The 57,671-nt window shown below is 40.4% G+C and carries 53 protein-coding genes, 1 other RNA gene and 1 pseudogene (1 of these 55 running past the window's edge); 47 read left to right on the top strand and 8 right to left on the bottom strand.

The genetic code is table 11. The annotated features are described in order from the left end of the window. The 9 genes and pseudogenes from PCY06_RS00275 to PCY06_RS00235 form a co-directional block, all read left to right on the top strand. A protein-coding gene (locus PCY06_RS00275) for a Na/Pi cotransporter family protein (RefSeq protein ID WP_301385140.1) crosses the window boundary here: on the top strand, window positions 1-582 show its end. 1,050 nt of this gene lie to the left of the window's left edge; the window shows 582 of its 1,632 coding nt (coding positions 1,051-1,632); its start codon lies beyond the left edge, outside the window; its stop codon occupies window positions 580-582. 160 nt (window positions 583-742) lie between these two features. Further along, window positions 743-1,894, top strand: a complete 1,152-nt coding sequence (gene nagA, locus PCY06_RS00270) for an N-acetylglucosamine-6-phosphate deacetylase (protein WP_061594838.1) — start codon at window positions 743-745, stop codon at window positions 1,892-1,894. Between the two features lie 146 nt (window positions 1,895-2,040). Further along, window positions 2,041-2,238 carry a hypothetical protein gene (locus tag PCY06_RS00265; protein WP_008808554.1) on the top strand — a complete coding sequence of 66 codons (198 nt, stop codon included), beginning with the start codon at window positions 2,041-2,043 and terminating at the stop codon, window positions 2,236-2,238. A 79-nt stretch (window positions 2,239-2,317) separates the two neighbouring features. After that, entirely contained in the window at window positions 2,318-3,163 is an 846-nt protein-coding gene (locus PCY06_RS00260; RefSeq protein WP_125369389.1) for an aldo/keto reductase, read from the top strand. After that, a complete protein-coding gene (locus tag PCY06_RS00255) occupies window positions 3,164-3,616 on the top strand; it encodes a GNAT family N-acetyltransferase (RefSeq protein WP_008808556.1) in 453 nt (150 codons plus the stop codon). A gap of 288 nt (window positions 3,617-3,904) precedes the next feature. Next, window positions 3,905-4,240 (top strand): nucleotide pyrophosphohydrolase, encoded by a 336-nt coding sequence (locus PCY06_RS00250; protein ID WP_008808557.1) that lies wholly within the window; start codon window positions 3,905-3,907, stop codon window positions 4,238-4,240. Continuing rightward, window positions 4,240-5,985 (top strand): DUF2075 domain-containing protein, encoded by a 1,746-nt coding sequence (locus PCY06_RS00245; RefSeq protein WP_096754712.1) that lies wholly within the window; start codon window positions 4,240-4,242, stop codon window positions 5,983-5,985. Before PCY06_RS00250 ends, PCY06_RS00245 begins: the two co-directional genes overlap by 1 nt. A gap of 34 nt (window positions 5,986-6,019) precedes the next feature. Beyond that, window positions 6,020-6,100: pseudogene (locus PCY06_RS00240) on the top strand (DUF1722 domain-containing protein); the annotation flags it as partial. Further along, a complete protein-coding gene (locus PCY06_RS00235; RefSeq protein WP_125369391.1) occupies window positions 6,084-6,449 on the top strand; it encodes a TIGR02328 family protein in 366 nt (121 codons plus the stop codon). The pseudogene PCY06_RS00240 and the gene PCY06_RS00235, both read left to right, overlap by 17 nt. Window positions 6,450-6,741: 292 nt before the next feature. Here PCY06_RS00235 and adhP read toward each other — a convergent pair whose 3' ends face one another. Continuing rightward, complete coding sequence (gene adhP, locus PCY06_RS00230) at window positions 6,742-7,764, bottom strand: alcohol dehydrogenase AdhP (RefSeq protein WP_048778796.1); 1,023 nt, start codon at window positions 7,762-7,764, stop codon at window positions 6,742-6,744. Between the two features lie 322 nt (window positions 7,765-8,086). Between adhP and PCY06_RS00225 the strand changes: the two genes are divergently transcribed. From PCY06_RS00225 to PCY06_RS00210, 4 genes are all read left to right on the top strand, one after another. Continuing rightward, window positions 8,087-12,628: a S8 family serine peptidase gene (locus PCY06_RS00225; protein WP_082307145.1), complete on the top strand. Its 4,542-nt coding sequence runs from the start codon at window positions 8,087-8,089 to the stop codon at window positions 12,626-12,628. Window positions 12,629-12,988: 360 nt separating this feature from the next. Next, a complete protein-coding gene (gene glyQ, locus PCY06_RS00220; protein ID WP_008808562.1) occupies window positions 12,989-13,906 on the top strand; it encodes a glycine--tRNA ligase subunit alpha in 918 nt (305 codons plus the stop codon). 2 nt (window positions 13,907-13,908) lie between these two features. Next, on the top strand, window positions 13,909-15,948 hold the full coding sequence (gene glyS / locus PCY06_RS00215; RefSeq protein WP_082307144.1) for a glycine--tRNA ligase subunit beta: 2,040 nt from the start codon (window positions 13,909-13,911) through the stop codon (window positions 15,946-15,948). Window positions 15,949-15,970: 22 nt separating this feature from the next. Beyond that, window positions 15,971-16,228, top strand: a complete 258-nt coding sequence (locus PCY06_RS00210; RefSeq protein ID WP_008808564.1) for a DUF896 family protein — start codon at window positions 15,971-15,973, stop codon at window positions 16,226-16,228. A 215-nt stretch (window positions 16,229-16,443) separates the two neighbouring features. Here the strand turns inward: PCY06_RS00210 and PCY06_RS00205 are convergent, their stop codons facing one another. Next, entirely contained in the window at window positions 16,444-16,983 is a 540-nt protein-coding gene (locus PCY06_RS00205) for a DUF3278 domain-containing protein (RefSeq protein ID WP_082307143.1), read from the bottom strand. Between the two features lie 46 nt (window positions 16,984-17,029). Next, a complete protein-coding gene (locus tag PCY06_RS00200; RefSeq protein ID WP_012000068.1) occupies window positions 17,030-17,245 on the bottom strand; it encodes a helix-turn-helix transcriptional regulator in 216 nt (71 codons plus the stop codon). 184 nt (window positions 17,246-17,429) lie between these two features. On the opposite strand from PCY06_RS00200, the gene rsmH reads away from it, so the two are divergent. The 13 genes from rsmH (at window position 17,430) to pepC (ending at window position 30,950) form a co-directional block, all read left to right on the top strand. Then, window positions 17,430-18,380: a 16S rRNA (cytosine(1402)-N(4))-methyltransferase RsmH gene (gene rsmH / locus PCY06_RS00195; protein ID WP_012000069.1), complete on the top strand. Its 951-nt coding sequence runs from the start codon at window positions 17,430-17,432 to the stop codon at window positions 18,378-18,380. 8 nt (window positions 18,381-18,388) lie between these two features. Then, on the top strand, window positions 18,389-18,709 hold the full coding sequence (ftsL, locus tag PCY06_RS00190) for a cell division protein FtsL (RefSeq protein ID WP_012000070.1): 321 nt from the start codon (window positions 18,389-18,391) through the stop codon (window positions 18,707-18,709). A gap of 3 nt (window positions 18,710-18,712) precedes the next feature. Then, complete coding sequence (gene pbp2X / locus PCY06_RS00185; protein ID WP_082307142.1) at window positions 18,713-20,968, top strand: penicillin-binding protein PBP2X; 2,256 nt, start codon at window positions 18,713-18,715, stop codon at window positions 20,966-20,968. 1 nt (window position 20,969) lies between these two features. After that, complete coding sequence (gene mraY, locus PCY06_RS00180) at window positions 20,970-21,953, top strand: phospho-N-acetylmuramoyl-pentapeptide-transferase (protein WP_045634202.1); 984 nt, start codon at window positions 20,970-20,972, stop codon at window positions 21,951-21,953. A gap of 99 nt (window positions 21,954-22,052) precedes the next feature. Continuing rightward, complete coding sequence (locus PCY06_RS00175; protein ID WP_105165073.1) at window positions 22,053-23,396, top strand: DEAD/DEAH box helicase; 1,344 nt, start codon at window positions 22,053-22,055, stop codon at window positions 23,394-23,396. Between the two features lie 169 nt (window positions 23,397-23,565). Further along, the gene (locus PCY06_RS00170) at window positions 23,566-24,375 is read left to right on the top strand and encodes an amino acid ABC transporter permease (RefSeq protein WP_008808572.1); all 810 of its coding nucleotides are present in this window, start codon (window positions 23,566-23,568) and stop codon (window positions 24,373-24,375) included. After that, entirely contained in the window at window positions 24,375-25,118 is a 744-nt protein-coding gene (locus PCY06_RS00165) for an amino acid ABC transporter ATP-binding protein (protein ID WP_061596066.1), read from the top strand. Before PCY06_RS00170 ends, PCY06_RS00165 begins: the two co-directional genes overlap by 1 nt. 105 nt (window positions 25,119-25,223) lie before the next feature. Beyond that, the gene (locus tag PCY06_RS00160; protein ID WP_045772959.1) at window positions 25,224-25,448 is read left to right on the top strand and encodes a DUF4059 family protein; all 225 of its coding nucleotides are present in this window, start codon (window positions 25,224-25,226) and stop codon (window positions 25,446-25,448) included. A 63-nt stretch (window positions 25,449-25,511) separates the two neighbouring features. After that, window positions 25,512-26,426 carry a thioredoxin-disulfide reductase gene (gene trxB / locus PCY06_RS00155; RefSeq protein ID WP_082307141.1) on the top strand — a complete coding sequence of 305 codons (915 nt, stop codon included), beginning with the start codon at window positions 25,512-25,514 and terminating at the stop codon, window positions 26,424-26,426. 221 nt (window positions 26,427-26,647) lie between these two features. Beyond that, window positions 26,648-28,108 (top strand): nicotinate phosphoribosyltransferase, encoded by a 1,461-nt coding sequence (locus tag PCY06_RS00150; protein WP_082307140.1) that lies wholly within the window; start codon window positions 26,648-26,650, stop codon window positions 28,106-28,108. Continuing rightward, window positions 28,105-28,929 (top strand): ammonia-dependent NAD(+) synthetase, encoded by an 825-nt coding sequence (nadE, locus tag PCY06_RS00145; protein WP_082307139.1) that lies wholly within the window; start codon window positions 28,105-28,107, stop codon window positions 28,927-28,929. The genes PCY06_RS00150 and nadE overlap by 4 nt, the downstream gene beginning before the upstream one ends. A gap of 47 nt (window positions 28,930-28,976) precedes the next feature. Beyond that, window positions 28,977-29,537 (top strand): GNAT family N-acetyltransferase, encoded by a 561-nt coding sequence (locus PCY06_RS00140; RefSeq protein WP_049553156.1) that lies wholly within the window; start codon window positions 28,977-28,979, stop codon window positions 29,535-29,537. A gap of 78 nt (window positions 29,538-29,615) precedes the next feature. Continuing rightward, window positions 29,616-30,950 (top strand): aminopeptidase C, encoded by a 1,335-nt coding sequence (gene pepC, locus PCY06_RS00135; protein ID WP_082307138.1) that lies wholly within the window; start codon window positions 29,616-29,618, stop codon window positions 30,948-30,950. 111 nt (window positions 30,951-31,061) lie between these two features. Here the strand turns inward: pepC and pbp1a are convergent, their stop codons facing one another. Together pbp1a and recU are read right to left on the bottom strand one after the other, a co-directional pair. Continuing rightward, a complete protein-coding gene (gene pbp1a / locus PCY06_RS00130) occupies window positions 31,062-33,200 on the bottom strand; it encodes a penicillin-binding protein PBP1A (protein WP_082307137.1) in 2,139 nt (712 codons plus the stop codon). After that, entirely contained in the window at window positions 33,193-33,795 is a 603-nt protein-coding gene (recU, locus tag PCY06_RS00125; protein WP_045505953.1) for a Holliday junction resolvase RecU, read from the bottom strand. Before recU ends, pbp1a begins: the two co-directional genes overlap by 8 nt. A gap of 65 nt (window positions 33,796-33,860) precedes the next feature. On the opposite strand from recU, the gene PCY06_RS00120 reads away from it, so the two are divergent. From PCY06_RS00120 to PCY06_RS00100, 5 genes are all read left to right on the top strand, one after another. Beyond that, on the top strand, window positions 33,861-34,388 hold the full coding sequence (locus PCY06_RS00120; protein ID WP_060970916.1) for a DUF1273 domain-containing protein: 528 nt from the start codon (window positions 33,861-33,863) through the stop codon (window positions 34,386-34,388). A gap of 69 nt (window positions 34,389-34,457) precedes the next feature. Then, window positions 34,458-34,808: a cell division regulator GpsB gene (gene gpsB, locus PCY06_RS00115; RefSeq protein ID WP_012000085.1), complete on the top strand. Its 351-nt coding sequence runs from the start codon at window positions 34,458-34,460 to the stop codon at window positions 34,806-34,808. Between the two features lie 14 nt (window positions 34,809-34,822). After that, an RNA gene (rnpB, locus tag PCY06_RS00110) (RNase P RNA component class B) lies at window positions 34,823-35,188 on the top strand. A 160-nt stretch (window positions 35,189-35,348) separates the two neighbouring features. Then, on the top strand, window positions 35,349-36,506 hold the full coding sequence (locus PCY06_RS00105) for a class I SAM-dependent RNA methyltransferase (protein WP_060970917.1): 1,158 nt from the start codon (window positions 35,349-35,351) through the stop codon (window positions 36,504-36,506). 5 nt (window positions 36,507-36,511) lie between these two features. Then, on the top strand, window positions 36,512-37,924 hold the full coding sequence (locus tag PCY06_RS00100) for a cell division site-positioning protein MapZ family protein (protein ID WP_048778745.1): 1,413 nt from the start codon (window positions 36,512-36,514) through the stop codon (window positions 37,922-37,924). 56 nt (window positions 37,925-37,980) lie between these two features. Here PCY06_RS00100 and PCY06_RS00095 read toward each other — a convergent pair whose 3' ends face one another. Beyond that, complete coding sequence (locus PCY06_RS00095) at window positions 37,981-38,463, bottom strand: S-ribosylhomocysteine lyase (protein ID WP_008808586.1); 483 nt, start codon at window positions 38,461-38,463, stop codon at window positions 37,981-37,983. 230 nt (window positions 38,464-38,693) lie between these two features. Here PCY06_RS00095 and PCY06_RS00090 point away from each other — a divergent pair, with 230 nt between their 5' ends. From PCY06_RS00090 to PCY06_RS00030, 13 genes are all read left to right on the top strand, one after another. Further along, a complete protein-coding gene (locus tag PCY06_RS00090) occupies window positions 38,694-40,301 on the top strand; it encodes a ribonuclease Y (RefSeq protein ID WP_082307136.1) in 1,608 nt (535 codons plus the stop codon). 114 nt (window positions 40,302-40,415) lie between these two features. Continuing rightward, entirely contained in the window at window positions 40,416-41,042 is a 627-nt protein-coding gene (gene gmk / locus PCY06_RS00085; protein ID WP_045505966.1) for a guanylate kinase, read from the top strand. A 24-nt stretch (window positions 41,043-41,066) separates the two neighbouring features. Continuing rightward, window positions 41,067-41,381: a DNA-directed RNA polymerase subunit omega gene (gene rpoZ, locus PCY06_RS00080; protein ID WP_008808589.1), complete on the top strand. Its 315-nt coding sequence runs from the start codon at window positions 41,067-41,069 to the stop codon at window positions 41,379-41,381. 120 nt (window positions 41,382-41,501) lie between these two features. Beyond that, window positions 41,502-43,883 (top strand): primosomal protein N', encoded by a 2,382-nt coding sequence (locus PCY06_RS00075; protein ID WP_082307135.1) that lies wholly within the window; start codon window positions 41,502-41,504, stop codon window positions 43,881-43,883. A gap of 12 nt (window positions 43,884-43,895) precedes the next feature. Next, window positions 43,896-44,831 (top strand): methionyl-tRNA formyltransferase, encoded by a 936-nt coding sequence (gene fmt, locus PCY06_RS00070; RefSeq protein ID WP_061596060.1) that lies wholly within the window; start codon window positions 43,896-43,898, stop codon window positions 44,829-44,831. Then, complete coding sequence (gene rsmB, locus PCY06_RS00065; RefSeq protein ID WP_082307134.1) at window positions 44,821-46,134, top strand: 16S rRNA (cytosine(967)-C(5))-methyltransferase RsmB; 1,314 nt, start codon at window positions 44,821-44,823, stop codon at window positions 46,132-46,134. Before fmt ends, rsmB begins: the two co-directional genes overlap by 11 nt. A gap of 20 nt (window positions 46,135-46,154) precedes the next feature. Next, window positions 46,155-46,895: a Stp1/IreP family PP2C-type Ser/Thr phosphatase gene (locus tag PCY06_RS00060; RefSeq protein WP_082307774.1), complete on the top strand. Its 741-nt coding sequence runs from the start codon at window positions 46,155-46,157 to the stop codon at window positions 46,893-46,895. Beyond that, on the top strand, window positions 46,892-48,745 hold the full coding sequence (pknB, locus tag PCY06_RS00055) for a Stk1 family PASTA domain-containing Ser/Thr kinase (RefSeq protein ID WP_045772973.1): 1,854 nt from the start codon (window positions 46,892-46,894) through the stop codon (window positions 48,743-48,745). Before PCY06_RS00060 ends, pknB begins: the two co-directional genes overlap by 4 nt. Window positions 48,746-48,917: 172 nt before the next feature. Continuing rightward, entirely contained in the window at window positions 48,918-49,616 is a 699-nt protein-coding gene (gene liaF / locus PCY06_RS00050; protein WP_045506061.1) for a cell wall-active antibiotics response protein LiaF, read from the top strand. Then, window positions 49,613-50,614: a sensor histidine kinase gene (locus tag PCY06_RS00045; RefSeq protein WP_082307133.1), complete on the top strand. Its 1,002-nt coding sequence runs from the start codon at window positions 49,613-49,615 to the stop codon at window positions 50,612-50,614. Before liaF ends, PCY06_RS00045 begins: the two co-directional genes overlap by 4 nt. Window position 50,615: 1 nt before the next feature. Continuing rightward, window positions 50,616-51,248: a response regulator transcription factor gene (locus PCY06_RS00040; RefSeq protein ID WP_082307132.1), complete on the top strand. Its 633-nt coding sequence runs from the start codon at window positions 50,616-50,618 to the stop codon at window positions 51,246-51,248. An 87-nt stretch (window positions 51,249-51,335) separates the two neighbouring features. After that, a complete protein-coding gene (locus tag PCY06_RS00035; protein ID WP_082307131.1) occupies window positions 51,336-52,739 on the top strand; it encodes a bifunctional Cof-type HAD-IIB family hydrolase/peptidylprolyl isomerase in 1,404 nt (467 codons plus the stop codon). Then, complete coding sequence (locus PCY06_RS00030; RefSeq protein WP_012000099.1) at window positions 52,736-53,122, top strand: S1 RNA-binding domain-containing protein; 387 nt, start codon at window positions 52,736-52,738, stop codon at window positions 53,120-53,122. Before PCY06_RS00035 ends, PCY06_RS00030 begins: the two co-directional genes overlap by 4 nt. Window positions 53,123-53,155: 33 nt before the next feature. Here the strand turns inward: PCY06_RS00030 and cysK are convergent, their stop codons facing one another. Both cysK and PCY06_RS00020 read right to left on the bottom strand, forming a co-directional pair. Beyond that, window positions 53,156-54,085 (bottom strand): cysteine synthase A, encoded by a 930-nt coding sequence (cysK, locus tag PCY06_RS00025; protein WP_061599612.1) that lies wholly within the window; start codon window positions 54,083-54,085, stop codon window positions 53,156-53,158. A gap of 97 nt (window positions 54,086-54,182) precedes the next feature. Continuing rightward, window positions 54,183-54,815: a YigZ family protein gene (locus PCY06_RS00020; RefSeq protein ID WP_045772978.1), complete on the bottom strand. Its 633-nt coding sequence runs from the start codon at window positions 54,813-54,815 to the stop codon at window positions 54,183-54,185. Between the two features lie 55 nt (window positions 54,816-54,870). Here PCY06_RS00020 and PCY06_RS00015 point away from each other — a divergent pair, with 55 nt between their 5' ends. The 3 genes from PCY06_RS00015 to raiA all read left to right on the top strand — a co-directional run bounded on the left by PCY06_RS00015 (window position 54,871) and on the right by raiA (window position 57,461). Further along, a complete protein-coding gene (locus PCY06_RS00015) occupies window positions 54,871-56,172 on the top strand; it encodes a DEAD/DEAH box helicase (RefSeq protein WP_082307130.1) in 1,302 nt (433 codons plus the stop codon). After that, window positions 56,169-56,834, top strand: a complete 666-nt coding sequence (locus PCY06_RS00010; protein WP_061596056.1) for a ComF family protein — start codon at window positions 56,169-56,171, stop codon at window positions 56,832-56,834. Before PCY06_RS00015 ends, PCY06_RS00010 begins: the two co-directional genes overlap by 4 nt. An 84-nt stretch (window positions 56,835-56,918) precedes the next feature. Continuing rightward, on the top strand, window positions 56,919-57,461 hold the full coding sequence (gene raiA / locus PCY06_RS00005; RefSeq protein WP_012000104.1) for a ribosome-associated translation inhibitor RaiA: 543 nt from the start codon (window positions 56,919-56,921) through the stop codon (window positions 57,459-57,461). Window positions 57,462-57,671 lie beyond the last annotated feature (210 nt).

Raw genomic sequence — 57,671 nt, 5'->3', positions numbered from 1 at the left:
TTGGGAAGCTACGCTGTTAAATCTTTTGAACTGTCCTATGATTATTTGATCAACCATACTGAAAAATCTGCAGACAAGGGTCATAAGACGGAAGGAGCCATCAATGCTATTGACGAAGAACTGACACGTTATCTCATTGATCTTTCTGGAGAACAGCTGAATCAAAAAGAAAGTGAAGTCTTAACCAATATCCTAGACTCTTCTCGAGATTTGGAGAGAATTGGGGACCACGGTGAAGCCCTGCTTCAACTGACAGACTACCTGATTAAGAAAAAAGTTATCTTTTCAGAAGCTGCCTTGGAAGAATTAGAAACGATTTACCAAATGACCTTGGATTTTATCAAGGATGCCTTGCAATCGGTCGAAGATAATAATATTGAACTGGCTGACAGTCTAGAAGAAAAGCATACGAAAATTGATCAGCTAGAGCGTAAGCTTAGGAAGACCCACATTTCGCGCCTCAACCGCGGAGAATGTACACCACAAGCTGGGGTCAATTTTATCGATATCATTTCTCACTATACAAGGGTTGCGGACCACGCTATGAATCTGGCTGAAAAGGTCCAAGCAGAACAAATTTAGACAGGAAAAGCTTCCTGTCTTTTTAATATAATAATTTTTATAAAATAGGTCTATACCATTTACAAATAAATGGGAAAGGTTTATAATATAGATGACATAATCAATGAGTACCAAATAGGGAGAAAGTTAGTCTATTTGGACAAAATCTGGAGGTTATATTATGCCTAAATATATTAAAGCTGATCAGTTTTTCTATCCTCAAGGGATCCGTCAAGGTGGTTATTTAGAAATCAAAGACAGCAAATTTGGAAAGCTGGTCAAAGAAGTTCCTGCTGATGCTGAAGTGATTGATTACACTGGTTATTCTATAGCACCTGGTCTAGTAGATACCCACATTCATGGCTTTGGCGGAGTGGACGTCATGGACAATAACATCGAAGGCACCCTTCATACCATGAGTGATGGTCTTTTGACAACAGGGGTTACGAGCTTTTTACCAACTACTTTGACTTCGTCTTATGAGCTTTTGCTGGCTGTAACAGAAAATATCGGTGCCCGCTACAAAGAAGCTACTGGTGCCAAGATTCGTGGTCTATATTTTGAAGGACCTTATTTCACCGAGAAATACAAGGGAGCGCAAAATCCTTCCTACATGAAAGATCCTCGTATGGATGAATTTCGTGCTTGGCAAAAGGCCTCAAATGGCTTGCTAAATAAGATTGCCCTTGCGCCTGAACGCAATGGTGTCGAAGAATTTGTTCGCACGATTACTGACGAAGGTGTGACAGTAGCACTCGGCCACTCAGATGCAACCTTTGACCAAGCCAAGGCAGCAGTGGAAGCTGGTGCTAGCGTATGGGTACATGCCTATAATGGTATGCGTGGCTTGACTCACCGGGAGCTAGGTATGGTTGGTGCCATGTATGAGCTTCCTCATACCTACGCAGAATTAATCTGTGATGGCCACCATGTGGATCCTAAGGCTTGCGATATTCTGATCAAGCAAAAGGGCCATGAAAACATCGCTCTCATTACGGACTGTATGACAGCTGGCGGTCTGGAAGACGGTGATTATATGCTGGGTGAATTTCCAGTGGTTGTGGCAGATGGGACTGCCCGCCTCAAATCAACAGGCAACCTAGCGGGTTCAATCTTGAAATTAAAAGATGGATTGAAGAATGTTGTTAAATGGGGCATTGCCAATCCTCACCAAGCCGTCATGATGGCTAGCCTGATTCCAGCTAAATCTGTTCATATTGATGATGTTTGCGGTCAGATCAAAGAGGGTTATGATGCGGACTTTATCGTTTTAAATGATGACTTGGACTTGATTGCCACATACTTGGATGGTGAGAAAAGATTTGAAGCCTAATCATACAAAAGTCTCCTAACTATTTAAAGAAAGAGCAGGTGAGCCTGTTCTTTCTATTTTTTTTAAGCTGAGAAAATAAATTTGAATCAATATGAAATGATGTATTCATGATATAATGATATCAACGAAATAAACAGGAGTGAAACATGAAAAAGATTGATTATAAATTTACCCTTATGGGTGTGGTCTTTCTTCTTTTTGGCTTAGCGATGAGTCGTATTCTGATGATTGTCGCTGGAGCCGCCTTTATCATTTATAGTTTTATCAGTAAGGGAATGGCTCCGACCAAGAAAAATATCTTCAAACCAGGGCCTATAGTCCCTAAGAAGAAAAAGAAGGACTAGGTCGGATAATAGACAACTATTTCTCAACAGAGCAATTTAGCTCTTTGAGGATCTCATAAATAATAGACGGAGGATACCTATGGAAACGTACCTTTTAAACAATGGCGTGAAAATCCCAGTGCTTGGCTTTGGGACATGGAAGGCTAAGGATGGTGAGGAAGCCTATCAGGCAACATTAGCCGCTCTCAAAGCAGGCTATCGACACATCGATACGGCCGCTATCTATAAGAATGAAGAGAGTGTCGGACGGGCAATCAAGGACAGCGGCATTCCGCGCGAGGAGCTCTTCATCACGACCAAGCTTTGGAATGACAACCATACTTATGAGGAGGCTCTGGAGGCTTTTGCCCAATCAATGGAGCGGCTGGGACTGGACTATCTGGACCTCTACCTCATCCACTGGCCTAATCCCAAACCCCTGAGGGAAAATGATGCTTGGAAAAAGCGCAATGATGAAGTCTGGCGTGCCATGGAAGATCTCTATGAGGCTGGGAAGATTCGTGCAATCGGCGTCAGCAATTTCTTGCCTCATCACTTAGAAGCCCTGCTTGAGACAGCGCGCATAAGGCCGGCAGTCAATCAAATCCGCCTGGCGCCAGGTGTCTATCAGACAGAAGCAGTGAACTTCTGCCGTGATCATGAGATTTTACTGGAAGCTTGGGGGCCATTTGGCCAAGGTGAGCTTTTTCAAAATCCTGACGTACAAGCTGTGGCGGACAAGTATGGCAAGACCATTGCTCAAATCGTCCTAGCGTGGAGCTTGCAGGAAGGCTTCCTGCCCCTGCCTAAGTCGGTCACTCCGAGCCGGATTGCTAGCAATCTGGACTGCTTTGACATTGAGCTAGATGCTGCAGACTTAGAAGTCCTCAAAAATATCAGTGGCCTGGCAGGTGGCGCACCAAATCCTGATGAAATGGATTTTTAGATGAAAATCCGATTCTATCGCAGTTCAGATAGAGAAGCCTTGCAGTCTTACCATTTAACCGACTTGAGATTTACCAATCATCCTAAGGAGGCTGTAGCTGACTTAGAAAATCGCTATGCTATCTTGGGTCTTGAAGAACATCAAATCGTAACCTTTCTAATCTTGGATTCTGGAGAAAAGAAGTTTACTTATGGCGGTCAGCCAGATAGTCTGCTCCTTCGTAGCTTTTCGACAGATGAAGACTTTCAGATGCGAGGATACGGTAGTCAGACGCTGAAGCTCTTGCCTGACTTCATAAGAGAGCATCTGCCCATGTATAAAAGCATCATCTTAGGCGTCAATGAGAGAAATCAAGTCGCTTCCTATCTCTACCGAGAGACCGGTTTTAGCAAACAGCCCCAGCGCATATTAGGACCAGCCGGCTGGCAGGAAGTCTATGAATTAAAAATATAAAGTCATCCCCAGTTTGAAATGAGCTGGGGATTTAATTGAATTGATTTTAAAAATAGTTTTAATCAATAATTTATGATAAAAAGCAAACCTATTATTCTCTAAAAACGACTGTCAGTAATGCGGCAAGTAAACTAATAGAGTTTAAGATATTATTACTATTTTAAGCTACCATACAGAATGTATTAGAGTGAATTACTTAAAAATTTAAAAGGAAAGTTAAAAAATGCTATAATGTTACTTAAATTATAATTGTTTAAATTTATCGAAATTAATAGAGGTTGAAAACAAATGGATGACTTAATAAAAAAAATAAATAAATTTAGAGATGATCGTGATTGGCGAAAGTTTCACAATGAAAAGGATTTAGCTATATCTATTTCACTGGAAGCTAGTGAACTTTTGGAGTTGTTCCAATGGAAACAGTCAGAAGAGGTTGTCGGTCATTCATTAGATCAAATTGCTGAAGAGTTAGCAGATGTTTTAATTTATAGTTTTATGTTAGCTGATAATTTACAACTTGATGTAAATAAGATTATTGAGGATAAACTTATCTCTAATAATATGAAGTATCCAGTTAACTTGAGCAAAGGGAATAACAAAAAATACACTGAGTTGGAGAAATAATGGTAAAAATACAAAGCCCAATTGTAAGAGAAATAGATTATACAAGCAACTCACTGGTGAAACTTAAAAACAAACTTAGTCTTAATGAAAATAAAAATGATTTAAAATTTTTATTCGATTATCCAGTAGTTTATATTGTTAACGATGAGAAGAAAAATCAATTTAGTGTATACATAGGAGAAACAACGGATATAATTCGACGAACTAGTCAACACTTAATTGACGATATAAAAAAAGAGAATAGAGATGATTGGAGAGATTTTGCAACATCTTCGACAACGAAGATGTTTGTAATTGGTCACAATCATTTTAATAAGTCGTTAACTCTAGATATAGAAAATCGTTTAATGCTTTATTTATCAAGTGTCGACAATGTTACTAGGGTACAAAATAGAAGAGGAAATCCTCAAAATGAATATTATACATCTAATGAGTTAGATTCAATTTTTTCAAAAATTTGGCGTTTGCTAAGAAAGAGCAACAAACATTTATTCCCTGTTGAGAGTATTGTTCGAAATTCAGCAATTTTCAAAGCGTCTCCGTTTCATAAATTGACCGAAGAACAAATCGAAGCTAAAAACACTATTATTAATAAAATAAGTGCCTCGATTAGTAAAAATCAAGATGGAACACTCATTCTAGTTAAAGGAGAAGCTGGAGCGGGGAAAACAGTTCTAATGAGTTCGCTTGTGGATGATTTATTAAACTCTGATGATATTTCATTTATCAAAGATAATAATTTCATTAATATCGTTGTAAACAATGATCATCAATTAAAAGTGTACAAAGAAATTGAAAGAAAATTAGATTGGAATAGTGGCTCTAGTCTAGAAGTGGCGAACAAGCCTACTCAATTTTTAAATGCACTGAAGAAAAATGATATTAAGGCAGGAGTGGTTATAGTTGACGAAGGCCATCTACTGCTTACTGCGAAGAATCAATCATATCTTGGTGGAAATCATTTAAAAGATCTACTAGCACAATCAAAAGTAGTTGTTCTGGTTTATGATGATAAACAGATTATGAATAAATCTCAAATATGGACTGATAATTCATTTTTAGAATTAGAACATGAAGCTAATCTGGAAGGAAATTTAATTGAACTACGCAATCAAATGAGAATTAGCGCAAATTCTGAAACTATTGATTGGATTCGTTGTATTGTTGATGAAGGTGAAATTAAGAAATTTAAAAAAGATGCTCGATATGATATTAAATCTTTTGATTCTCCTTTGGAACTACAAAATGCTATCAAATCTAAGAATGCTAATCAAAAATTAGGTATTTCTAGATTGGTAGCAACATATGATTGGCCATATGTCAGAGAAAATAAGAAACAACCAACTCCGAAATGGTTTGTTGAAATAGGTGATTGGAAGGCTCCTTGGAATCTACAATTAGAGTCAGAGAAGGAATTTGACAAATTATCTTGGATAGAGCAGCCTCAAACAATTGATGAAATAGGCTCTACGTTCACAGTTCAGGGATTTGACTTGAATTATGTAGGTGTTATTATCGGACCATCTGTGAAGTATCGAAACGGCAAAATTATTTATGATATTTCTGAAAGTAAAAATAAGGGTGCTGTTCAAAACCGTAAACTTGCGAATGGTGAAAAAGTCAACTATGGTGAAAGACTGTTGCGAAATGAATTAAATGTGCTGTTAACACGAGGAGTAAATGGTTTATATATTTATGCTGTTGATGAAGAATTAAGGGAAGCTTTGAAGAAAGCAATTAAATAAAATTATAGTCAGTTATCATTAGTCTTCCAAGGGAGATTTACTTGTTCTTTATCTAAATACCTACTTACAACATTTTACCTTACTGAAAGGAGACTTCTATGAGACTTTGGCATGAGGCATTGATTCCTCAACTTCCCCGACCTCAACTTTTGGGGCAACATCGTGAGTGCTGCGCCCTACGTGGCAATGGCTGGGGGAGGAGGCATGCGACGGTGGACTATGTCTTTACCCACTCGCCCTATCGTCTCTATGCCTATCATCGTTTGATCATGGAGGAGATGGCTAGTCGTGGCTATCGGGTCAGCCCAGAGTGGCTGGACAAGAACTACCGTGGTAAGACCTGCCCTTCTTATGAAGACTTGCCTGAGGAGAAGCTAGGCAATCCTATCTATAGTGAGCATAATGACGCCTACTATGAGGAGTGCTTAGATAATCTCCGTGAGAAGGGGATAGAGCTGGAGTAACGGCGTGAAAGGCTTGCGATGCAAAATTCTTCTTTGTATTTTTGAGTCATAAAGATGAGACCTAAGGATTATTCCCTAGGTTTTATGTTTTAGTATTATGATGTATTTTCAGTTATAAAGTGATGAAAAAGAGCTTGTTGCACACTATTTTATAAACAGGGTGATAGATCTTTCTTCTTAAATGGTGAGATCTTTTTTGCAACAAGCCTTAAGAACCCTATACCGTAAAAGCATCAATAAAAAAACGAACTATTCTAGGGATAGTTCGTTTTTTGTTTAATAGAAAGAGGCATTAGTGAGTGAAGTCAAGTACCATACGTCCTTGGATAGTACCAGCTTCCATTTCATCAAAGACATCTACGGCATCTTCAACAGGGCGTTTTTCAACGACTGGAACAACTAAGCCTTCAGCACCAAATTGGAAGGCTTCTTCCAAGTCTTTACGAGTACCTACAAGAGAACCTATGACTTGGATACCGTCTAGAACAGTCTTGACAATGCTGAGGTCCATCATTTCAGATGGCAAACCAACAGCTACTACACGACCACCTGCACGTACAGAATCAACAGCTTGGTTGAAGGCCACTTTAGAAACGGCTGTTACGACTGCAGAATGAGCACCGCCGTTTGTCTTTTCTTTGATGAGGCCAGGAACATCATCAACTTCACGTCCATTGATGACAATATCAGCACCAACTTCTTTGGCTAATGCAAGTTTGTCATTGTTGATGTCGACTGCGATAACATGGGCATTGAAAACTTTCTTAGCATATTGAACAGCTAGGTTACCCAAACCACCTGCACCATAAAGGACGATCCATTGGCCTGGTTGGAGTTGAGCTTCTTTGATGGCTTTGTAAGTAGTTACACCGGCACAAGTGATAGAAGAAGCTTGTGCAGGATCAAGACCTTCAGGAACTTTGACAGCATAGTCAGCTGTTACGATACATTGTTCAGCCATACCACCGTCAACAGAATAACCAGCATTTTTTACTGTACGGCAAAGAGTTTCACGTCCTGTAGTACAGTATTCACATGTGCCACAACCTTCAAAGAACCAAGCGACACTGACACGGTCACCGACTTTCAAGTTCTTCACATCAGGAGCCAATTCTTTGACGATACCGATCCCTTCGTGACCAAGGATACGGCCTGGGACCTTGCCGAAGTCACCATGTGCAACGTGCAAGTCAGTGTGGCAGACACCACAGTATTCAATTTCTACAAGAGCTTCACCTGTTTCAAGCGGACGGAGTTCTTTGTTTTGGATAATTTCCACACCAGTGCTTTCTGGATTAACAACAACTGCTTTCATAAGTAGTTCCTCCTGTTTAGTTATTATTATTAATATGTTAATTATATCACAAAGTTTTTAGGTAGGCAAGCGTTTTCAGCAAAGAGTAATTCCCTGCTAGATTGCTAGGAGGACTATTTTTCACGACAAAGGTGGTAAAAACCGTATATTATTCTAATTTTGTTCTATATTTCAAACAAATTGACTCATCAAACTTTATAAAATAGGTATTAAGTAGAAAAACATTCGGGAATATTACATTTTCGTTACATTTTATAACAAAGTATGAATTTTCAGACAATTTTTATTATAATATGATTTAAAAAATATTGAGGAGTTTTGTATGAAAAGACAACAACGTTTTTCACTTCGGAAGTTCAAATTTGGTTTGGCTTCGGCTTTGTTGGGAACTGTTTTGATTTTTGGTTCAGGCCAAGTCAATGCGGACGAACAGACAGCCGTTAGCACAGCAGAAGCGAGTCAGCAGTCAAGCCTAGTTACGACAGCTGATCCGTCAGAGCAGGAGTCTCTTTCTGCGGATAAGGCGACAGTAAAAGAGGACAAGTCGCAAACTTCTGAAGAAGTAGACAAATCCTCAAGTTCAGAGCCAGCAAATGCTCAAGCTCCATCAGCAGGAGAAACTAAGGAAGAAAAGCAAGTAGCTAGCGAAACAACTGTAGCTATAGAGCCAAAACAGACTGTTTCGACAGCAGAGGGAACAAGCCCTTCATCTGAGAAGAAAGATGATAAGCAGGAGGTTAGGACTGAAAATCCTGAAAGAAAGCCAGCGACTACAGAAGCTGTAGCGTCAGAAAATACAGGTCAGCCAGTTGCTACTGCGACTTCTGCAGAAGAAGATAAAGTCAGCAAGGACGAGCAACCAACTAGCATCAGTAGTAATGAAATCATCAAGGTTCCTCAAACTTGGTCTCAAGGTTATAAAGGGGAAGGTCGCTTGGTTGCTGTTATCGACTCTGGTTTAGACGTCCACCATGAAGTCTTGCGTATTTCAGATCCTTCAAAGGCCAAATACCAAACGGAAGCTGCTCTTGAAGAGGCAAAGAAGAAGGCCGGAATTGATTATGGTAAATGGTATAACAGCAAGGTTGTTTATGCCTATAACTATATTGATGGCGATGATAGCATCAAGGAAAAAGATAGCTATTCTCACGGGATGCACGTTACTGGTATCACGGCTGGAAATCCAGACAAGAAGGATAGCAATGGAGAATACATCTATGGGGTTGCTCCTGAAGCTCAAGTGATGTTCATGCGGGTCTTCTCAGACCGTCAAAAAACTACGAGTGACGCCATTTATATCAAGGCCATTGAAGATGCAGTAGCCTTGGGGGCAGATTCCATCAATATGAGTTTGGGTTCAGCAACAGGATCAGTCGTAAACATGAGTCCTAGTCTCTCTGCGGCGATTGAACGAGCTCGAGCTAAAGGAGTCAGTGTCGTGATTGCGGCTGGTAACGAAAATACTTTCGGAAGTGGCCATTCCAAACCTCTAGCTGAAAATCCAGACTATGGTTTAGTCGGAAATCCTTCAACTGCAGAAGGAGCTATTTCTGTTGCCTCTGTTGATAATACAGTAGTGACTGAAGAAGTCATGGAAGTTCGTGGTCTAGAAAACAATGCTGAATTAAGCAATGGGAAATTTACATTTGCCAAAGCAGATAGCAAGGCTGACTTTGAAAAGGGCAAGGAATACGAGTATGTCAATGCTGGTCAAGGACGTGAGGAAGATTTTAATGGCCTAGACTTGACAGGGAAGTTGGCCCTTATTCAGCGTGGTTCGATTACATTCTCTGAGAAGATTAAAAATGCGATCCAACATGGTGCAGCTGGGGCCCTCATCTACAACAATGTTGAAGGTGCTAATATCCAAATGGCCTTGGATGAGGATTCAGAATCAGCTCCATCAGCCTTTATCAGCAAACAGTATGGTGAAGCCTTAGCAGCTGGTAATTATAAGATCGCCTTCAACGGATTGAAAGATAATCGCCCAAATCCAACAGCTAAAGAACTATCTGACTTCTCTAGCTGGGGTGTTACAACCGATGGTCAGCTGAAGCCAGATGTGTCAGCTCCTGGTGGATCTATTTATTCTTCACTCAATGACAATACCTATGGTAGCATGAACGGAACCAGTATGGCCTCTCCACATGTGGCTGGTGTTGCTGCCTTGGTGAAAGAATACCTGCTCAAGCATTATCCAAACCTAACTCCAGCCCAGAATTCTGAATTGGTCAAGGCTTTGATCATGTCTACTGCGAAGCTGCATATTGATAAAGAAACAGGCGCTTATACCTCTCCGCGTCAGCAAGGTGCAGGAATCGTTGATACAGCTGCTGCGGTGTCTACTGGACTTTATGTTACTGGGGAAAACCAATACCCAAGTGTATCTTTAGGCAATGTCGAAGATAGCTTTACGTTTGACGTGACGGTTCATAATATTACTGACACTGACCGAACCCTAAAAATGATTGTCAATACCAATACAGATACGGTTAAGGATGGTCAATTTGATCTGACACCTCGTAAATTGACTGAGACAGTCTGGCCAGAAGTTACGGTCAAGGCTCATAGTAGTCAGACTGTAACTGTGAAGGTTAATGTGGCTAAATTTGCAGAAGAGCTGACCAAGTTAATGCCAAACGGCTACTTCTTGGAAGGTTTTGTTCGCTTTGTTGATCCAGCAGATGATGGTGATGTAGTGAGCCTTCCATTTATGGGCTTCCGTGGTCAATTCCAAAATCTGCCAGCTGCTGAAAAACCAATTTATAAATTAGTTCGCGATGGCAAATCAGGCTTCTATTATCAGGTACCAGAGGATAAAAGTATTGATTCTAAAAGCAATGTGACGAGCCTCGTAACAACGTCTAAAGATACCCTTTATTCAACTGGCAAAACTGTAGACCGCAGTTCAGTTGTCTTAGGAACAGCAGAAAATGCTGATGGGAAACATATCTTGCAGCTGGATGCTGATGGCAACATTCGCTTAGCCTTCTCACCAAATGGCGATGGCAATAAAGATGTGATTCAGTACCGTTCTGTCTTCTACCGGAATGTGAACAATCTAACAGCTAGTGTGTATACAACAGATGATACTGACTACCGCTTCCCAATCTGGCAAAGTAGCAAGGCTTGGGATGGCCGCAAGAATTTCTATAGTGGTGATGCGAGAAAACCGAAGTCTTATCTTTTGACAAATACTGTTTGGGATGGTCGCGATAGCAAGGGTAACCCGTTAGAAGATGGTCACTATACCTATGTCGTACGCTACACACCTGACGTGCCTGGTGCAGAAGAGCAAACCGTAAGCTTCGATCTTCAAATTGATACCCAAAAACCTCAGATTACTTCAGGTTATATCACGAATAAAGATGGTGTTGAGACTTTAACAGTCCGTAAGCCAAAGGATGTAGGAAACGGTGGTATCCTGCGCGAACAAGTCTTCTACTTGAAGGCAGACGAAGAAGGTTCAATCACTTATAAGGACGTGGATTCCCATGGAAAAGAACGGGAATACGAGCATAGAGTTTATCTTTCAGCCAATGAAGATGGTACTTACACCTTGCCAGAAGGAGTGGACAAGTCCCAGATTTTCTATGCGGTAGAAGATTATGCAGGCAACAAAGATGTTCTTGCCTTGTCTGAATTTGTCAGCTCTGAAAATTCAGGCCGGATCCGAGTTTCCATGGTGGATGCAACCACACATAAAGATGTCGACACGACCTTTGTCTATCGAATCAAGGATGACAAAGGAAAATATGTTGATTTGGACAAAGGAAAAGATATCAACTTCTTGCCGTTCGGTCGTTATACAGTAGAAGTCTTCACCTATGATAGGGATGAAATTAAGTTCTACGGCTCCAAGACGCAGGAATTTGAATTAACAGCACAAGATAGCTTCAAGACAATCGAGTTCCTTGTTAAGGAAGTTGTCTTTGCGCCAGTCAGTGTTAGTTTTGATCAGGCTGTACCAAAGAATACTCAAGTACTTCTCAAGAACAACAATGGCGATGTATATACCTTGCCTGCTGCTAAATTTGGTAAGAATTCCTTTGGACGATCAGTAGGGGCAGGATTCTACTCTGTCTTTGTCAATCTCCCAACTGGTTATGAGCTTGTGGAAACAGATCCAACTGTTGAGGTTCTTGAAGGTAAGAACAATCTTCTTAAACTAGGAGTTGTTGTTAAAACCCTTCTTATGGCTGCGGTTAATCAGCAATCAAATCTAGTAACGACAGTTCAATATTACAATGCTTCTAGCGCAAAACGTCTGGCTTATGATCAAGCTTATCAATCTGCCAAAGATGCTTTAGCTGGTAAATTGACTCAGGCAGAAGTGGATGCTGTTGTTGCCAAGTTGCAAGCTGCAACAACTGATCTTGACGGTAAAGAATCCGATGTAGCAGCTGTTAAAGCAGCAGTAGAGGCTTATGCTGCAACAACGAAAACAGGTGCTTATGCCAATGCTAAGGACAGAAACCGCCGTGCCTATGACCAAGCCTTCCAAGAAGTTACTCTTCTTTTACTCCAAGAGAAGGTGACCCAGGAGCAAATCGATACGGCACTGGCTAAACTGGCAGCTGCTGAGAAAAAATTAGATGGTAAGCCAACGAACTTTACTGATTTACAAAAATTAGTAGAATACGACATGCACTATCAAGCAATCAGCAATAAGTTTATCTATGCTAGCGAGAATGTTAAAGCAGCGTACTTAGAGGCCTATGCACAAGCTAAGGCAGTTCTGGAAGATCCAAGCGCTAGCCAAGCAGAGGTTAAGGAAGCTATTGCGAATTTGAAGGTGGCTAGGAGAAAACTTGATGGCAGAAAACCAAGAGTTGTGAAACCTAGAAAACCAAGACAAGCTTAAAACTTTCAAGCTTACTTTAGAATTAGAATCCCTTAGGTTTATACTTGAGGGATTTCTTTTATTAAGGGTGTATAAGTGTTTTACAATAGTTAGGATTTCTGCTATAATCTTTTTTAGAAAGAAATCTCTTTGTCTACTTTTTAGCGAGTCTGGGATAGTGTGAGCCAGATAGGGAAGCGGAGCAGATGGCGCTTTTGGTTATATTTTGTAAACAGAATGAAGTAATAAATTAGGGTGGAACCGCGTTTTTGACGCCCCTAGGTCGCAATAGCCTAGGACTGTCGGATGAGGTTCTTTTGTTTGTTCAAACGGAGCGAAAGATAGTCCCTGAGCTAAAATGAAAAAATAAAGGAGTAACTAATGTCTAAAAAATTGACTTTTCAAGAAATTATCTTGACTTTACAGCAGTTCTGGAATGATCAGGGTTGTATGCTTATGCAGGCTTATGATAATGAGAAGGGGGCGGGAACGATGAGTCCCTATACCTTCCTGCGAGCTATTGGGCCAGAGCCGTGGAATGCGGCCTATGTAGAGCCGTCTCGCCGGCCAGCAGATGGGCGCTATGGGGAAAATCCTAACCGTCTTTACCAGCACCATCAATTTCAAGTGGTTATGAAGCCTTCCCCAAGCAATATCCAAGAACTTTATTTGCAGTCTTTGGAGCTCTTGGGCATCAATCCGCTGGAGCACGACATTCGCTTTGTTGAGGATAACTGGGAAAATCCATCAACTGGATCAGCCGGTCTGGGCTGGGAAGTTTGGCTGGATGGTATGGAAATCACTCAGTTCACTTACTTCCAGCAGGTTGGAGGGCTACCAACTCACCCGGTGACCGCTGAGGTGACTTATGGTCTGGAGCGTCTGGCTTCTTATATCCAAGAAGTGGACTCAGTCTACGACATTGAGTGGGCTGATGGCGTTAAGTATGGTGAAATTTTCACTCATCCTGAGTACGAGCATTCCAAGTACAGCTTTGAGGTCAGTGACCAAGACTTGCTCTTGGGGAATTTTGAGAGGTTTGAAGCGGAAGCTAAGCGCTGTCTGGACGAACATCTGGTGCACCCAGCCTATGACTATGTTCTCAAATGCTCGCATACTTTTAACCTCTTGGATGCGCGTGGAGCTGTATCCGTGACAGAGCGGGCTGGCTATATCGCCCGTATTCGTAATCTGGCGCGTGTTGTGGCTAAGACCTTTGTGGCTGAGCGCAAGCGTCTGGGTTATCCGCTTTTGGATGCAGAGACTCGCGAGAAACTCTTGGCAGAGGAGGGAGAATAATCATGGTAAAAAATTTATTAGTTGAATTAGGCTTGGAGGAAATGCCAGCCTATGTCGTGACACCGAGCATGAAGCAGTTGCGCGACAAGATGGGAGCCTTCCTGACAGACCATCGTCTGACCTTTGAGAAAATTGAAATGTTCTCTACGCCTCGTCGTCTGGCAGTGCGCGTGGTTGGCTTGGCGAACAAGCAGTCTGATTTGACCGAAGATTTCAAAGGCCCTTCTAAGAAAATTGCACTGGATGCTGATGGGAACTTTACCAAGGCTGCCGAAGGCTTTGTCCGTGGCAAGGGCTTGACGGTTGAGGACATTACTTTCCGTGAAATCAAGGGGGAGGAATACGTCTATGTGACCAAGGAAGAGATCGGTCGCCCGGTAGAGGAGATCATTCCAGCAGTGACGGAAGTTCTGCAAGCTTTGACCTTCCCTGTCAGCATGCACTGGGCCAACAACACCTTTGAATACATCCGTCCGGTCCACACCTTAACTGTACTCTTAGATGAGCAGGCCTTTGACTTGGATTTCTTGGACATCAAGAGCGGTCGTACTAGCCGAGGACACCGTTTCTTAGGTCAAGAAATGGAGATTGCTTCAGCAGATTCCTATGAAGATGACCTACGGGCTCAGTTTGTCATTGCTAGTCCTCTTGAACGGGGAGATATGATTGTCGAGCAGATTCGAGCACTGGAAGAGGAGCACGGGGTTTTTATCGAAATTGACGAAGACCTGCTCAATGAAGTGTTGAATCTGGTAGAATATCCAACTGCTTTCTTGGGTAATTTTGATGCCAAATACTTAGAGGTGCCAGAGGAAGTCTTGGTCACTTCTATGAAAGAGCACCAGCGTTACTTTGTTGTGCGCGATGCTGAAGGCAAACTTTTGCCGCACTTCATTTCTGTCCGTAACGGAAATGCAGAGCATTTGGAAAATGTCATCAAGGGAAATGAAAAAGTCTTGGTGGCTCGTCTGGAAGATGGGGAATTCTTCTGGCGGGAAGACCAAAAGTTGGCTATTGCCGACTTGGTTGAAAAGCTGAGCAATGTGACCTTCCACGAAAAGATTGGCTCTCTGGCAGAGCACATGGAGCGGACTGGCAAGATTGCTGCTCTCTTGGCGCAAGAAGCAGGATTGGATGCGGATGAAACAGCCGACTTGGCTCGTGCAGCGGCTATTTATAAGTTTGACCTGCTGACTGGCATGGTTGGTGAGTTTGATGAGCTGCAAGGTATCATGGGTGAAAAGTATGCTCTTCTGGCTGGTGAGAATGCTGCAGTGGCAGCTGCTATTCGGGAGCACTATATGCCGACATCAGCTGATGGTGAATTGCCTGACACCAAGGTCGGAGCGGTATTGGCTCTGGCTGATAAGCTGGATACCATTCTGTCCTTCTTCTCAGTTGGCTTGATTCCAAGCGGATCTAATGATCCTTATGCGCTGCGCCGTGCGACTCAGGGTGTTGTGCGTATCTTGGACAAGTTTGGCTGGAACATTGACTTGGCTCAGCTGGTTAGCCGACTTTACGAACTCAAGTTTGATAGTCTAAGTTATGACAATCAAGAGGCGGTGCTGGACTTCTTCCGTGCCCGAGTTGAGAAAATGATGGATCGCGGCATTCCAAAAGACATCGTGACAGCTGTTCTTCAAAGCACTCACTTCGTCGTACGCGATTTAGTAGAAACTGCTGCGCTTTTAGCAGAAAAAGCTCAGGAAGACAACTTTAAGTCAGCAGTCGAAAGCCTATCTCGGGTCTTCAATCTAGCTGAGAAATCCCAAGGGCAGACCGCTGTCAATCCAGCACTTTTTGAAAATCAAGAGGAAAAAGACTTGGCAGCGGCCATTGAAAAAGTCGAGCTGACATCTGACTTAGCTGCCAATTTGGACCAACTCTTTGCCCTCAGTCCAGTTATCGACGCTTTCTTTGACCATACCATGGTCATGGCAGAAGATGAGACTGTGCGTAACAATCGCTTAGCTCTCCTAGCGTCTTTGACAGCCAAGGCAGGACAAATGGCGCAGTTTAATCAGATTAATACCAAATAAAAGGTAAGAGAGAGGTAGAATCATGGATCCTAAAAAAATTGCCCGTATTAATGAACTGGCTAAAAAGAAAAAAACGGAAGGCTTAACTGCTGAGGAAAAAGTGGAACAAGCCAAGCTTCGTGAAGAGTATATCGAGGGCTACCGTCGCTCTGTTCGCCATCACATCGAAGGTATCAAGATTGTCGATGAAGATGGCAATGATGTGACGCCTGAGAAGTTGCGTCAAGTTCAGCGCGAGAAAGGTCTTCATGGCCGCAGTCTAGATGATCCAAATTCATAAAAAAATAGTTGACATTTCAGTGCATAAGCTGAAATGCCAACTATTTTATTTTTTCTTCCTTTTTAAGAGTTTATAGCTGATGTAGAGAATGGCGACGCAAGTGAAGGTTAGAATCCAAAAAAGAACTGGATCTGTTGTGGTCCTCAGAAAGAAGAGGCAGACTAGAAAAACAGCAAATAGTAGAATTAAGATAGTATTTCTATAAGATTGAAGGTTCATTCTTCTTCCTCCCTTTTTTGTGCTTGACGAATCTTTCCTTTGGAAATAAAATGCATAATCAGTCCAAATCCAAGACCAGCAGCTAATCCGGCTATAATAAGTTTAGGCTGAAGCAAAACTTGTAGGATATCTTTCTTTTCCATGACAGCTATCATGATGCTAAAGAGAGGATAGAAGAGCAGCCAATAAGAGAAGCCTGCTTTGAGACCAGCATGTTTCATAGCTTTTTCTTCTTTTTCATCCTGAAGTCCTAGCTCTAGATTATCAATTCCTTTGCGCCGTGCTTGAATGACTATATAGACACAGAAGCCGAGGATAAGGATTTCCAGCAGGATAGGATAGGTAACAGCAATAATTATAGGCCATCGAAAAGCCAGTGGAAAGACGATGGCATTGCCAAAAATCAGAATAAAGAAAAGCCAAATAAATCCTATATTTCCTAGATGCTCAGCCTGTTGGCGTTTTTGCTCGTCCAAAGGTCCAGTAATGCCATAAAATCGTTTGATCATCTTGTCTGAGAATGTTTCTTTTTTCATGTTTGCTTCCTTTCTTTAGGTATGAAATTGCTGCAAGGAAAAATTCTTAGTCGTCAGAATCTTCATCTGTCAGCTGGGGATCCCAAAAGAGGGCGTTGAGGTCAGTATCTAGCGTTTTTGCTAGATTGATGCAGAGCTCCAAGGTTGGATTGTATTTGTTGTTTTCAATCATATTGATAGTTTGCCGTGATACCCCGATGGACTTGGCCAACTCTAGCTGAGACATCTTTTTTTCTTTTCGAAATTCTTTGACACGATTCATTACACCCTTCCTTTCTATTTTTTATCACCAGTCAAATGTCGTGTATATTTGACTTTTAAAATAGTATAATCCTTTTTGGAGATTATGTCAAGTATATGCGACAAAAGCTTAGGATTATTTTTCCTGGTCCTACTTTTTCTTTAAAATTTTTTTTTGCTTTTGATTATGGTATAATAGATAAGATATGACAAATGAATTTCATCATGTAACCGTTCTTCTTCATGAAACTATTGATTATTTAGATGTTAAACCTGATGGGGTGTATGTTGATGCGACCTTAGGTGGGGCAGGCCATAGTGAATATTTACTAAGTAAGTTAAGTCCCAAGGGGCATCTCTATGCTTTTGATCAAGATGCGACAGCTATTGAACATGCCAAAAAACGTTTAGCACCATACATCGAAAAAGGCATGGTTACTTTTGTGCAGGATAATTTCCGCCATCTCAAACTACAGTTAGAAAAACTTGGTGTAGATGAGATTGATGGCATTTGTTATGATTTAGGGGTTTCAAGTCCCCAATTAGATGAGCGAGAACGTGGTTTTTCTTATAAACAAGATGCACCATTGGATATGCGTATGAATCGTCATGCGGATTTTAGCGCTTATCAAGTAGTTAATGACTATGATTATCATGATTTAGTGCGTATTTTCTTTAAATACGGTGAAGATAAATTTTCAAAGCAAATTGCTCGTAAAATTGAGCAAGCTAGGCAGATCAAGCCGATTGAAACGACGACAGAGCTTGCAGAGATTATCAAATCTGCCAAGCCAGCCAAGGAATTAAAGAAAAAAGGGCATCCAGCCAAGCAGATTTTTCAAGCCATTCGGATTGAGGTCAATGATGAGCTAGGAGCAGCTGATGAGTCTATTCAGCAAGCAATTGATTTATTGGCGGTAGATGGTCGGATTTCAGTCATCACCTTTCATTCTTTGGAAGATCGCTTGACCAAGCAACTTTTTAAAGAGGCTTCGACAGTAGACGTGCCAAAGGGCTTGCCTTTTATTCCAGATGACTTGAAACCTAAACTGGAATTAATCAGTCGCAAGCCAATTTTGCCGAGTGCAGAAGAGCTTGAGCTGAATAATCGAGCACATTCAGCCAAATTGCGCGTGGCGAAAAAAGTACACAAGTGAGGGAATAAATGCCAAATAACAGCCAAGAAACGAGAGGACAGCAGCTCCAATCACGGATTAAAAAGTTCACTCGTATCGAGAAAGCATTTTATGCTTCGATTATCTTGACAGCGATTATTATTGCCGTTAGTGTTGTCTTTATGCAAACAAAACTCTTGCAAGTTCAGCATGATTTGACGGACTTAAATGTCCAAGTCAGCACTAAGCAGGTTGAAATTAATAACGCCAAGCAAGAGATTAATGATTTAACTCGTAAGGAAAGACTGTCTGGCCTGGCCAGCTCTCAGGAAATGACCTTGCAAAATGCAATCGTAAAAACGGCGGAATAAAGCATGAAGAATAAGATTTTAAGGTATGCTTTAAAAAATCGAAAAACAGCTAATATGAATCGAAAACAAGTGGGGAAAAATCTGAGTATCCTGACTGTTTTTCTTTTCTTTGTTTTTTTGATTAACTTTGCTATCTTGATTGGGTCTGGTCGAAAATTTGGAGTAGACCTGGTGGCGGAGGCTAAAAAAGTTTACCAGATTAAAAAAACAGTACAGGCCAAGCGGGGAACGATTTATGATCGTAACGGCAATGCCATTGCAGAAGATTCAACGACTTATAATCTCTATGCCATTATTGATAAAAAGTATAAATCAGCTACAGGTGAGATTCTCTATGTAGAGCCTTCTCAGTATGAGACAGTGGCTCAAATTCTACACGATAAGTTAGACATTGAGACCGATTATGCCAAGAGCCAACTATCACAGAAAAAATTGACTCAGGTCTATTTTGGTGCCAAAGGAAATAATATTCCTTATGCAACGATGACAGATATTAAGAAGTCTATGGAAGATGCTGGCGTTAAAGGAATCAGTTTTGATACCAGCCCTAGCCGAAGCTATCCAAATGAAACCTTTGCTTCTCAGTTTGTCGGTATTGCCCAATTGGAAGAAAATGAAGATGGATCTAAGAGTCTGCGTGGTTCAACAGGTTTGGAATATTCCTTGGATAAAATCTTGGCTGGACGGGATGGCCTAGTGACCTATGAGCGCGATAAAAATGGAAATATTGTGCCTGGTTCGGACCAAGTCTCTGTGGCCACAGAAAATGGTAAAGATGTTTATACGACTATTTCTAGCCATCTACAAAGCTATCTAGAGACAAGAATGGATATCTTCCAGGAAAAGGTCAAAGGGAAATTTGTGTCTGCAACACTGGTTAGTGCCAAGACAGGTGAAGTTTTGGCAACAACTCAGCGCCCAAGTTTTAATGCAGATACCAAGGAAGGTCTGTCTAAAGACTTCAATTGGTCAACCTTGCTTTATCAAAGCCCTTATGAGCCTGGATCAACTATGAAAGTATTTACCTTGGCTAGTGCTATCGATAATCATACTTTCCCTGCCAATGAAACCTACTTTAATGACGAGTTTCAAATCGAGGATACAACCATCAAAGACTGGGGAGTCAATATGGGGCTCTCAACTGGTCAGACCTTGACTTATGCTCAAGGATTTGCCTATTCAAGTAATATCGGTATGGCCCGTCTGGAGAAAAAGATGGGAGATGATAAGTGGCGTGATTATTTAGATAAATTCAAGTTTGGTGTTCGTACGCGGTTTGGTATGATGGGTGAAGACGTCGGCAATCTTCCGGATAAAAACGTCGTTACAACTGCAATGAGTTCCTTTGGTCAAGGGATTAACGTAACGCAAGTTCAAATGCTACGTGGTTTTACTGCAATTGCTAACGACGGTGTCATGTTGGAACCTAAATTTATCAGTGCAATTTATGATTCAGCGACTAATAGTGCTAGAAAAAGCTCGAGAGAAATTGTTGGAAACCCCGTTTCGAAGACAGCAGCTCAAGAGACTCGTAAGTATATGATCACTGTTGGGACAGATCCAAATTTTGGTACCTTACAGACAAATGGAGTGCCGGTCATTCAGGTTCCAGGTCAAGATGTAGCGGTCAAGTCTGGTACGGCCCAGATTGCGGCAGAAGCTAAGGATGGGGGCGGATACTTAGAAGGCGAATACATCTATTCGGTAGTTGCTATGACGCCGGCTGAAGATCCTGATTTCATCATGTATGTGACAGTGAAGCAGCCTGAGGAGAAGTTCTATCCAGATTTATGGAAGGAAGTAGTTAATCCTCTTTTGGAAGAAGCGGTTGCCATGAAGGATACGCTAAGCCTAACTACTCCGACTCCTGTTTTGGATAATATCATTACCGAAACCAAGTACACCATGCCTAAAACAAAAGAAAAGGGCAAAGATAAATCACCAGGTTCTTATGCTGAAGAGCTACGTCGTAATTTGGTTCAGCCGATTATCCTTGGTACAGGAAGTAGTATCACTAAATTATCTGTTGAAGCAGGTAAGAATGTTGCTTCTAACCAGCAAGTCCTTCTTCTAACAGATGAGCTGGATGACATGCCAGACATGTACGGTTGGACCAAAGAGAACGCATCAACCTTTGCCAAATGGTTAGATATAAAGGTTACCTACAAAGGTGAAGGTTCGAAGGTTGTTGGACAGAGCGTAAAAGCCAATACCTCAATCAAGAACCTCAAAGAAATAACAATAACACTAGGAGAGTAAGATGCTTACAGCTATAATTGCAGGAATTACTACTTTGATTTTAACAATTATTGGGATACCTGCCTTTATTCGTTTTTATCAAAAAGCCCGCATTTCCGGGCAACAAATGCACGAAGATGTCAAACAGCACCAGGCCAAAGCTGGAACACCCACTATGGGAGGGACTGTTTTCCTCTTGGCTTCGATTGTGGCGAGTTTTGTCATTGCATTATTTTCAGGAAATCTTTCTAGCAGCGTTACAACGATTTTGTTTATTCTGTTCTTGTACGGTTTAGTTGGCTTTTTAGATGATTTCTTAAAAGTTTTCCGCCGAATCAACGAGGGACTGAATCCTAAACAAAAACTATTCTTGCAGCTGGTGGGCGGCGTGGTTTTCTATCTCTTTTTTGAACGCCATGGCGGCGGGGACATGCTGAACGTTTTCGGTTTTCCACTGGAATTAGGTTTTCTTTATATTTTCTTTGTTCTCTTTTGGTTGGTTGGCTTTTCAAATGCAGTCAACCTAACTGATGGAATTGATGGTCTTGCAAGCATTTCCGTCGTGATCAGCTTGGGAGCTTATGCAGTTATTGCTTTAGAACAAAAACGTTTTGACCTTCTGATTGTGATCTTTAGTATGATTGGTGGCCTGCTTGGCTTCTTCGGATTTAACCATAAACCTGCTAAGATCTTTATGGGAGACGTAGGTAGTCTGGCTCTAGGAGGTATGCTGGCGGCTCTCTCTATTGCCCTCCATCAAGAATGGACCCTGCTTTTGATTGGGATTGTCTATGTATTTGAAACAGCTTCAGTCATGCTACAAGTTACTTACTTTAAGATGACAGGAGGCAAACGAATCTTCCGTATGACTCCAGTTCACCATCATTTTGAACTTGGTGGTTTTTCTGGCCGTGGTAAAGCTTGGAGTGAATGGAAGGTGGATTTTCTCTTCTGGGGAATAGGCCTTGTTGCAAGTTTGATTACTCTAGCGATTTTGTATTTGTAAGAAAAAGGAGAACGATTGTTCTCCTTCTTTTTATATAAATGGCTAAAAATCCATAATTTCTGTTATAATAGATAGGACGAATAAGTATAAGAGGAAAAAATGAAATTTACAGAATTTACTTTTAAAAATTATATTCAGGAGGCTTTAGAGGATCTGAAGTTTGTTGAAGCAACAGAGGTACAGGAGAAGTTGATTCCAGTTGTTTTGTCTGGGCGCGACCTTGTCGGTGAATCAAAGACAGGTTCTGGGAAGACCCATACTTTTCTGCTACCGATTTTTCAAAAGCTGAATGAAGATGAGGAACACGTACAAGTTGTGATTACGGCACCAAGCCGCGAGTTAGCCACCCAGATCTATCAAGCAACTCGACAGATTGCTTCTTTTTCTGATAAAGAAATTCGTGTTGCTAACTATGTAGGAGGGACTGACAAGACCCGCCAAATTGATAAACTTGAATTTAGCCAACCTCATATTGTTATCGGGACACCAGGCCGAATCTATGATTTGGTCAAGTCAGGAGATTTAGGCATTCATAAGGCCAAGACCTTTGTTGTGGATGAGGCGGATATGACACTAGATATGGGTTTCTTGGAAACAGTGGATAAAATCGCCTCAAGCTTGCCAAAAGATTTGCAATTTTTGGTATTCTCAGCGACTATTCCGCAGAAGCTACAGCCTTTCTTGAAGAAATATCTGTCCAATCCGGTCATGGAGCAAATCAGGACTAAAACGGTTATTTCTGATACAATCGAAAATTGGCTGGTCTCAACAAAGGGGCGTGATAAAAATGCTCAGATTTATGAAATCAGCAGAATTTTACAGCCTTATTTGGCTATGATTTTTGTCAATACTAAGACACGAGCAGATGAGCTACATAGTTACTTACTTGCTCAAGGCTTGAAAGTGGCTAAGATTCACGGTGATATTGCACCACGTGAGCGCAAGCGGATTATGAATCAAGTAAAAAATCTTGATTTTGAATATATTGTTGCGACTGACCTAGCAGCAAGGGGAATTGATATTGAGGGGGTCAGTCATGTCATCAATGATGCTATTCCGCAGGACCTGTCTTTCTTTGTCCATCGAGTGGGAAGAACAGGACGCAATGGACTTCCTGGTACGGCCATTACGCTTTATCAGCCAAGTGATGACTCTGATATTCGTGAATTAGAGAAACTGGGCATCAAGTTCATTCCTAAGATGATAAAGAACGGTGAATTCCAGGATACATATGACCGAGATCGTCGGGCCAACCGTGAAAAGTCTTATGAGAAGCTTGATACAGAAATGATTGGTTTGGTTAAAAAGAAAAAGAAGAAAATCAAACCTGGCTATAAGAAAAAAATTCAGTGGGCTGTCAATGAAAAACGTCGTAAGACCAAGAGGGCTGAAAATCGTGCTCGAGGTCGTGCAGAACGCAAGGCCAAGCGCCAAAGCTTCTAGTCATAAAATTTTCTTATACCCTTGATAAATAATTTATACTGTTCGATATAAAAATGGTGTGATAGACTAGAGTATACTGGTCTATCTTTTTTCTTGTGTTATTCAGATACAGTAAACCGAGTAAAAGAGCATAGACCTTCTTAAATGAGAATGATGAAAGGATTGAATGATGAACGCAAGTTTAGTTATATTAGCTTCTAACTGGTATCAGGAATTAATGAAGTCCATTCCAGATGGCCAAAATTTTAGTTTAAGATCTGTTTTTGATGCCCTGCCAAGAATTATTGAAAAATTACCAACAACTTTATTTTTAACCCTGGGCGGCGCCCTATTTGGTTTGGTTTTGGCTCTGATATTTGCTATTGTCAAAATCAACCGTGTCAAAGTTCTGTACCCTATTCAGGCTTTGTTTGTCAGTTTTTTAAGGGGGACACCTATCTTAGTCCAATTGATGCTTACATACTATGGGATTCCTATAGCTCTAAAGGTTATTAATCAACGTTTTGGAACGGCCTTTAATATCAATGCAATCCCAGCCTCAATCTTTGCTGTTGTTGCTTTTGCTTTTAATGAGGCAGCTTATGCTAGTGAAACTATCCGGGCAGCAATCCTTTCTGTTAGTGAAGGAGAAATTGAAGCTGCTAGAAGTCTGGGAATGACCAATGCCCAAGTATACCGTCGTGTGATTATTCCTAATGCAGCAGTGGTAGCTACACCAACCCTGATCAACTCCTTAATTGGTTTGACCAAAGGAACTTCACTGGCCTTTAGTGCTGGAGTGGTAGAAGTATTTGCCCAAGCCCAGATTTTAGGTGGTTCGGATTACCGTTATTTTGAGCGCTTCATCTCTGTCGCTCTAGTCTATTGGGTTGTCAATATTATGATTGAGCAATTTGGTCGCTTTATCGAAAGAAAAATGGCCATTCAAACGCCGGCTGCAATTGATTCAGCAATTCAAGCGAAAGGAGATATCCTTTAATGATTCACATTTTTAACCTCAGTAAATCTTTCTCTGGTCAGGCAGTATTGGATAATCTTAGTTTGGATATCCAAAAAGGAGAGGTTATTGCCTTGATTGGTTCCTCCGGAGCTGGTAAATCAACCTTTCTTCGTAGTCTGAATTACTTGGAAACTCCAGACAGCGGTATCATTGAGATTGATGACTTTAGGGTTGATTTTTCCCAAATTACTCAGGAGGAAGTCTTAACACTTCGTCGAAAATTAGCCATGGTTTTCCAGCAGTTTAATCTATTTGAAAGACGGACTGCTCTGGAAAACGTAAAAGAAGGCCTGCTCGTTGTCAAGAAACTATCGGATGAAGAAGCTACTAAAATAGCTAAAGAAGAATTGGCCAAGGTAGGTTTATCAGATCGAGAAAATCATTATCCCCGTCATTTATCAGGTGGTCAAAAACAACGGGTAGCTTTGGCAAGGGCTCTGGCCATGAAGCCTGATGTTCTCCTGCTAGATGAGCCTACATCTGCTCTGGATCCTGAACTTGTTGGTGAAGTAGAAAAATCCATTGCTGATGCTGCAAGATCTGGTCAAACAATGATTTTGGTTAGTCATGATATGTCCTTTGTTTCACAGGTTGCTGACAAGGTTCTCTTTTTAGATAAGGGGCATATTATTGAAGGTGGTAAGCCTGATGAGATTATGAATAATCCGAAAGAAGAACGGACGAAAGAGTTTTTTGCTAGTTACAAACGAACCTATATTTGATATAATGGAGAAAAGATAACTCGGTTGGTTTTACCAGCTGAGTTTGTTTTGAGCAAAATAAGCATGACTTATTGGACATAAATAGACCAAAACATAGGAGATTAAATGTTAAAGCAAATTTTTTCTCTCTATATAGAGAGTCTTCTTTTGACAACAGCCCTAATCGGCGGTTTGTCAGGGATTTTAATTTTAGCTAGAATGGCTAGTCGCAAGGATAAGACAGCAAAGGCACGACAGGCGCATTTGTTTGATGTACTTTTGATTGATATTATGACTATCCCTATTTTATCTTTTGCGGTTATGGGCATTCTCTTAGTGCTGAAAGCATAATGCTTGCAAAAGTTTTTTATTGGCGTTAGAATAATTATTATTACAACAAAAGAAGGTGGAGTCATGTACGATACAATTATTATTGGAGCAGGTCCTGCAGGAATGACAGCGGCACTTTATGCTGCAAGAAGTAACCTCAAAGTTGCCTTGTTGGAAGCTGGTATTCCAGGCGGGCAAATGAATAATACAGCAGATGTTGAAAATTATCCTGGCTATGCCCTAATTAGCGGTCCAGAATTGGCTGAAAAGATGTTTGAGCCATTGGAAAATCTCGGAGTAGAGCATATCTTTGGTCATGTTCAAAGAATTGAAGATCAGGGTGATTTTAAAAAAGTTATCACAGAAGACGAAGTTTATGAAAGTAAGACTGTTATTATTGCAACAGGAGCCTTTCACCGTCAGCTCAATGTGCCAGGTGAGGCTGAATTTAATAGCCGGGGTGTTTCATACTGTGCAGTTTGTGATGGAGCTTTTTTCCGTGATGAAGACTTACTAGTTGTCGGTGGAGGTGACTCAGCAGTTGAGGAAGCCATTTTCTTGACCCAGTTTGCTAAAAGTGTGACCATTGTTCACCGTCGTGATCAATTACGCGCACAAAAGGTTTTGCAAGATCGTGCCTTTGCTAATGAAAAAATTAGTTTTGTCTGGGATTCAGTCGTTGAAGCTATTCATGGTAACGAGCGTAAGGTGACTGGAGTAACCTTTAAAAATATTAAGACAGGTGAAACTAGCCAAGCAGATTTTGGTGGTATCTTCATTTATGTTGGTTTGGATCCAGTTAGTGAGTTTGTAGCTGATTTGGGTATAAGAGATGAATCAGGTTGGATTGTGACAGATGACCATATGAAGACCTCAGTAGCTGGTATCTACGCAATCGGAGATGTCCGTCAAAAAGACTTACGCCAGATTACGACAGCAGTAGGTGATGGAGCGATTGCGGGTCAAGAAGCTTATAAATATATCTCTGAAAATGAATAAAACCGAAAACCTTGTTAGTCATAAACTAACAAGGTTTTTTGATTTGTTGAAGCTTTTGAGGCATAATTGTGGAGTGGTTTATTAGAAATTAAATAGCTATTAGCTAAATTGGAGAAAGAATGATTTTAATTTTCTAATTGCCGGACTATTTCCCTATAACCTCTTAATTGTAAATTTATGATATAATAAGTAAAATCCATGCAGTTTATAAAGGAGAAAATATGTTTCCAGATGATAGTTTAACCTTACATACAGACTTGTATCAAATCAATATGATGCAGGTTTATTTCAATCAGAATATCCATAACAAACGTGCAGTCTTTGAAGTTTTTTTCCGTAAGAATCCTTTTAATAACGGCTACGCTGTCTTTGCGGGCTTAGAAAGAATTATTTCCTATCTCAATAATCTGACGTTCAGCCAGAGTGATTTAGACTATCTTGAGTCCTTGGGTTATCATGGAGACTTCTTAGATTACTTGCGGAATTTAAAGATGAGCCTTAGTGTACGGTCGGCTCAGGAAGGGGACTTAGTTTTTGCCAATGAGCCAATTGTGCAAGTGGAAGGTCCTCTGGCTCAGTGTCAGCTTGTGGAGACCGCTCTGCTCAATATCGTTAATTTTCAGACCCTGATTGCCACTAAGGCAGCCCGTATCCGTTCTGTTATCGAAGATGAGCCCCTGATGGAGTTTGGAACTCGCCGTGCTCAAGAAATGGATGCAGCTATCTGGGGAACTCGGGCTGCGGTGATTGGCGGAGCTAACGGTACCAGCAATGTCCGGGCTGGCAAGCTCTTTGATATCCCTGTCTTAGGAACGCATGCTCATGCCCTCGTTCAAGTTTACGGCAATGATTACGATGCCTTTAAAGCTTACGCTGAGACTCATCATAACTGTGTTTTCCTAGTAGATACCTACGATACATTGCGTTTGGGTGTTCCGGCAGCTATTCGGGTGGCGCGTGAGCTAGGAGACAAGATTAAGTTTCTGGGCGTCCGCATTGATTCGGGAGACCTTGCTTATATTTCTAAGAAAGTTCGGCAGCAATTAGATGAAGCTGGCTTCCCTGATGCTAAGATTTATGCGTCCAATGATCTGGATGAAAATACCATTCTCAACTTGAAAATGCAAAAGGCTAAGATAGATGTCTGGGGCGTGGGAACCAAGCTTATTACAGCCTACGACCAGCCGGCTTTAGGGGCGGTTTATAAGATTGTTGCTATTGAAGATGAGACTGGAGAATTGCGCAATACTATCAAGCTGTCCAATAATGCCGAAAAAGTTTCTACCCCAGGTAAGAAGCAAGTTTGGCGCATTACCAGTCGGGAAAAAGGGAAGTCTGAGGGAGATTACATTACCTATGACGGCATTGATGTCAATGGCTTGGAAGAGTTAGAAATGTTCCATCCTACCTACACATACATTAATAAGACGGTTAAGGATTTTGATGCAGTACCGCTTTTGGTGGATATTTTCCAAGAGGGAAATCTTGTTTATGAAAAGCGGAGCCTGACTGAAATTCAAGCCTATGCCCGTAAGGAATTTGATAAACTTTGGGACGAGTACAAGCGGGTTCTTAATCCACAGGATTATCCAGTTGACCTGGCTCGAGATATTTGGCAAGATAAGATGGTTTTGATTGACCAGATGCGCAAGAAAGCCTACCAGACAGGAGCAGAAAAATGAGTCTACAAGAAGAAATCATCGCTCAACTGGGTGTCAAACCAATCATTGACCCGGAGGAAGAAATCCGCAAGTCGGTGGACTTTCTCAAGGCCTATCTGAGAAAGCACCCTTTTTTGAAAAGTTATGTTTTGGGAATTTCTGGTGGTCAGGATTCAACCTTGGCTGGTCGCTTGGCTCAGCTGGCTGTAGAGGAAATGCGGGCTGAAACTAGAGATGATAGCTATCGCTTTATCGCAGTTCGTTTGCCTTACGGTGTTCAGGCAGATGAAGATGATGCGCAAAAGGCTCTGGCTTTTATCCAGCCTGATGTCAGTCTGACAGTCAATATCAAGGAATCTGCTGATGCCATGACAAAGGCTGTGGAGGCAACGGGGGCCAAAGTCTCTGATTTTAACAAGGGTAATATCAAGGCTCGCAGCCGTATGATTGCCCAGTATGCTTTGGCTGGTTCATACAGTGGGGCTGTTATTGGGACCGATCACGCAGCAGAAAATGTCACCGCCTTTTTCACCAAGTTTGGGGATGGCGGAGCAGATATCTTACCACTTTACCGCCTCAATAAACGTCAAGGCAAGCAGCTTTTGGCCACTTTAGGAGCTGATCCGGCTCTCTATGAAAAGGTGCCGACGGCTGATTTGGAAGAGGAAAAACCTGGGATTGCAGATGAAGTCGCTCTAGGCGTGACTTATAATGAAATTGACGATTATCTCGAAGGCAAGTCCGTTTCAGCCCACGCCCAAGAAACTATCGAGTCTTGGTGGCATAAAGGTCAGCATAAACGCCATTTGCCAATTACGATTTTTGACGAATTTTGGAAGTGAAAATCTCTATCGTAACTTTTTAGTCCGAGCCAAGAAACGAGAAAACGATGAAAAAGATAGGTACACAGTCTATTGAAACCAAACGTCTTTTGCTAAGACCTTTTCTGGAATCAGATGCTCAAGCTATGTATGACAACTGGGCTTCTCGTCCAGATAATTTACTGCATGTGACCTGGGATGCTCACGAGAGTCCTGAAGTCACCCAACAGTCTATTGCTCGCTGGGTTGAGAATTATCAAAACATGGATTTTTACAAGTGGGCCATCTGCCTGAAGGAAAATCCTGAACAAGTGCTTGGTGATATCAGTGTGGTTGATAGAGATGATACGGTCAATGATTGCGAGGTCGGTTACATTTTAAGTAAAGACTATTGGGGGCAGGGGCTGATGACAGAAGCTTTGAAAGCTGTTTTGAACTATCTCTTGCAAGACGCAGACTTCAATCGTGTCACAGCAAGATTTGTAACAGCCAATCCAGCTTCGGGGCGTGTTATGGCTAAGGCTGGCATGAGCTACGAAGGTACTTTCCGTCAGGCTGTATTGCATAAAGGACAAGTCAAAGATTTTTCCGTCTATGGCATCCTAAAATCTGATTTAGAAAAAGGCTAGGACTCTTTTGTCTAGCCTTTTTACTTGCACTCCTTTTTTAAAGTTCTATAATAGATGTATAATGACAAGGAGGATTCTATGCATTCGTTAGAACAAAATTTTACAGATAAGCTGTATGCTGCTTATGAGGCCAATCCCAAGTTTGCAGCGATGGAAAATGCAATCAGTCACAATGGCCTTTTGGCTTCCTTAGAGAAGCGAAGCGCCGCTGTGGAAAATACACCTATCTTTTCACTGGATCTTACTAAGGACAAGGTCAGTGACCAGAAAGCTTCAGGACGCTGTTGGATGTTTGCAGCTCTTAATACCTTCCGCCACAAGATGATTGCTGGTTTCCAACTGGAAGATTTTGAGCTATCTCAGGCTCACACTTTCTTTTGGGATAAATATGAGAAATCCAACTGGTTCTTAGAGCAGGTGCTGGCGACAGCTGACCAAGAATTGACCAGCCTCAAGGTTAAGTTTCTCTTAGATACTCCCCAGCAGGATGGCGGTCAATGGGATATGGTCGTGGCGCTTTTTGAGAAATACGGCGTCGTGCCTAAGTCGGTCTATCCAGAGTCTATCTCATCCAGCAATAGCCGTGAGCTCAATCAGATTCTTAATAAACTCCTGCGACAAGATGCACAGATTTTGCGAGAATTAGCAGCGAAAGGGGCAGAATCAGCCGAACTTCAGGCTAAGAAAGAAGAACTTCTCCAGGAAGTCTTTAACTTCCTAGCTATGAATTTAGGTTTACCGCCTCGCCAATTCGACTTCTCTTATCGCGATAAAGATAACAATTTTCATAGTGAGAGCGGATTGACACCACAAGTTTTCTTCAAAAAATATGTTGATCTCAAATTAGACGATTATGTCTCTATCATCAATGCGCCAACTGCAGACAAGCCTTATGGTAAGTCCTATACAGTTGAGATGCTGGGTAATGTCGTTGGTAGCAAGCCAGTTCGTTATTTGAATGTTGAAATGGACAGGCTAAAAGAGCTGGCTATCGCCCAAATGCAAGCTGGCGAGACCGTGTGGTTTGGTTCTGATGTTGGACAGTCTAGCAATCGTAAAGCGGGTATTATGGCTGACGGCATGTATGACTTCACTTCTAGTATGGATATCCAGTTGACTCAAGACAAGGCAGGACGTTTGGACTATAGCGAAAGTCTGATGACCCATGCAATGGTTTTGACAGGGGTGGACTTGGATGAAAATGGAAAAGCCAAGAAATGGAAGGTCGAAAACTCTTGGGGCGAAAAGGTTGGTAACAAGGGTTACTTTGTAGCCTCTGACTCTTGGATGGATGAATATACCTACCAGATCGTAGTGCGCAAAGAATTTTTGACTGAAGCGGAATTAGCTGCTTATGAAGCAGAGCCTATTGTCTTGGCTCCGTGGGATCCAATGGGAGCCTTAGCCCTATAAAAGAATATTTATGAAGAAGGTCCTTATAGCTATATAAGGCCTTTTCTAAATAAAAAAACTCTATCTTCTCATATGAGAGAAGATAGAGTTTTTATGTTGATCTTCCAAACATTAGCGCTGACCGTTATTAGTTTGCGGTTTGCTTTCTTGAGGATTAGAAGTAGAGGATGAACTTGATTCGGAAGTAGTAGAAGATTCCGAACTACTTGAAGAAGACTCTTCCTCAGAAGAAGATGATTCTTCTGAAGTTGAGGAAGGTTGGATATAGTATCGATATGGATTAGATCCGTTTAGGTATAGATAGTAACCAACTCGATAAACCCCATTTGGTTGCTCCCAGTCTTCGTTTCCATTGGTATTCAAGAAAGTCATCATAGACCGATAGACATCAGTTGCAACCTTGACCCCATCATCAAGAACTGGTGTAAAGCGGTTTGAATAACCAGTCCATACAGCCATTGAATACTGAGGGGTGTAACCGACGAAGAGCTCATCTGGAGTTACAATACTAGAGCCGTAATAAGGTTTTGTAAGTTTGGTTAATTCATCGTCTGCATAGTTAGAAGTACCAGTTTTCCCAGCCTGATAGACACCAGAAATTGCTGCATTTGTACCTGTTCCGGATGTCAAAACAGTCTTCATCATATCTGTCATCATGTAGGCGGTTGTTTCTTTCATGGCTCTTGAACCTTCATTAGAGAAGACTTTTTCAGTACCATCGCTAAAGACAATTCTATTGACATATTGAGGTTTGTAGTAGGTTCCTCCATTAGCAAAAGCTGCATAGGCCGCAGCCATCTTCTCACTGCTTGCGCCATATTCGTTTCCAGATTTGTTGGTATTACTTGAAATGGCATTTGAATAGTGCATTTCTGGATAGTTGATACCAATCTTATTCAAGAACTTAAGGGATTGTTTGAGGCCAACAGCTTCCAAAGTTTTAACTGCTGGGACGTTCCGTGATTCTTGGATGGCATATTGCATGGTTATATTACCATAGTAGCGCATATCCCAGTTGTAGACAGGAGTGCTAGAGCCAGGGAAATTATAAGGAGCATCTGCAATAGTTGCAGATGTTGCACTATAGACCCCATCTTCGATAGCTGGTGCATAATCTGTGATAGGTTTCATAGTTGAACCCCAGTCCCGATTGGTTTCAACGGCTTGGTTCGTACCAAATGAAACATTAGTGGACTGTTTACGAGCTCCAAGTTGGGCAATGACTTTACCGTTTGTTACATCCATAACTGTGGAAGCGACTTGAAGTTCATCGTCTGGGTAGTTAACATAGGTATCGGAGTTATAGATCTCCCACAGTTGCTTTTGAGCGTCAGTATTGACATTGGTGTAGACTTCCATACCAGTAGTCAGCAAGTTATAGCCTGTTTCTTTTTCGACCTGCTCGATAACTTGTTTTAAATAGTTATCCATATAAGCTGGATAAGACGCAGAGTTCTTCAAGCTTTGCAAACCGTCAGTAACAGGAGTATTGATAGCTTGTTCATACTGTTCAGCAGTGATGTATTTCAGTTGGTACATCTCAGATAAAACCAAGTTACGACGTTGAAGTGCTGCTTCTGGTTGAGAGTATGGATCATATTGGTTTGGAGCTTGGGGCATTCCGGCAAGCAAGGCTAATTGAGGCAAGCTTAGGTCTTTTAAGTCCTTACCATAAAAACTTTGTGCTGCGGTCTGCATCCCATAGTTCCCATTAGACATGTAAACCTTATTGACATAATAGGTCAGAATTTGTTGCTTTGTAGCTGTTCTTTCTAGTTGGAAAGCCAACCAAGCTTCCTGAGCTTTACGTGAGACTGTCTGGTCTGCTTTAGAGGTAGAGAAATATGTTAGTTTAATCAACTGTTGGGTCAAGGTAGAACCACCCTGAAGCCCATTCGACCTCCTAAGAATATTATTAAAGATAGAGCCGATGATCCGAATGGAGTCAACTCCACGGTGATTGAAGAAACGATGGTCTTCAATAGCAACAATAGCATTGACCAAATCAGTTGGAATTTGATCAGTGGTAACATTTACGCGCTTTTCAGATCCCAAATCTGCGATAAGGTTATTTTGGCTATCATAAATTTTGCTGGAAGTAGTAGCAACGAGCTTGCTTTCTGATAATTCAGGGGCCTTGCTCACATAGTAGAAGAAGAGACAACTTCCTAGCAGAAGTCCCAAAAGAAAGAGTGAGATAAGGCCGCTTGCAACCCATTTTAGGGCTGTCATTAAGGTTTGTTTATTCATTAGAGTGACCACCTAGTAAATTTTTTGAGATAATATCAAGATAAGGTATGCTGGGAAGGATGTTTTGTTCAATGAGATAACCATGTTTCTGAATATAATCCAGGGGCATGGATTTCCCACCCTTATCAATCTTATAAAACTCAATTAAGTAGGGAGCAGGAAGGAGGTAGGTTTCCTTCAGACTAGAAAAGTGAAGTAAGACAAAGCAAATCCCGCCTTGATTGAGCACTTGATCCATATGTTCAATCTGGTGTGCATGAAAATTTTTCATAGGCATAGATTGCTTTTGCCGCGTTTCCTTGGCTTCAAAATCAATGTAATGCCCACGGTAAACTCCCGAGTAGTCCGTAGTAGATGCTTGGCGAAAGTAGGCCTCGACAATCTTGGCACGGCTTCGCTTAGGATAATCAACTTTGACAATTTGCACGGGTGTAGGCTTTTTATGAATAACAGCTAATCCACGACTAAGGTAATAATCATTGGTGTCGTTAATCATTTTTTCAAAAGTCATTCCCCGATTAGCGAAATCGACAGTCTCTTTTTTCACTTTTTTTATGTTATTTTTAGATGTAAGCTTATGCGGATAGTTGACCATAAAACTCCTTATTGGTACAATAACATCACTCTATTATACCATAAATCATTGTAAAAGGATAAAAAATGGTCAGTGTACTTGTTGTAGGCTATAAAGCCTTTGATTTAGGAATCTTTGGAGACAAGGATCAACGCTTGAAAATTATCAAAGCAGCTATTCGTAGGGATTTAATTTATCTCTTAGAAAATGGCATGAAATGGCTGGTTTTCACAGGAAATTTGGGCTTTGAGGTCTGGGTTCTGGAAGTTGCTAAGGAATTACAGGAAGAATATAATTTCCAATTGGCGACGATTTTTATTTTTGAAAACCAAGGTGAAAATTGGAATGAGGTTAACCAAGAAAAATTGGCTAACTTTAAAAATGTTGATTTTATCAAATATGCTTATCCAAGCTATGAAAATCCAAGTCAGTTTCGGACTTATAATCAATTTTTGTTAGAGAGCACAGACGGAGCTTATCTATTTTACGATGAAGAAAATGAGACAAAGCTCAAGTATCTTTACCGAATGATGAAGGAAAATGAACAATATCATATCAAAAAATTAACATTTGATGACTTAAATGAGCTGGCGGAAAATTTTTCTGAAATTTAAAGTTTATACCTTGATTTTTCTCTTCCTTTTCGTATATAATGATAATAATAAACCAGATTGGAGAGAGAAATGGCTAGTATTATTTTTACACCTAAAGATATTTTTGATCAAGATTTTAAAACAGCAGTACGTGGATATAGTAAGCAAGAAGTGGATGAGTTTTTAGATGATGTGATCAAAGACTACGAAACTTACTCAGCTTTAGTGAAAGAATTGCGTGAAGAAAATAGCCGTTTAAAACAAGAACTTTCTAAGCGTATGCAGGAAGCTCCAAATTCAACTGCTTCTCAGGTTCATCAGTCATTTGGAGACACAACTCAAACGACAATTACCAATTTTGATATCTTGAAACGACTAAGCCGTTTGGAAAAAGAAGTGTTCGGTAAACAAATCCAAGCGAGCGAATTAAATCAATTATAATTATAAGACGTGCAATTTTTGGATAATCGCATGAGAAGTTATTTTTCATGAGGAAAGTCCATGCTAGCACTGGCTGTGATGCCGGTAGTGTTTGTGCTAGGCGAAACAATAAGCCTAGGGACGGATTTTTCCGTTACGGCGGGTGAAACAGCTAAGTCTCTTGATATGCTGGAGTAGGCCTGAAAGTGCCACAGTGACGTAGTTTTTGTGGAAACACAAGAAGTGGAACGCGGTAAACCCCTCAAGCTAGCAACCCAAACTTTGGTCGGGGCATGGAATGCGTGGAAACGAACATTGCATTCTGACTGGAAACAGTAGACAGATGATTATCGAAGGAAATGGTGCCTAGTCATTTCTGGAACAAAACATGGCTTATAGAAAATTGCATATAGGTGGAGGCTAGGGCTTGGTTCTTAGCCTCTAATTATAGTGAAATTTACTTTAAAAAGTTAGGGATAGTAACTTTTCCTGATCTAAGTAAATCTCAAGTCGGCTATCTCAGTATATGGATAGACGCTTCCCCTTTGTTTTGAGGAAATAATGAAAAAAACATTTGACTTAATAGCGACAGCTGCAGCAGGTCTAGAAGCAGTAGTTGGTCGTGAAATTAGAAATCTTGGAATCGATTGTCAGGTTGAAAATGGTCGAGTTCGTTTCGAAGGAGATGTCCAAACTATTATTCAAACCAATCTTTGGTTACGGTCGGCAGATCGGATCAAAATCATTGTTGGGACTTTTCCTGCCAAGACTTTTGAAGAGCTTTTTCAAGGTGTCTTTGCACTTGATTGGGAAAACTACCTACCTTTAGGCGCAAAATTTCCTATTTCGAAAGCGAAATGTGTCAAGTCCAAACTTCACAATGAACCCAGCGTTCAGGCAATTTCTAAGAAAGCCGTTGTGAAGAAGTTGCAGAAACACTATGCGCGTCCTGAAGGGGTTCCCCTTATGGAAAATGGACCTGAATTTAAGATTGAAGTTTCTATCTTAAAAGATTTGGCGACAGTTATGATTGATACGACGGGGACCAGCTTGTTTAAGCGTGGTTATAGGACCGATAAGGGTGGAGCACCAATTAAGGAAAATATGGCAGCTGCCATTCTTCTCTTATCCAATTGGTATCCTGATAAACCTTTAGTTGATCCGACATGTGGCTCTGGAACTTTTTGTATAGAAGCTGCTTTGATTGGTAAAAATATTGCTCCTGGTCTTTATCGTTCTTTTGCTTTTGAAGAATGGAATTGGATAGATCAAGCACAAATTCAGAAAGCAAAAGCTGATGCTCGTATGCAAATTAAGCAGGATATTCAATTGGATATTGCTGGATCAGATTTGGATGCACGTATGATTGACATTGCTAAGAAGAATGCTGAGGAAGCTGGGGTGGCAGACTGTATTTGCTTTAAGCAAATGAGGTTGCAAGACTTGCACACTAATAAAATCAATGGTGTGATTATCTCAAATCCTCCCTATGGAGAACGGCTTTTGGATGATACGGCTGTTACAAAGCTCTACCAGGAAATGGGGCAAACTTTTGCACCATTGGAAACATGGAGTAAATTTATTCTGACCAGTGATGAGGCTTTTGAAAGTAAATATGGAAGTCCGGCAGATAAAAAGAGAAAACTCTATAATGGAACCTTGAAGGTTGATTTATATCAATATTTTGGACAAAGAGTCAAACGAAAACTTGAAGAGTAGAAAGGATGACTATGAGTAAGGAAAATAAAAAGCCTGAAAGCCAAGAGCAAGAATCTATTTTAGATTTTGAAGAAGCTAAGGAAATGACTATTGGTCAGGCTGCCAGAAAAAGTGAAGAATTAGAAGCTGGCGTCAAAGAAGATGATAGTGTTTTAGACAAATATATCAAGCAGCATCGTCAAGAAATTGAAGCTGGAAAGTATACAGCGACCGTCCAAGCTCAAAAGAAACAAGACGAACAGGCTGAAGAAGCGAAAAAAGAAACAGTTTCAACCGATGAGATGAAAGAAGAAGTTATAGCTTCTCCTAAGAGTCCTGGGTTAGAAGCTGAGGTCAGCCAGGCCTTTTCTGACGAGCCCGAAGATAAGACTCAGGTGGACTTAGAGCCTGTTGCTCCAGTATCTACAGCAGTTACAGAGGATTCTTATGAAGAAGATGATGAAAAGACAGGCTCTGGTAGTAAAAAGGTCATCTATGCCCTAGTAGCTCTTCTGGCTGTAGCTGGAATTGCGGCAACTGCGTATTTTGCGATGAATCGTAATCAGGCAGGCAAAACAGTAACGAGCTCCAGCAGTCAAGCAAGTAAAAAGACTAGTTCAAGTAGTTCAAGTTCTGAAAACAGTGCTTTGAAAAAATTTAATGATTTGTATGATTCTTTCTTTACTGATAAGAATAAATTGGCTATTAAAAACAGTAGCTTTGCCAACTTGGATCAATTAAAAACGGCACTTGAAGCCCTGAAAAATGATAAGGAATATACGGTTGCTAAGGCTAAATATGATAATCTAGTAAAACAAATCTCAGCAATTCAAGCAGTCAATTCTCAGTTTGAAACGGCTGCGATCAAAGATGGTGTTTTAGATACCAATGCAAAAGTTAAGGGAGACGCGACTTTTACTGAAACTAAAACGGGTAATGATAATTTAGATAAGTTAATCAGCTCTGCCATTAGTCAAGGAAAGGGTCAGCAAACAGTCACTCAAGCAGCTGGAGGTCAAGGAACTCCTTCCAACACAGCTCCAGCACCTGCTGAAACCACTCCAACAGCACCGACCACTAATAATGCGGATCAAGGCGTAATCACGGGTGGTTCTACTGGATATGGAGGACTGTCCAGCACTGGTGTTCCTTTGCAGAGAAATCTAAGCCGTGTTCCTTATAATCAGGCTGTGATTGATGATGTCAATAATTCCGCTTGGGTCTTTAATCCAGGTATTTTGGAAAAAATCTTAAAAATTTCACGGGAACGTGGCTATATTACTGGCGATCAATATATCATCGAACGTGTTAATATTATAAAAGGAAATGGCTACTATAATCTCTTTAAGCCAGACGGAACCTATCTCTTTAGTATTAACTGTAAAACAGGTTATTTTGTAGGAAATGGTCCGGGTTATGCGGATTCTTTAGACTTTTAGAAATAAAAAATCTCAAGCTAAAAAATTAGTCTTGAGATTTTTTTGTTATTAAAGGATCAAATGACATGGCGTTCGAAAGCGTTATCTGAGATCCCTTGTTTGAGGATTAATTTAGCCCACTCCTTGGCAGAAAAAAGGCTGTGATCTTTATAGTTTCCGCAAGACTCAATCGTAGTTCCAGGGACGTCCTCCCAAGTAGTGGTTTCAGCGATTTCTTCAAGGCATGATTTGATCACTTGGGCGATTTCGGATGGGGTATGACGTCCCCACATGATCATATGGAAACCAGTTCGACAACCAAAAGGAGAGCAATCAATCATTCCATCAATGCGTTTACGGATAAGCATGGCCAGCAGGTGTTCAATGGTATGGAGACCTGCAGTTGGAATGGAATCTTCATTGGGCTGGACAAGTCGGATATCAAAATTGGAAATGACATCTCCTTTTGGTCCGCTTTCTTCTCCAATGAGTCGTACATAAGGGGCCTTAACGATTGTGTGATCAAGCTCGAAACTTTCAACAATAACTTCTTTAGACATAAAAGTCTCCTTTGTAATCAATTTCTATAGTTCGATTATATCAAATATTTTTGCAAAAAAATAATTTTTGACAAGAATAAGATGGCACAAGGCTTTGCCAAAAACTTAATAAAATAATATAAGAAATCGCTCTCTTTTTTACCAAAATCAGTTTGTTAATTTATCAAATTTATGATAAAATAATTAAGAATTTTCGAATTCAATTTAAAATAAATTAATGAGGTAAAAACATGGAAATGATTTTCGCTCTTGTTTTTGCCGTCATCATTGGTTTAGTCATTGGATATGTAAGCATCTCGGCTCGAATGAAATCTTCAAAAGAAGCCGCGGAACTTACTCTTTTGAATGCTGAACAAGAAGCAACGAATTTACGCGGTCAGGCCGAGCGTGAAGCAGATATCATTTTGAAAAATGCAAAACGCGAGACTAATTCGCTTAAAAAAGAAGCACTTTTGGAGGCAAAAGAAGAAGCCAGAAAATATCGAGAAGAAGTTGAGGCAGAGTTTAAGTCTGAGCGTCAAGAGCTGAAACAAACAGAAAGTCGTTTGACAGAACGTGCAGCTAGCCTTGATCGAAAAGATGATAACTTGACCAACAAAGAGAAGTTGCTCGAGCAGAAAGAACAAAGTCTTTCAGATAAAACTAAATACATTGATGAGCGGGAAGAACAACTAGCTGAGCTTGAAAAACAAAAAGAAGCTGAACTAGAAAGAGTTGCTTCACTATCGCAGAACGAAGCACGTGATCTGATTCTTGCTCAAACAGAGGAAAAGCTAACCAAAGAAATTGCGATGCGTATTCGTGAGGCTGAACAAGAGGTTAAAGAACGCTCTGACAAGATGGCCAAAGATATCTTGGTTCAAGCCATGCAGCGGATTGCTGGTGATTATGTGGCTGAGCAGACCAACTCAACGGTCCACTTGCCTGATGATACTATGAAGGGACGGATTATCGGTCGTGAAGGACGCAATATCCGCACTTTTGAAAGTCTTACAGGAATTGATGTCATTATCGATGACACTCCAGACGTTGTAACCCTATCTGGATTTGATCCTGTTCGCCGTGAAATTGCTCGTATGACGATGGAAGCCCTCCTCAAAGATGGACGGATTCATCCAGCTCGTATTGAAGAGCTAGTCGAGAAGAACCGTTTGGAAATTGATAATCGTATTCGTGAGTATGGGGAAGCAGCAGCCTATGAAATTGGAGCTCCAAACCTTCACCCTGATTTGATGAAGATCATGGGACGATTGCAATTCCGCACGTCTTATGGACAAAATGTCCTTCGTCATTCAATTGAAGTGGCGAAGTTAGCAGGAGTCATTGCTGGTGAACTTGGTGAAAATGCAACTCTGGCACGCCGGGCTGGTTTCCTTCACGATATCGGAAAAGCAATTGACCGAGAAGTGGAAGGAAGTCACGTTGAAATTGGTACCGAGCTCGCTCGTAAGTACAAGGAACATCCAGTTGTGGTCAACACCATTGCTAGCCACCATGGAGATGTAGAAGCTGAAAGCGTGATTGCAGTCATTGTTGCTGCAGCGGATGCGCTCAGCGCTGCTCGTCCGGGTGCTCGTAGCGAGTCACTAGAGAGCTATATTAAACGCTTGCATGACTTAGAAGAAATTGCGAATGAATTCGATGGTGTTAAGACAAGCTTTGCTTTGCAGGCGGGTCGTGAAATCCGCATCATGGTTCATCCTGAAAAGATCAAGGATGATAAGGTGACGATTTTAGCACATGATGTTCGTGAGAAGATTGAAAATAATCTGGAGTATCCAGGAAATATCAAGGTTACGGTCATTCGTGAATTGCGTGCCGTTGATTATGCTAAGTAGAGAAACAGCTTTCGAGCTGTTTTTTTCTTTCAGTAGCTTATAATCATCATAAAAAGCAGTTGAAATATCTCTTGTTTTTTGTTACACTAGGTAAAAGACTGTGAAGGAGACCAAATGACGGAACGTGGCTTGTTAATCGTTTTTTCTGGACCATCTGGTGTAGGAAAAGGAACGGTTAGACGTGAAATTTTTGAAAGCTCAGAAAACCAATTTCAATATTCTGTATCCATGACGACACGTCCGCAACGTCCAGGTGAAGTGGACGGTGTGGATTATTTCTTTAGAACTCGCGAAGAGTTTGAAGAGTTGATCCGCCAAGGCCAGATGTTGGAGTATGCTGAGTATGTCGGTAACTACTACGGGACGCCATTAACCTATGTCAACGAGACCTTGGATAAAGGAATCGATGTCTTCCTGGAAATTGAGGTGCAAGGTGCCTTGCAGGTCAAGAAAAAAGTTCCAGATGCTGTCTTTATTTTTTTGACACCTCCGGATTTGGAAGAATTACAAGACCGTTTGGTTGGTCGCGGGACGGACAGTGCAGATGTCATTGCTAAGCGGATTGAGAAGGCGAAGGAAGAAATTGCCCTCATGCGTGAGTATGACTATGCTATCGTAAATGATGAGGTCAGTCTAGCAGCTGAAAGAGTTAAGCGAGTGATTGAGGCGGAGCATTTCCGTGTGGATCGCGTGATTGGCCACTATCAAGACATGGTAAAAAATTCTGCAACAGTAAGATAAAGATTAGAAATTAGGTAAAAAATTATGATGTTAAAACCGTCTATCGATACCTTGTTGGATAAGGTACCATCAAAGTATTCATTGGTAATTTTAGAAGCAAAACGTGCTCATGAGCTTGAGGCTGGAGCTACACCGACTCAGGACTTTAAATCTGTCAAATCAACTCTTCGAGCTTTGGAAGAAATTGAGTCTGGAAATGTAACGATTCACCCAGATCCAGAAGGAAAACGTGAGGCTGTTCGTCGCCGTGCAGAAGAAGAACGCTTGCGTAAGGAAGAAGAAGAGCGTAAAATTAAAGAACAAATCGCTAAAGAAAAAGAAGAAGGCGAAAAGATTTAAGATTGGGGAAACTCAATCTTCTTTTTTCTATTCCAGCTATTTTTTCGGTATAATAGAGAGACGTATATTTTTGAGCAAATAATTAGCTAATACTTAAAAGTGAGAAAGGAAGGAGAGGAAATGCTAGTTGCTAAAGTTATCGTAGATGTGCCCTTGATGCAGACTGACAAACCTTTCAGTTACGCAGTTCCTCAAGAGTTTTCTCAAACCTTGCAAGTCGGGATGAGGGTTCATGTTCCTTTTGGAAAGGCCAATCGTTTGATTCAAGGGATTGTTCTTGCTATTGAGGAGGAAGAGGGCTTTGGCTTAAAAGAACTTGTGGAAGTTCTTGATTTTAGTCCGGTTTTAAACGAAGAGCAACTCTGGCTGGCAGATGAGCTACGTAAAACAGTCTTCTCTTACAAAATTTCCATTTTAAAAGCCATGTTACCTAATTTTCTTAACTCTTCCTACGACAAAATACTCTATCCGACGGAAGCGATGTCTTTAGAGGAGAGACAAGAGATTTTTGGTGAACAGGCTAGTCTTCGCTTTTCTGATTTAGATAAGGAACGGCAAGCAACCTTTATGCGCTTGAGCCAATTAGGACGGATTCGTATGGAGTATCAGGCAACAGATCAAAAACGAATCAAAACAGAGAAATGGTATAAGGTAGATCATAATTTCTTAGTAGAAATGCCTATATCCAATCGTGCCAAAAGAAAGCAGGATTTAAAAGAGTATTTACTGAAGCAAAACGAAGTACAGTTGCTGGCAGATTTGCGGGAAAAATTTTCTAGAGAATTGGTTCAATATTTTATAGACCAAAATGCAATTGTTGTCGAGGAAAAAGAAGTCAGTCGAACAGCAAGCTATTTTGAAAGAGAGAGAAAGGACCAAGAATTAGAGCTCAATAGTGAGCAAGAGCACGCTGTCGCTGCGATAACTGAGAAGATTGGCCAAGATGCGAATCCGATCTTGCTAGAAGGAATTACAGGAAGTGGCAAGACAGAAGTTTATCTTCAAGTAATTGAACAAGTCTTACAAAAAGGGAAAACTGCTATCATGCTGGTTCCTGAAATCTCTCTGACTCCACAAATGACGGATCGTTTTATTGCCCGCTTTGGCCAACAGGTGGCAATCCTTCATTCTGGTTTGTCTAATGGTGAAAAATATGACGAATGGCGTAAGGTAGAAAGAGGGGAAGCCCAGGTCGTTGTTGGCGCGCGCTCAGCTGTCTTTGCCCCTCTCAAAAATATTGGTGCGATTATCATTGATGAGGAGCACGAGTCTTCATACAAGCAGGATTCTAATCCGCGTTACCATGCTCGAGAAGTTGCTATTCTCCGAGCTCAGTATAATAGGGCGGTTTTAGTTCTGGGGTCAGCAACACCAAGTTTGGAAAGCAGAGCTAGAGCAGGAAAGGGGCGGTATCAGTTTTTAAGGCTGACTAAGCGAGCCAATCCTCTAGCCAAGGTTCCACAAGTTGAAGTGGTCGATTTTAGAGATTATATTGGTCAAAATGAAGCTAAGAACTTTACCCCTCCACTTTTAGAGGCTATTCAAGAGCGTTTGGATAAAAGGGAGCAAGTTGTTCTCATGTTGAACCGCAGAGGCTATTCAAGTTTTATTATGTGCCGAGAATGCGGGACAGTGGACACTTGTCCAAACTGTGATATCTCTTTAACGCTTCATATGGATACCAAGACCATGAACTGTCATTACTGCGGTTTTGTCAAAGATATCCCCTATGCCTGCCCTAACTGTTCCAGCAGCAGTATGCGCTACTATGGAACGGGGACGCAGAAAGCCTATGATGAGTTGAAAACAGCCTTTCCTGATGCGCGGGTCTTGAGAATGGATGTGGATACGACTCGAAAAAAAGGCAGTCATGAAAAGATTTTAGAAGCTTTTGGGCGAGGAGAAGCTGATATCTTGCTGGGAACCCAGATGATTGCTAAGGGCTTGGATTTTCCAAATGTAACCTTGGTTGGGGTATTAAATGCGGATACAGCCCTGAATTTACCAGACTTTCGTTCTTCTGAGCGGACTTTCCAGCTTTTGACTCAAGTAGCTGGTCGAGCAGGCCGCGCTGAAAAGGAAGGCCAAGTTTTGATTCAGTCCTACAACCCGCACCACTATGCTATAGAGTATGCTAAAAAGCAAGATTATGAAGGCTTTTTTAGCTATGAAATGAATATTCGCAGGCAACTTGGCTATCCGCCTTATTATTTTACAGTTGGCTTGACTTTATCCCACAAAGATGAAGAATTTTTAGTAAAAAAATCCTATCAAGTTTTGGATATTTTGAAGCAGGGTCTGTCTGATCAGGTTAAAATACTGGGACCTACACCCAAGCCAATTGCCCGTACACATAATCTTTTTCATTATCAGATTTTAGTAAAATATCGTTTTGAAGATAATTTGCAAGAAACTTTAAATAAGATTTTGGAATGGACGCAGGAACGGGATAACAAGGACTTGCGTTTCAGCATTGATAACGAACCACAAAACTTTATGTAAAAGGAAATAAGTATGATAAAACTAATATTTATGGGTACGCCTGACTTTTCTGCTACGGTCTTAAAGGGATTGTTGGAAAGTGACCAATACGAAGTTTTGGCTGTTGTGACTCAGCCAGATCGAGCAGTAGGTCGAAAAAAAGAAATTAGAATGACGCCAGTGAAAGAAGTGGCTTTATCTTATGGGTTGCCAATCTATCAGCCGGAGAAATTATCTGGAAGTCCAGAAATGGAAGCTATTATGAATCTAGGTGCTGACGGAATTGTAACTGCAGCATTTGGACAGTTCCTTCCAAGCAAACTTCTTGCAAGCATGGACTTTGCAGTCAACGTTCACGCTTCCCTCCTTCCCAAACATCGTGGTGGCGCCCCAATTCATTATGCTTTGATTCAAGGTGATGAGGAAGCTGGTGTGACTATTATGGAGATGGTTAAGGAGATGGATGCAGGAGATATGATTTCCCGCCGAAGTATTCCAATCACTGATGAGGATAATGTTGGCACTTTGTTTGAGAAATTAGCCATTGTTGGTCGAGATTTGCTTTTGGACACATTACCGGCTTATCTTGCTGGCGACATTCAGCCTGAAGCTCAAGATCCAAGTCAGGTTACTTTCTCACCAAATATCAGGCCAGAAGAAGAAAGACTGGATTGGACCAAGACCAACCGTCAACTCTTTAATCAGATACGCGGGATGAATCCTTGGCCTGTAGCTCATACTCTATGGCAGGGCGGAAGATTTAAAATTTATGAAGCAGAATTAGCAGATGGAGATGGTCAGCCAGGAGAGATTTTAGAGATTGGGAAAAGGCAGCTACTTGTTGCAACTGGAGAAGGGGCACTCGCCCTTAAGACAGTTCAGCCAGCTGGAAAACCCAAAATGACTATCTCAGATTTTTTGAATGGTGCTGGCCGAAACTTAGCAGTAGGAGATAAGTTTGGAAACTAGAAGAAAAAGTGCGCGACAGGTGGCTTTAGAGGTGTTAGAAGAGGTGTTTGATCAAGGAGCTTTCTCGAATATTGCCCTCAATAAGGCTCTCAATAAGGTTCAGCTTTCTCAACAAGATAAAAGTTTAGTGACAGAACTTGTCTACGGAACAGTTGCTCGTAAGCTGACCCTTGAGTGGTATCTGTCCCATCTAATTGAAGACCGGGATAAACTAGACTCTTGGCTATACATTCTCTTGCTCTTGAGTCTTTATCAAATGCTGTATTTGGATAAGATTCCAAATCACGCTCTTATTCATGAAGCTGTTGAACTAGCTAAAAAACGAAAGCTAGGAAGCGATAAGTTTGTTAATGCTATTTTGCGTCGGATAGAACGTGAAGGTGTAGCTGACGTTGAAACGATTAAACGGAAGAACAAGCGCTATTCTATCCAATATTCGACGCCAGTATGGCTAGTTAAGGCTTTAATAGAAGAGTATGGTGAAGAACGTGCCCTGGCAATTTTAGCGAGTCTTTTTGAGCGGAATAAAGCCAGTATTCGTGTGACAGACTTGGCTCGTAAAGAGGAACTAAAAGGACTTTTACAGGCAGAAGATTCTCTCTTAGCTCCGTCTGCTTTGGTTAAAAATCAAGGTCACTTTGCTGGTCACGAATTGTTTACGTCTGGCCTAATTACAATTCAGGATGAATCTAGTCAGCTAGTAGCTCCAACCTTATGTATTGAAGGTGACGAAAGAATCTTAGATGCTTGCAGTGCGCCTGGTGGAAAGACTCTTCATATGGCTTCATATTTGAATACTGGGGAAATCATAGCCCTAGACTTGTATGAGCATAAGCTTCAATTGATCGAAGAAGCAGCTACTCGGTTGGGTCTTGCTGATAAAGTTCAAACAAAAAAGCTTGATGCTAGAGAAGTCTATCAGAAATTCGGTAAGGATGCCTTTGATAAGATTTTAGTAGATGCTCCGTGTTCGGGAATTGGTCTCTTACGGCGAAAACCGGATATCAAATATAACAAAGAAAATGCAGATTTTCTCTCTTTACAAAAAATTCAGCTAGAGATACTAGATAGTGTTTGTCAAAGTTTGAGAAAAGGTGGTATAATAGCTTATAGTACCTGCACTATTTTTTCACAAGAGAATAGTCAAGTAGTTTCTAAATTTTTAGAGAAACATCCTAACTTTGAGCAGGTAAACTTAAAACATGAAAGAAAAGATATTCTAAAAGATGGGTGTATTTTAATTACTCCCGAATTATATGGAAGCGATGGCTTTTTTATCAGCCAGTTTAGGAGAATATCTTGAAAGAGGAGGATACTAACAGAATGGAAATAGCATTATTAACAGATGTTGGTAAAAAACGTACAAATAATCAAGACTTTGTAAATCATTTTGTAAATCGTTCTGGGATGCCTTTGATTGTCCTAGCAGACGGTATGGGCGGTCACCGTGCTGGAAATATTGCAAGTGAAATGGCCGTGACAGACTTGGGTGCTGCTTGGGTCGATACGCAGATTGATTCTGTCAATGGTGTGAGAGATTGGTTTGCTGAGCACTTAGAAGCAGAAAATAAAAAGATTCATGAAGTTGGACAATCAGACGAATACAAGGGAATGGGAACGACACTTGAGGCCATTGCGATTATTGGCAATCAAGCAATTTATGCTCACATAGGGGATTCCCGTATCGGCTTGGTCCGTGGAGAAGAGTACAAACAACTAACAAGTGACCATTCTTTAGTCAATGCTCTTTTGAAAGCTGGTCAGATTACAGCTGAAGAAGCTGAACGTCATCCCCAACGAAATATCATTACCCAATCCATCGGACAAAAAGATGAAATTCAGCCTGATTTTGGAATAATCACTTTAGAAGAGGGCGACTATATCGTGATTAACAGTGATGGTTTATCAAATATGGTAGCCGGAAGTGAAATCTATGATATTCTAAAAAGTGATCTTACTTTGCTAGAAAAAGCTCAAACTTTAATTCGCTTTGCCAATAATGCAGGAGGTCTGGACAATATTACAGTAGCTCTTGTGTACTTTGACAAGGAGGAAGAAGCATGATTCAAATCGGCAAAATTTTTGCCGGGCGATATAAAATCATCAAACAAATTGGCCGAGGCGGGATGGCAGATGTCTATCTTGCCAAGGATTTGATTTTAGATGGTGAAGAAGTGGCGGTTAAGGTTCTTAGAACCAATTACCAGACGGATCCTATCGCTGTTGCACGTTTCCAACGAGAAGCGCGTGCCATGGCGGATTTGGACCATCCACATATCGTTCGTGTCACCGATATTGGTGAAGAAGACGGCCAGCAATATTTGGCTATGGAATATGTAGCTGGCTTGGATCTCAAACGTTATATCAAGGAACACTCTCCTTTGTCGAACGAAGAGGCCGTTCGAATTATGGGGCAAATTCTTTTAGCCATGCGTTTGGCACATGCTCGTGGGATTGTTCACCGAGATTTGAAACCGCAAAACGTTCTCCTGACACCTGATGGAAATGCTAAGGTAACGGACTTTGGGATTGCGGTTGCCTTTGCAGAAACAAGTTTGACCCAAACAAATTCCATGCTTGGCAGTGTCCATTATTTGTCTCCTGAGCAGGCGCGTGGTTCGAAAGCAACTTTCCAAAGCGATATTTATGCGATGGGGATCATCTTTTATGAGATGCTGACTGGTCATATTCCTTATGATGGGGATAGTGCAGTGACGATCGCTCTACAACATTTCCAAAAACCATTGCCGTCCATTATTGCTGAAAACGCCAATGTTCCGCAGTCTTTGGAAAATGTTATTATTAAGGCTACCGCTAAAAAGCTGACAGACCGGTATCAGAGTGTTTCGGATATGTATGTAGATCTGTCTAGTTGTTTATCACCTGAAAGACGGAATGAAAAGAAACTGATGTTTGATGACGCGGTAAAAGCGGATACTAAGACACTTCCAAAGATTCCGCAAGTTACACCTCCTGTAGCTTCTAGAGTAAATAATGATCCAGCTACAGATGTTGAACAGAAAGTCCCTCAAGTTGCACCGCCAACAAAACCTAAGAAAAAGCATCATTTGAGAGCTAGATACAAGGTTTTGTTAGCTGCAGTATTTCTGGTCATTGCTGCTTTTCTAGCTTTGCTCTATCTAACACCATCTAATAAGCAGGTTCCAGATGTTACTGGCAAGACAGTTGCTGAAGCTAGAGAAGCGATTGAAAAAGTCAATTTAAAAGTTGGCGAAGAAATAGAAGAGAATAGTGATGAAGTAGCTTCTGGAATGATTATTCGAACAGATCCAGTGGCAGGGACTCAGAGAAAGGAAGGCAGTACGGTTAATTTAGTTGTTTCTAAGGGAGCTAAAACGCTGATCATGGAAGACTATACTGGTCAAACTACTGCCCAAGCCGTTGAAAGGCTCACGGATGTTCTAAAAGTTCCAAAAAACAATATTAAAGTTGAAGAAGTTGAAACAAACGATGCAGAAGAAGGAACAATTTTTGAACAGACACCAGCTGCGGGAGCTACCTATGATCTCACTTCAAATACGAAGATTGTTTTAAAAGTAGCCAAAGCAGTATCAACGATTGAAATGCCAAACTTTGGTAGCCTTCAATATACTTATGCAAACGCTCGGAATTATCTGATTTCTCTAGGAATTCCATCTAGTAACATTGAAAGAGTCGTGGATCGTTCAGTTGTGTCGAGTCAATCTGATTTGGTGACATCACAATCTCCAGCAACTGGACCAGTTAATCCTAAGAAGGTAAAAGTAACCTTATATGTAACTGAAGCAACTACTCAAAGTTCAAGTTCTAGCTCAAGTTCGAATTCTAACTCCTCATCAAGTAGTAAGAATACGTCATCGTCAAGTTCTTCAGAGGATGAAACTTCAGCATCAAGTTCGACACATGGTGATTAAAAAAGCAACCTCCTTGGTTGCTTTTCTTATGGCCTACTTCTGAAAGTTGAGATTTTCTGGAATAAATAAGGATTGAGCTGAGGTCTAGAAATTTAGGATTCATGCTCAGGTCTGAGGAAAAAATAGTAAAATTTGATACAATAGAAATAGAAAAGTAGAAAGGATAAGTATGATGAGAAAGATTCAGTTTTTTGTGTTAATTGAAGCAATTTTACTGACAATGGCTTTTATTACGGTTGTTGCAGGCGATTTTTCTCGACTTGTCCTTCTCTCAATTTTGTTTTTGCTCTTTCTCTATTATTATTTTGGCAGGCAAAGAGGTAACTTTTTCCTAGTTACAGCTTCCATTCTCTTTTTTCTTATTATTATGCTCAATCCATTTGTCATTGCAGCAGTTCTATTTGCTGTTGTTTATGGTCTGATTGTTGCTTCGCCCTATATATACAGAGAAAATGAAGCGACACATCTAGTTTTTGAGCAAGATACAGTTGTAAAAAAAGAGAAAAATCGTTGGCTTGGGGATATACATCATTTTTCCTCCCACGATAGTTGCCGATTTGACGATATTAACCTTTTTCGAATGGTAGGGAAAGATACTATTCATCTGGAAGAGGTAATTTTAACCAATCATGATAATGTTATTATCTTGCGAAAAGGGATTGGCGATACAAAAATTATTGTTCCAGTTGATGTGGCAGTCAGTTTAAAGGTTAATAGCTTATATGGGGAACTCTCCTTTTTAGGACAGACTGTTCGAGAATTGAGAAATGAAAGTATTTCTCTGACTACACCAGATTTTGACAGAGCCAATAAAAGCGTTAAAATTGTTATTGCCAGTCTTATTGGAAATGTTGAGGTCGTTCGCAAATGAGGAAATCTTATTATTTTATACTCTTCTTTTATTCCTTTCTTGTTTTGGCCGTTATCGTTCAATATGTCTTCAGCCTTTTCGGTTTTCAATGGCAAACAGTTCTGGAAGATTTTGAAACGCTACAAAAATTTATCTTCTTCATTTTCTTTTTAGCTCTTTCCTTGACTATATTACTCTTGCTGATTATGAAGTTTGTACAGATTGTAACCTTAACATCTATCAGAAGAAATATTCGAAATATTCTAGATGGCCAAGAAGTTGAGAAAAGTAATCAGGAAGATATTGATTACGGATTTGAAAAAATTGTTGCTAAGATGGCATTGTTAACAGAAAATCTGCAGAAGTCTGAAAATCAAGTTCTTCAAAATGAAGAGGTGATTATTGAGAAAGAACGTCGCCGTATCGCTAGAGATCTCCATGATACGGTTAGTCAGGAACTTTTTGCAGCGAATATGATTCTATCTGGTGTCTCAGGTCAACTGGGAACTTTGGAAAAAGAAGCGGTAGAGCAGCAATTAAAAGGAGTGTCTTCCATTTTGGATACTGCCCAAAAAGATTTGCGAATCTTGCTACTACATCTTCGGCCTACAGAATTAGAAGGTCGAAGTTTGGTCGAAGGTTTGGAAGTGATCTTGAAAGAGTTAGTTGATAAGAGTGAGATCGAAGTCAACTTTGAACATAGAGTTGATTCCATCCCTAGACAGATTGAAGAACATATCTTTCGAATTGCGCAAGAGATTATTAGCAATACACTTCGACATGCCAAGGCTAGTCGTTTAGACGTCTACTTATATCAGAGCAGACACGAAGTTCAACTGAAAATGGCTGATAATGGTATTGGTTTTCACAGAGAAAAGCTAGACGAAATAAGTTATGGTCTGAAAAATATTGAAGAGAGAGTTCATGATATGGCAGGAGAAATTCAGATTTTGACTGCTCCTAAACAAGGGGTTTCAATCGATATTCGAGTACCTTTACTAGATAGAAATGAGAATTAGTATGAAAATTTTATTAGTAGATGATCACGAAATGGTTCGTTTGGGCTTAAAAAGCTACCTAGACTTACAAGCAGATGTTGAAGTGGTGGCAGAAAGTTCTAATGGCCGTGAGGGAGTTGAGCAGGCTTTGGAGCTGAGACCAGATGTCATCATCATGGATATTGTTATGCCAGAGATGAATGGTATCGAGGCTACTATGGCTATTCTAGAAACTTGGCCAGAGGCAAAAATTTTGATTTTGACTTCCTACTTGGATAATGAAAAGATTTATCCTGTTCTGGATGCTGGAGCTAAAGGTTACATGCTGAAGACATCTAGTGCAGATGAGATCTTACATGCTGTCCGAAAAGTAGCTAGAGGAGAAATTGCGATTGAAACAGAAGTCAGTAAAAAAGTTCAGTACCATCGCAATCACATTGAATTACATGATGATTTAACCGCTCGAGAACGAGATATTTTGGGGCTTCTAGCCAAGGGATATGAAAATCAACGCATTGCAGATGAGCTTTTTATTTCTCTGAAAACAGTAAAAACTCATGTTTCTAATATCTTGTCAAAATTGGAAGTGAGTGACCGGACTCAAGCGGTTGTTTATGCCTTTCAGCATCACTTGGTTCCTCAGGAAGACTTCTGATAAGGAAGAAAAAGTCTTCCGATTTTGAGAGCAGTCCTCTGGTCGTATTTATGGTATAATGGGAACATCGCAAATAAAGAGGGATATATGGACGCAAAATTAAAATACAAGGCTAAGAAAATTAAAATTGTTTTCTTTGACATTGATGATACTTTGAGGGTGAAAGATACAGGTTATATGCCGGCGAGTATCCAACAAGTATTTAAGACTCTGAAAGAAAAAGGTATCCTGGTAGGGATCGCTTCAGGTCGTGGGATTTTTGGTGTGGTGCCCGAGATTCGTGAACTAAAACCTGACTTTTTTGTGACCCTAAACGGTGCTTATGTAGAAGATAAAAAAGGACAAGTCGTTAGTGAGCAAGCAATTCCCCAAAATATAGTAGAGAAGTACATTGCTTGGACTAAGGATGTTGGGATTGAATACGGGCTTGTTGGCAGTCATGGAGCCGCTCTTTCGGCTCGCAGTCCAATGATTAATCAAGCCATTGATGTTGTTTACCAGGATTTACCTGTCGATCCTGACTTTTACCAGTCAGAAAAGATTTATCAAATGTGGACTTTTGAGGATCAAGGAGATAGTTTACAGCTACCTGCAGATTTATCAGGAGATTTACGTTTGGTTCGTTGGCACCCGAATTCCTCAGATGTCGTTTCGATTGCTGGTTCCAAGGCGACAGGAGTCCAAAAGGTTATAGAAAAACTTGGTTTAAAACCTGAAAATCTCTTGGTTTTCGGTGATGAGTTGAATGACCTAGAGCTATTTGACTATGCTGGCATGAGTATTGCTATGGGGCACTCGCATCCAAAAATTATTGAAAAAGCAGATTATATTACAAAAACAGTAGAAGAAGATGGCATCTTTGATGCTTTGGAGAAATTAGGTATGGTAGAAAAAGAATTAAACTTTCCACAAGTGGAAATGGAAAAAAACAAAGGGCCTTTTGCAACAATCAAGACAAATCTAGGTGACATGAAATTGGTCCTGTTCCCAGAACAAGCTCCTAAAACGGTAGCTAACTTTATCGCTTTGTCAAAAGATGGATATTACGACGGTGTTATTTTCCACCGTATTATTCAAGATTTTATGATTCAAGGTGGAGATCCCACAGGAACAGGAATGGGTGGCGAATCGATTTATGGCGAAAGATTTGAAGACGAATTTTCGCCAGAATTGTATAATATTCGCGGGGCGCTCTCTATGGCCAATGCTGGACCTAATACTAACGGTAGTCAGTTCTTCATCGTTCAAAATTCTAATCTGCCGTACTCAGCAAAAGAATTGAGTCGTGGGGGCTGGCCGGAACCTATCGCAGAAATCTATGCAAATAAAGGTGGTACACCACACTTGGATCGTCGTCATACAGTGTTTGGTCAGTTACTAGACGAACAATCCTATCAAGTTTTGGATAAGATTGCTCAGGTAGAGACTGGAGCGATGGATAGACCAGTTGAAGATGTTGTTATCGAGACAATTGAGGTTGAAGACGAATGAAGATTGGCGATAAATTAAGGGGGACCATTACAGGAATCCAACCTTATGGTGCCTTTGTTGAACTTGAATCTGGTATTACCGGATTGATTCATATATCCGAAATTAAAACAGGATACATAGAAAATATTCATGATCTTCTAGCCATAGGAGACACTGTGCAAGTGCAAGTCCTTGATTTCGATGAATATACTAAGAAGGCTAGCCTATCAATGAGAACTTTGGAAGAAGAAAAACATCGCCTACCTAAGCGTCATCGCTTTTCGAATGACCGTCATAAGTTTGGCTTTGCCCCTCTTGCTAAGAGTATTCCGACATGGACTGAGGAAGCCCTCCAGTTTCTATCTAATCAAAAAGATGAAAAAGAAAATCATCCTGAATGTTAGGATGATTTTTTTATTTATCATTCGTTTGTAAAATTATTTGTCAAATTCATATAAAGCAGTTGACAAATAGCGTTCACCATTATCTGGAGCAAGGGCTAGAACTTTTTTACCTTTCCCTAGTTTTTTAGCAACTTCAATTGCTGCATAAATTGCTGCTGCAGATGAAATACCAACGAGGAACCCTTCTTTGCCACCAATATGACGGCCAAAGTCTAAAGCCTGTTCAGAAGTAACTCGCACAATTTTATCATAGCCATCAGTATCGAGGGTTTCAGGGATAAAGCCGGCAGAAAGTCCTTGGATTTTATGTGGTCCAGGTTTTTCACCAGATAGAACAGCAGATTCGTCTGCTTCAACCGCATAAATCTCAATTGCAGGATTTGCTTTTTTAAGGGTATGGGAAACTCCTGAAATAGTTCCTCCTGTTCCGACTCCACCAACAAAAGCATCCAATCCAGTATCACCAAAGGCAGCTAGAATTTCTACACCAGTAGTTCTTTCATGTACTTCAGGGTTAGCAGGATTATTAAATTGAAGTGGCACCCACGCATTTCTTTCTTCAGCAATTTCCTGTGCTTTTGCAATAGCTCCCTTCATTCCTTCGCTTCCAGGAGTCAAGACTAACTCAGCTCCATAAGCTTGGATGATTTTACGACGCTCAACACTCATCGTTTCAGGCATGACAATAACAACCTTATAGCCTTTTGCTGCTCCAACCCAAGACAAACCAATTCCAGTGTTTCCACTGGTTGCTTCAACAATAGTTGATCCAGGTTTAAGAAGTCCATCACGCTCTGCTGCCTCAATCATACTGAGAGCAATACGGTCTTTGACAGAAGATCCTGGATTAAAGGCTTCTAACTTCACGTATACATCAGCAGCTCCCTCAGGAACTAAATGATTAAGTTTGACAATGGGAGTATTTCCGATTAGTTCGGTAATGTTATTATAGATTTTAGACATAAGTACACCTCATGAAATAGAATTAAGAAAAGTATAAAATGAAAATTGGAATTTGTAAAATATAAAAAAGCTATGGCTATCATAGCTTTTTTTTATATCAAGAAATAATAGGAACTTCTACTTGACGAATTCCTTGGTTACTCAACTGAACTTTACCATTGAAAAATTCGATCAGGCCTTCCTCAATTCTATTTTGATCTTCTTTATTCACAAAAATAGTGGTAGCTACAGAATCCGTAAACTCCGTATCAAATTCCATTAAGTTTTCAGATTTTAAAAAATTAGCATACTCTTGATATTGACTATAGGACAACTGAAGTCTCAATCCTACTTGCTCTTTAATTTCTACCAGTCCAATTTCTTTAACTGCTAGAGCGACGCTTCCTGCGTAAGCTCGAATCAATCCTCCCGCGCCTAATTTAATTCCGCCAAAATACCGAGTTACGACAACGCAAAGATTGGTTAACTGATGACTTTCCAAGACTCCCAGCATGGGAACACCAGCAGTACCACTTGGTTCACCGTCATCACTAGTTCTCTTGATTTCACTTTTTTCTCCCAAAATAAAGGCAGAGCAGTTATGAGTGGCCTTGTAGTGCTCTTTTTTTATGGTGTTTATAAAGTCTCTGGCTTCTTCTTCAGATTCTACCCGCTTTACATGACAGATAAAACGAGATTTTTTGATTTCCTCTTCAACTTGACCATTTTCTTTGATAGTTTTAAATTCCATGATTTCATTGTACAAAAAATCAAGGATTTTTCCAAGAAAATACGAATAAAAAGATATGTTAGAATTGCAAGATTGTTTAGGGCGAATTTTTACTAAAGAACAGTTACCTCCTGAACTACTTAAGAAAGCTAAAAGACTATCATCAATTTTTGAAAAAAAGGGAGAACTCTTTTGTTCTCGCTGCTACAGTCAGATTGATAAGGAAAGATATTTATTGCCAATTGGTGCATATTATTGTAGAGAATGCATTCTTCTAGGGAGAGTGCGTAGTGACGAAGATCTTTATTTTTTTCCACAAGAGTCTTTTCCTTTTATATCGAGTTTGAAATGGCTTGGCCAATTGACAGAATATCAGGAAAGAGTTTCTAAAGGGTTACTTGAAGGAGTACAAAATAAGCAGGATACTTTAGTCCACGCTGTAACTGGAGCAGGAAAAACAGAGATGATATATCAAGTGGTTGCTCAGGTGTTAGATCAAGGAGGTGCTGTCTGTATAGCTAGTCCTCGGATAGATGTCTGTTTGGAACTTTACCGGCGTTTAAAAGAAGATTTTTCATGTGATATTTCCCTATTGCATGGGGAGTCCGACCCCTATTCACGCAGTCCCTTAGTGATTGCAACAACTCATCAATTACTAAAATTTTATCAGGCATTTGATTTACTCATTGTTGATGAGGTAGATGCCTTTCCTTATGTAGATAACCCTGTGCTCTATCATGCTGTCGAGCAAGCAGTAAAAAATGAAGGAACTACAATATTCCTAACGGCTACGTCAACTGATGAGCTTGATAAAAAAGTCCAAAAAGGAATTTTGAAAAGATTAAGTTTGCCAAGACGCTTTCATGGAAATCCCTTGATTATCCCACAAAAAGTATGGCTTTCTGGTCTAAATAAAGACCTCCAAAGAGAAAAACTACCAGCCAAGTTAGTCAAGTATCTGAGAAAACAAAGAAAAACAAAATTTCCACTCTTAATTTTTGCTTCAGAAATTAAAAAAGGGCAGGAGATAAAGCAAGTCTTACAAAAATATTTTCCAGAAGAAAATGTAGGTTTTGTAGCCTCTACAACGGAAAATAGATTAGAAATAGTGCAAGATTTTCGAGATAACAAAATAAGTATACTAGTTACAACTACAATTTTAGAAAGAGGGGTTACTTTTCCCTGTGTAGATGTAATTGTTTTAGAAGCTAACCATCGTCTCTTTACAAGGAGTGCTTTAGTACAAATTGGCGGGCGAGTGGGAAGAAGTATGGAACGACCGACAGGTGACTTACTATTTTTCCATGATGGCACTAATATACAGATAGAAAAAGCAATCAATGAAATTAAAGCAATGAACAGAGAGGCTGGCTTATGAAACAATGTCTAATCTGCTTAGCTATATTAGAAGAGCAGTTGAATTTTATGGATTTATTACTATTAAAAAGAAAAGAAAATGACATTTGTCAAGAGTGCTTAAATTCCTTCGAAGAAATTCCAGAAGAACATTGTCCAACCTGTTATAAAGCTGGGGACAAAAAATTGTGCAAAGATTGTCAATACTGGCAGGAAAGAGGATTAGAAGTAGCACACAAAAGTTTGTACACTTATAATAAAGCAATGAAAGACTATTTTAGTCGCTACAAATTTCAAGGAGATTATCTTTTAAGAAATGTATTTGCCTTAAGCCTAAGAAAAGAGTTAAAAAATTTTCAAAGCTACACAATTTTAAGCATTCCTTTAAGTGAAAGTAAGATGAAAACGAGAGGATTCAATCAAGTGTCTGGATTGCTTGAAGCTGCACAGATACCTTACCAAGAACTATTAAAGAAAAAAGAAAGCCAGACTCAGTCAAGTAAAGACAGAAAAGAGAGATTAGAAAACACAGGTAACTTTTACATGATTGAAAATACGAAAATCCCGAAAAAAATTTTACTTGTAGATGACATCTATACAACAGGTGCAACTTTACAGGATGCAAAAATGGCATTATTTGAAAACGGAGCGAAAGAAATCATGACATTTTCACTAGCAAGGTAAGGAAAAAATTTGCAAAAAAAAAATGAAAGCGTTATAATTAATATATAAAAAGAAAAATTTTATGTTTAGAAAGAAGGTACTTATATGATTAAATATAGTATCCGTGGTGAAAACCTTGAAGTAACAGAAGCAATCCGTGATTACGTAGTTTCTAAACTGGAAAAGATTGAAAAATACTTCCAAGCTGATCAAGAACTTGATGCACGTGTAAATCTTAAAGTCTACCGTGAAAAAACGGCTAAGGTCGAAGTGACGATTCCGCTTGGTTCAATAACTCTTCGTGCTGAAGATATCTCACAAGATATGTATGGCTCAATTGACCTAGTAGTTGATAAAATTGAACGCCAAATTCGCAAAAATAAAACTAAAATTGAAAGAAAAAATAGAACTAAAGTTTCAACAAGTCAAATCTTTACAGATGCAGTAGTAGAAGAAGTTGATGAAGCACCTGCAAAAGTTGTTCGTTCAAAACACATTGATTTGAAACCGATGGATTTAGAAGAAGCACTTCTTCAAATGGAGTTGCTGGGACATGATTTCTTCATTTATACGGATGTAGATGATAACACAACAAATGTCATCTACCGTCGAGAAGATGGAGATCTTGGTTTACTTGAGGTAAAATAATGAGTTTTAGAAAAGCTGGACCACTGTCCAGCTTTTTGATTATATATTAAAGAAAGGTTTAAAACATTAATTTTAAAAAAAGCTAAAAAAAGTTCAAAAAAGTAGTTGACAGTTTAGCGAGTAGATGATATACTAAGATAGTTGTCTCCGAGGGAGGCAAAGACCTTTGAAAACTGAACAAGACGAACCAAGTGCAGGGTGACATAGAGA

It is taken from the genome of Streptococcus sp. SG1 (assembly GCF_030439935.1).
GTDB lineage: Bacteria > Bacillota > Bacilli > Lactobacillales > Streptococcaceae > Streptococcus > Streptococcus gordonii.
Note: the sequence above shows the minus strand (reverse complement) of the source record. Positions and strands in the feature narration are given on the sequence as shown.

Bases quoted from the DNA above. Each gene is read 5' to 3' on its own strand.
- glyQ (WP_008808562.1), top strand. From the start codon at position 12,989: ATGTCTAAAAAATTGACTTTTCAAGAAATTATCTTGACTTTACAGCAG.
- PCY06_RS00100 (WP_048778745.1), top strand. From the start codon at position 36,512: ATGACTATGAGTAAGGAAAATAAAAAGCCTGAAAGCCAAGAGCAAGAA.
- PCY06_RS00010 (WP_061596056.1), top strand. From the start codon at position 56,169: ATGAAACAATGTCTAATCTGCTTAGCTATATTAGAAGAGCAGTTGAAT.
- gpsB (WP_012000085.1), top strand. From the start codon at position 34,458: ATGGCTAGTATTATTTTTACACCTAAAGATATTTTTGATCAAGATTTT.
- recU (WP_045505953.1), bottom strand. From the start codon at position 33,795: ATGGTCAACTATCCGCATAAGCTTACATCTAAAAATAACATAAAAAAA.
- PCY06_RS00245 (WP_096754712.1), top strand. From the start codon at position 4,240: ATGGTAAAAATACAAAGCCCAATTGTAAGAGAAATAGATTATACAAGC.
- PCY06_RS00225 (WP_082307145.1), top strand. From the start codon at position 8,087: ATGAAAAGACAACAACGTTTTTCACTTCGGAAGTTCAAATTTGGTTTG.
- PCY06_RS00235 (WP_125369391.1), top strand. From the start codon at position 6,084: ATGAGACTTTGGCATGAGGCATTGATTCCTCAACTTCCCCGACCTCAA.
- PCY06_RS00040 (WP_082307132.1), top strand. From the start codon at position 50,616: ATGAAAATTTTATTAGTAGATGATCACGAAATGGTTCGTTTGGGCTTA.
- mraY (WP_045634202.1), top strand. From the start codon at position 20,970: ATGCTTACAGCTATAATTGCAGGAATTACTACTTTGATTTTAACAATT.
- ftsL (WP_012000070.1), top strand. From the start codon at position 18,389: ATGCCAAATAACAGCCAAGAAACGAGAGGACAGCAGCTCCAATCACGG.
- adhP (WP_048778796.1), bottom strand. From the start codon at position 7,764: ATGAAAGCAGTTGTTGTTAATCCAGAAAGCACTGGTGTGGAAATTATC.
- PCY06_RS00205 (WP_082307143.1), bottom strand. From the start codon at position 16,983: ATGAAAAAAGAAACATTCTCAGACAAGATGATCAAACGATTTTATGGC.
- PCY06_RS00095 (WP_008808586.1), bottom strand. From the start codon at position 38,463: ATGTCTAAAGAAGTTATTGTTGAAAGTTTCGAGCTTGATCACACAATC.
- PCY06_RS00250 (WP_008808557.1), top strand. From the start codon at position 3,905: ATGGATGACTTAATAAAAAAAATAAATAAATTTAGAGATGATCGTGAT.
- cysK (WP_061599612.1), bottom strand. From the start codon at position 54,085: ATGTCTAAAATCTATAATAACATTACCGAACTAATCGGAAATACTCCC.
- pknB (WP_045772973.1), top strand. From the start codon at position 46,892: ATGATTCAAATCGGCAAAATTTTTGCCGGGCGATATAAAATCATCAAA.
- PCY06_RS00075 (WP_082307135.1), top strand. From the start codon at position 41,502: ATGCTAGTTGCTAAAGTTATCGTAGATGTGCCCTTGATGCAGACTGAC.
- PCY06_RS00060 (WP_082307774.1), top strand. From the start codon at position 46,155: ATGGAAATAGCATTATTAACAGATGTTGGTAAAAAACGTACAAATAAT.
- PCY06_RS00255 (WP_008808556.1), top strand. From the start codon at position 3,164: ATGAAAATCCGATTCTATCGCAGTTCAGATAGAGAAGCCTTGCAGTCT.
- PCY06_RS00105 (WP_060970917.1), top strand. From the start codon at position 35,349: ATGAAAAAAACATTTGACTTAATAGCGACAGCTGCAGCAGGTCTAGAA.
- PCY06_RS00035 (WP_082307131.1), top strand. From the start codon at position 51,336: ATGGACGCAAAATTAAAATACAAGGCTAAGAAAATTAAAATTGTTTTC.
- liaF (WP_045506061.1), top strand. From the start codon at position 48,918: ATGAGAAAGATTCAGTTTTTTGTGTTAATTGAAGCAATTTTACTGACA.
- PCY06_RS00210 (WP_008808564.1), top strand. From the start codon at position 15,971: ATGGATCCTAAAAAAATTGCCCGTATTAATGAACTGGCTAAAAAGAAA.
- nagA (WP_061594838.1), top strand. From the start codon at position 743: ATGCCTAAATATATTAAAGCTGATCAGTTTTTCTATCCTCAAGGGATC.
- PCY06_RS00120 (WP_060970916.1), top strand. From the start codon at position 33,861: ATGGTCAGTGTACTTGTTGTAGGCTATAAAGCCTTTGATTTAGGAATC.
- PCY06_RS00160 (WP_045772959.1), top strand. From the start codon at position 25,224: ATGTTAAAGCAAATTTTTTCTCTCTATATAGAGAGTCTTCTTTTGACA.
- glyS (WP_082307144.1), top strand. From the start codon at position 13,909: ATGGTAAAAAATTTATTAGTTGAATTAGGCTTGGAGGAAATGCCAGCC.
- nadE (WP_082307139.1), top strand. From the start codon at position 28,105: ATGAGTCTACAAGAAGAAATCATCGCTCAACTGGGTGTCAAACCAATC.
- PCY06_RS00045 (WP_082307133.1), top strand. From the start codon at position 49,613: ATGAGGAAATCTTATTATTTTATACTCTTCTTTTATTCCTTTCTTGTT.
- fmt (WP_061596060.1), top strand. From the start codon at position 43,896: ATGATAAAACTAATATTTATGGGTACGCCTGACTTTTCTGCTACGGTC.
- raiA (WP_012000104.1), top strand. From the start codon at position 56,919: ATGATTAAATATAGTATCCGTGGTGAAAACCTTGAAGTAACAGAAGCA.
- pbp1a (WP_082307137.1), bottom strand. From the start codon at position 33,200: ATGAATAAACAAACCTTAATGACAGCCCTAAAATGGGTTGCAAGCGGC.
- PCY06_RS00150 (WP_082307140.1), top strand. From the start codon at position 26,648: ATGTTTCCAGATGATAGTTTAACCTTACATACAGACTTGTATCAAATC.
- rpoZ (WP_008808589.1), top strand. From the start codon at position 41,067: ATGATGTTAAAACCGTCTATCGATACCTTGTTGGATAAGGTACCATCA.
- PCY06_RS00200 (WP_012000068.1), bottom strand. From the start codon at position 17,245: ATGAATCGTGTCAAAGAATTTCGAAAAGAAAAAAAGATGTCTCAGCTA.
- PCY06_RS00030 (WP_012000099.1), top strand. From the start codon at position 52,736: ATGAAGATTGGCGATAAATTAAGGGGGACCATTACAGGAATCCAACCT.
- PCY06_RS00015 (WP_082307130.1), top strand. From the start codon at position 54,871: ATGTTAGAATTGCAAGATTGTTTAGGGCGAATTTTTACTAAAGAACAG.
- rsmH (WP_012000069.1), top strand. From the start codon at position 17,430: ATGACAAATGAATTTCATCATGTAACCGTTCTTCTTCATGAAACTATT.
- PCY06_RS00020 (WP_045772978.1), bottom strand. From the start codon at position 54,815: ATGGAATTTAAAACTATCAAAGAAAATGGTCAAGTTGAAGAGGAAATC.
- PCY06_RS00165 (WP_061596066.1), top strand. From the start codon at position 24,375: ATGATTCACATTTTTAACCTCAGTAAATCTTTCTCTGGTCAGGCAGTA.
- PCY06_RS00260 (WP_125369389.1), top strand. From the start codon at position 2,318: ATGGAAACGTACCTTTTAAACAATGGCGTGAAAATCCCAGTGCTTGGC.
- pepC (WP_082307138.1), top strand. From the start codon at position 29,616: ATGCATTCGTTAGAACAAAATTTTACAGATAAGCTGTATGCTGCTTAT.
- PCY06_RS00175 (WP_105165073.1), top strand. From the start codon at position 22,053: ATGAAATTTACAGAATTTACTTTTAAAAATTATATTCAGGAGGCTTTA.
- PCY06_RS00140 (WP_049553156.1), top strand. From the start codon at position 28,977: ATGAAAAAGATAGGTACACAGTCTATTGAAACCAAACGTCTTTTGCTA.
- pbp2X (WP_082307142.1), top strand. From the start codon at position 18,713: ATGAAGAATAAGATTTTAAGGTATGCTTTAAAAAATCGAAAAACAGCT.
- PCY06_RS00090 (WP_082307136.1), top strand. From the start codon at position 38,694: ATGGAAATGATTTTCGCTCTTGTTTTTGCCGTCATCATTGGTTTAGTC.
- gmk (WP_045505966.1), top strand. From the start codon at position 40,416: ATGACGGAACGTGGCTTGTTAATCGTTTTTTCTGGACCATCTGGTGTA.
- trxB (WP_082307141.1), top strand. From the start codon at position 25,512: ATGTACGATACAATTATTATTGGAGCAGGTCCTGCAGGAATGACAGCG.
- PCY06_RS00170 (WP_008808572.1), top strand. From the start codon at position 23,566: ATGAACGCAAGTTTAGTTATATTAGCTTCTAACTGGTATCAGGAATTA.
- PCY06_RS00265 (WP_008808554.1), top strand. From the start codon at position 2,041: ATGAAAAAGATTGATTATAAATTTACCCTTATGGGTGTGGTCTTTCTT.